Source organism: Ferruginibacter sp. HRS2-29, from assembly GCF_024343615.1.
Lineage (GTDB): Bacteria > Bacteroidota > Bacteroidia > Chitinophagales > Chitinophagaceae > Ferruginibacter.
Genome location: NZ_RJUB01000009.1, coordinates 1 through 57,671, shown reverse-complemented (window position 1 = coordinate 57,671; position 57,671 = coordinate 1). Strand labels below are relative to the sequence as shown.

Genomic DNA, 57,671 nt, shown 5'->3' with positions numbered 1-57,671 from the left:
ACGATCATAGGCAGCTCTTTCGGCTGGGAAGACATGGCTGCTTATACATTTGGCATCATCACGGTGCTGCTTTTGGAAAGAAAAAAAAATACTTGCCAGGCATTCCCCGGAAGAAATACCTGGCAGGTAAAACTACTTTAGAAACTTTGTACCCATCGCAACCCGGGTGTCACTCCCTTAAAAAGATTGTTGAAATAGATCATCGGCTGGATCTTTGTTTTTCCTTCAAACAGCGATAGCGCGCCTACTCCCAACCTCATCGTCTGTTTGTCGTACATCTCCCCTTTCCTGCTGATGAGATAACTGAAACTCATGTTGAAAAGATCATACCCGTTTTTTTGTACATCATTATCCTTGATAAAACCATGTGCGAAGCTCGCTGTAAGAAACTGGCTGCGAAATGTCTGCAACTTCCCATCTGTATTTTTAGCGAATGAAAAATGATTTTCCCAGGAGATGCCGAGCTCTCTTTTGAAATTTTTGCTGCCCAATAGCACATACGCCCCCAGGCTTACAGATGGTACGAAATACGATTTGTAATTTTGAATATCCACACTTCCCCGGAGTGTGAGGTAATCCCCACCAGCGATGTAACCTTTATTGGCATTGGCTTTTATGGATTTATCGGCTTTAAGCTGATACAAAGAATTTCCCCCTTCGTAATCCCATCCTTTGTCAGCATTCACTTTCAGGTCCGTAATTTTTTTATTCAATATACCGTTCATGTATTGTGCGATATCCCCGATATTGTTGAGATAAAAACTTGCTTTAAAATAACGTACCCCGGGCGTTTTATTTCGTTTTGTGAACCGGTTGCTGTAAGAAACCCTTCCCACAAAATTGATCGTATCCAGTTCCATCTTCATGGAAGAAACTTCGCCGTCACTCATCACAAAACTGTTACCATCCGGTTTGAATTGTTGCAGGCGCAGTTTTCTTTTATCAGTATCATCAATGATATAATCGATCCGTTTTGTGGTCGATTCATCCGCCAGCGAATCTTTTAGGAGCTTAAGATCCTGCAGCAGCCCATAGATCAGCGAATCCATATTTGCAAATTTGTCCAGGTCATCCAGTTTTTTGACATCCAGCTGCAGTTTATTCCCTTTTCCAAGATCAATGTAAAATCTCCTGTCGGTAGAATTTGCGGGGATATCGAATGTCTTTTCGGCATTCGTCAGTTTGCCCTGGGCACATAGTTCCCATGTGATGCCTGCCAGGAGCAGCATCAATGCGATTGTTTTTTTCATGTCAATTTAATTTTGAGAAGAGAGTTTTATGCGGATGAGGTTATCTTTTCGGTTGCCGGCATTATTAGTATAGATTTCTTTGGTATGGAATTTTACAGGAAAGTATGGCCTTCCGTCGCCGGTGAGGCTATCGGTAGAACCAGCCAATTCATTGTAGTGTACCATCTTCAGCTTTTTCTTGGCCGGCGCTGCCGCGATAAGATGAAAGGTATCAGCAATCACAGGTTGAACGGATGCAATATCGGGCACGATCTCTTCCGGCAACACATTATTTTTGGGGACAGGTGGCTGGTTATTAGATGAAATTATAAGAGCAGCTGCAGGTCTGGCAATGACTTTGACTTCATTTGAAACCGCTACCGCAACAGCATGACTGGTATCAGGCTGTTCTTTAAGGATGAATTGTTCGGTTTGTTTAACCGGAATATTTTCTTTTACTACCGCTTCATTTTTCGATTTACCAGTAAAGAACCATGGCAGGCTGATCACTGCCAGCAGGCAAGCCGCAGCGAGCCAATACCAGGCGGCTTTATTTTTACGCGGTGGGTTTTCGCGGCGGGCTTCCAGTTTTTCCCAGGAAGCACTCAGGTCGAAATCCTCTCCGGACAAGCTTTCCAGGCCTTCCAGTTTCCTTTCCCACCCCGGATTATTATTGTTGTTGTTGCCTTGCATATCCTTGTTCTTTATTTACAATCATTTTTTGCAATAGTGCTTTTGCTTTGCTCAGCTGCGATTTTGAAGTGCCTTCAGAAATACCCAGCAGTGACGCTATTTCGGCATGCGGCATACCTTCGATTGAATACAGGTTAAATACCGTCCGGTACCCCACCGGCAACTGAACGATCACCTGAAAGATTTCCGCAGCGGACAACCTGTCCAGCATATCTTCATCAAGTGCTATACTTTCAGCCACCGATTCGGACACGATCGTAAATACATTCTTCTTTCGTAAAAACATCAGGCACTGGTTGATCATGATCTTTTTCAACCATGCCCCCAGCGCCGCTTCATGCTGATAATTGAAAGTGCCGATACTCCTGAAAAAATTGTGAAACCCATCCAGCATACGTTCTTCCGCGTCTTCCGGATTTTTCACATATCGCCGGCAAACCATGAGCATCCGGCGTGCAAAGAGATCGAAGAGACATTTCTCTGCTGCGGCACTCCCCCGTTTTGCTTCAGTAATCAGTTCGGCTATATTCATGTAATCATTTCGTGATGCTGTACAAATATATAAATGCAGGCCATCAACGAAAGGTTGCCTGATGCTAAAAAATAGTGAATAGTCAAACTTTCGATTTTTTTTAGGATAGCGAGATTTATAAAAGGCATTTAATTCGTGTAATTCGTATTAATTCGTGTACTTCGTAATAGTAATTGGCTTTAATTCGTGTAATAAAATAAAAATTATGTCTGATCAGATACGCCAACTCGAACCAACGGCACTTTGGAACCATTTCGCCGATCTCAATGCCGTTCCACGGCCGTCAAAAAAAGAACAACAGGTAATAGAATTCATCCGGTCGTTCGGGCAATCGCTTGGATTGGAAACGCTGGTCGATGAGGCAGGAAATGTGATCATCCGCAAAAAAGCCACGGCCGGTATGGAAGACAAAGTTCCTGTTATCATCCAAAGCCATCTCGACATGGTTCACCAGAAAAATGCGGACACTGTGTTTGATTTTGCCACACAAGGCATTGATATGTACCTCGAAGGCGACTGGGTAAAAGCACGCGGCACAACGCTTGGCGCCGACAACGGCATTGGCGTAGCCAGTATCATGACGCTGCTTTCGTCTACCGATATCCCGCATCCCGCTATTGACGCCTTGTTCACGATAGATGAAGAAACAGGAATGACTGGTGCACTGGAACTCAAAGGTGGATTATTGAAGGGAAAGATACTGCTCAACCTCGACACAGAAGATGATACAGAACTCACTATCGGTTGTGCCGGAGGTATCGATGTGACGGCCACAGCTAACTACAGCGCACAAACGCCAACAGGAGATTCTTTCTTCCGCATCAGCCTGAAAGGCCTTACGGGAGGACATTCCGGCATGGACATTCACAAAGGGAGAGCCAATGCCAATAAACTCATGAACAGGGTGCTGCTGGAATTGAGCAACCGGTTTTCGATACAGGTAGCTGATATAGATGGTGGCAGCCTTCGCAACGCGATACCGAGGGAATCTGTCGCCACTATTGTTTCAACAATGGCTGAAGCAGAAACGATCAGGGAATCCATCAAAGGTCTAAATAAGATATTACAGGAAGAATATAGTTTTACCGATCCTAAACTGCTATTGGAAATCTCGCCTGCGGAAAAAATTACGGGCGTATTACCCGATGAATTACAATACAGGTTGCTGCGGGCAATTTATGCCTGTCCGAATGGAGTATACCGCTTAAGCCCTGATATTGCAGGATTGGTGCAGACTTCCAATAACATTGCCAGGGTAATGGTGAAAGATGGGAACTGGACGGTTCAATGCCTTACCCGTAGTTCAGTGGACACAGAGAAAGCCGATCTTGCCAATGCCCTTTCATCGGCCTTTGAATTAGCTGGTGGCAGTATCAGCTATGGTGGAAAATATCCCGGCTGGGCTCCCAAACCCGGTTCGCCGATCGTACAACTGATGTCGGAACTGTATCTTGAAATGAATGGAAAACCGGCCCATGTAAATGCAGTGCATGCCGGGCTTGAGTGTGGCATCATCGGCACCAATTACCCGGATGTACAGATGATCTCTTTTGGCCCGAACATCACCGGGGCTCATTCGCCGGATGAAAAAGTACAGGTTAGTTCTGTACAGAAATACTGGAAATTCTTATTAGAAACTTTGAAAAGACTTCCAAATAATGAATAATGAATAATTAATAATTCCTTCGCTTCGATAATTATTAATTATTCATTATTCATTATTAATTGGTCTTTATTTTTTTTCCAATAATTTAAAGAACTGATCCAGTTGCGGCAGGATAACGATCCTTGTACGGCGGTTAGCGGATTTACCATCTGCAGTACTGTTGTCAGCCACGGGGAGGTATTCGCCACGGCCTGCTGCTGCCATCTTAGCGGGGTTCAACCCGTATTGAGTTTGCAGGATACGCACTACTGAAGTAGCTCTTTTTACACTAAGATCCCAGTTGTCGGTGAGCACGCCATTTCCTTTGAAAGGAACATTATCCGTATGACCTTCTACCATGAACTCGATATCCGGTTGATTTTTCAGCACCAGTGCCACTTTGCCCAGCACTTCTTTTGCCCTGTCTGAAACTTCGTAGCTACCACTTTTAAATAACAGCTTATCAGAAATATCGATGTACACTACCCCTTTGTCTACTTTGATATTGATGTCTTTATCATCAAGATTACCGATTGCTCCTTTGAGATTGGTCACCAACGCCAGGTTCAAAGAGTCCTTTTGGTTGATGGCAGTCTGCAAACCTTGTATGTACGCATCTTTCGCGCCGATATTATCCAATGATTTTTTAATGCTTTCCGCCTGCGAAGAACTGATCACAGAAAGATTTTCCAATTGTTTCAATGCCTGCGAATTGTTGGAATTGAGGTAATCCACCTGCTTTTTCAGTGCCGCGACCTCGTTTTCCAATTCCGCCTTTTTCCTGGAATTTTCAGCAGTAAGATCGTTACAGTCTTTTAACTGGCTCTGAAGACGATTATATTCTGTCTGCAATTCCACGTATTTTACCTGTTCGCCTTTCAGTACTTTTTTGCTCACGCATGCACTCATCAATAGCATGGCTGCGATGCTTGCTAATGTAATGTTCCTGATATTCATGATCCTGGTTTTTAGTTCGGGGCAAAGTTATTTCAATGTCCCGCCAATACCGAGCAAAACAGGTGCCGAATTGTTAAAGGGATGTTTAAAAAATAATGGATAATAGATAATATTCTGCATTTCATTATCCATTATCCATTATACCATTATCCATTATAACTTATTGTTTAATGTGTAAGTTATACATATCTTTATCTTCAATAAAATAACTTGCATATGAATCGTTTTTTACAGTTGGCCTGTTGCGCCACTTTAATCGCGTTTGCTTCCTGCAAATCGCCTTCTTCAAAAGATAAAAAAACTGATGAGCCTGTTGTGGCTGAAGCGAAACTGATCGATGGCCATCCCGCATGGATCGAACAAGGAAATATCTACGAGGTGAATGTCCGTCAGTATACGCCCGAAGGGACTTTCAAGGCTTTTGAAAAAAATCTTGACAGGCTGAAGGAAATGGGGGTGCAAACGCTCTGGTTCATGCCGATCAACCCGATAGGTGTTACTGACCGAAAAGGTGTATTGGGCAGTTATTACGCGGTAGCGAATTACACAGCTATAAATCCTGAATACGGTACATTGGAAGACTGGAACAGTCTGGTAAAAAATGCTCATGAAAAAGGTTTCAGAGTGATCATCGATTGGGTGGCCAACCACACTTCCGCGGATCATTACTGGCTGAAAGATCATCCCGATTTTTATGAAAGGGATAGCGCCACCGGCAAAGCATTATCGCCATTTGATTGGACTGATACCCGCAAGTTGAATTTCAAAAACATGGCATTGCAGGATAGCATGATCGCAAGCATGAAGTACTGGCTCACCACTTCAAAAATCGATGGCTTCCGTTGCGATGTGGCCGGCGAAGTGCCCGATGCCTTCTGGACACGCTGTATCAACGAACTGAAAAAAGTGAATGCGGATATCTTCATGCTGGCTGAAGCGGATAAACCTCAGCTGCACAAAGACGGCTTCGATGCTACTTACCCATGGGAAATGTTTTCGATGATGGTAAAAGTTGCCAAAGGCCAACGCACCGCGAATGCGCTTGATAGCGTACGCAATAAGATCGACAGCACTTACCCGGCCAATGCTATCAAGATGATGTTTACCAGCAACCACGATGAGAATAGCTGGAACAAAGCGGATTACGGTACGATGCCGGGAATCATTCATGCACCGTTTGCAGTGTTTACACAGACTACGGGCCGCAGCGTTCCGCTGATCTACAGCGGGCAGGAAGAGCCGGTGAAAGACAGCATCAGTTTCTTTTATAAAAACCCTATCAAATTCGGGCAATACGGACGTGCTAAATTTTACAAGACATTACTTGACCTGAGAAAAAATACGCCGGCGCTCGCCGCGAATGCATCTTTCAAAAAAGTGGTGGTGGGTGATGAAAAAGCAGTATATGCGTATGTTCGCGAAGCAGGGTCTTCCAGAGTATTGGTAATACTGAATCTCTCCGCAAAAGAACAGGCGATCAAAGTAACCGATGCCTCATTGCATGGAAATCCATACAATGTATTCATGGGCAATAAAGAACCATTAAAAGACACAGAGTGGAAAATTGAACCGTGGGGTTATGTGGTATATGTATATTAACCACAGAGGATACAGAGGTACCCAGAGTATCACAAAGTTAAAATATTAAATAAAAAAGGCAGGTCTGAATAATATTCAGACCTGCCTTTTTTAAAATGCTCTCTGTGTTCCTTCGTTCCCTCTGCGGTTCTAATTAATCCATTTCAGGCAAACAGGGCTTGGTATCTTAATTCGTTCATTCGTATCCGTTAGCAAGCCGCTGTATTTATCTCTTTTGAAAATAACCACTTCATCGCTTTTCTGATTGGCAACCAGCAAAAAATTACCGGAGGGATCGATCACAAAATTCCTTGGGGAAATGCCCATCACTGATTGATACCCGGCTACTTTCAACTTACCGTTTGATTCAATTGAAAATATGGTGATCTTATCCGATTCGCCACGATTGGACGCATATAAAAAACGACCGTCGGCCGAAATATGGATATCAGCAGCGCCGATCTTTCCTATATCCGTAGTTGGCACCATGCTTATCTTCTGCAGATGCGATAACTTTCCTTTTTTGTATTTGAACACATCCACATTGCCAAACATTTCTTCTACCAGGTACGCATATTTTCCATTAGGATGAAATGCAATATGCCTCGGTCCTGCGCCGGGAGTGATGTTGGTGTAATGTATCTTTCCAAGGCTGCCATCTTTTTCGTTGAATTTGTAACTAACGACCTGGTCGGTTCCCAGGTCCGCTACCAGCAAATATTTATTATCCGGCGAAAAAACGGTGCAATGTACATGCGGTTTCTCCTGCCTGCTTTTGTCAATACTACTGCCCCTGTGTTGTGTAGTGGAAATGGATTTACCTATGGAGCCATCTGCGTTCAAAGGGAAAATGGAAAAGTTGCCTCCGTTGTAATTGCCTGCTACCAGCCATTTGCCGGTTTTGTCGATACTCGTATAACACGGATGATCACCACCGGTAGGCTGCGTATTTATTTTTGTTAAAGTACCATTGGAATAAGTAAATCCTGTGATGGTTCCCGATCCTTTATCGGCCCCCAGTTCATTGACCGAATACACAAACTTATGGCCTGGCGAAACTGCCAGGTAAGATGGGTCGGGAGTGAACAACTTCGATACCGGCGAAAATTTACCGGTCTGCATATTGAAATCGTACACATAAATCCCTTCGCTTTTACCGCTGGTGTAAGTACCTACAAGCAATTGCTGGTTGGATTGTGCAAAGGTTTGAATCGATAACAACATGGCTATTGTGTGGAGGATTTTTTTCATTCCCGTAATTTATATTCTTTGTAATTAATAATGAATAATGAATAGTTAATAATTCTTCTATCACGAACGTCCTTCAATATTGGGGACTTTAAAATTATCAGTCCTCAATTATTCATTATTAATTATTCATTATTAATTAGTATATGGTTTCATCATATTCCAATTCCGGCTCCGCCTTCTTGATATTTACTAAAAACTTATTCCGCCATGCGGCAAACGCTGCCAGCAATGCCATCAAAATCAATAACGACAATGCTTTCGACAATCCCGCATGTTTGGAAATAAATCCTATCACCGAAGGGCCGGTAAGAAAACCGATCAACCCTCCGGTGGTTATCATCGCGTACCCTTCCACCATACTCACTCCCGGAATGTTGGCAGAAGCCGTAAACAATACCGGTACGATACAGGAGCATCCAAGCCCGACCAAAATATACCCCACAATAACCACTGCGATATACGGAGCAGTTACCACCAGCGTAAAGCCTGTTGCAGCCATCAAACTGCCAAAGACCACGATCCTTTTTCCTCCCATCCGGCTGATGATACTGTCGCCATTCAGCCTGCCCAATGTCATCGCGATAGCGAAGCCTGTGTAGCCCAAGCCGATAAACGCCGCGGGTGAATGCATCACTTCTTTCAGGTAAATGGCGCTCCAGTCTGCCACACAGCCTTCGGCCATAAAAGTGACCAGGCAAATAAACGATATCCCTAATATGGTGAATGACGGTAATTTGATGCCCGATCTCGAATGGATGAGTTCGGAATGTACCAACAGGTGTTTCCGGTTTCCCATCAGTACACAAAGTAACACTACAGCCAGCAATAAGATCTGCCAGCCCGAAGCCAGGTGAAATGCAAAGAAAACCGCCGCAAGTCCTGTGCTTACTGCACCTCCAAGACTATACATACCATGACAGGTACTCATGAATAAACGGTTTTGGTCTTTTTCCATTTTATTCACTGTAGTGTTTACAGAAACCCCGTTGAGAAAACTGATGAGTCCGTAACAATACAGGCAGATCCAGAAAATGATCCGGTTGGGCGCATTTACCTGCACCATCATCAGGAAGCATAAAGCCATGTAACCTGCCGCCATCCATTTACCCGCAGGTACTTTGCTGAAAACCCTCGTGGAGAGCAGCATTCCGGTGATAGCGCCCGCCGGCGAAAGAAAAAGTGAAAGGCCGAGGCTTCCATCGTCGAAACCCAACCGCTGTTTGATGCCGGGTAGTGAGGAGAAAAAAATGCCGAGCAGCAGACCATTCGTAGCATATAGAAGCCCTAATGCAAGAATGGCCCTGTTGCGGATAAAGGAAGAAATGTTTGTGATCATACTTTATTTCACGGATTTTGCGAATTACACAGATTACACGAATTTTCGATGAATGCCGTACTATCTGTGTAATTCGCAAATTCGTACTATAAAATTACCACTTCGTTTTACATTTGCATAAACATATTTCCTTGAACAATACTACACATCATCCCATCATCATCATTGGCGGAGGGCCTATCGGCCTTACCTGCGGCATTGAAGCCAAAAAAGCTGGCATCGGACACCTGATTTTAGAAAAAGGTTCGCTGGTAAATTCTATTTATGATTACCCGGTAAATATGACCTTCTTCTCCACTTCGGAGCGCCTGGAGATCGGCGGGATCCCGTTTGTATCCAACAACCCGAAGCCTACCCGTTCTGAAGCGCTGGAATATTACCGCAGGGCCACCATTGCGGAGCAGTTGAATATTCATTTGTTTGAAGAAGTAAGATCGGTAAAAAAGGGAGCCGGAATATTTCACATCAACACCAGTAAAAAAAATTACACAGCTGATTTCGTCATCATCGCTACCGGCTTTTATGATATCCCTTACCTGCTGAATGTTCCCGGCGAAAACCTGCCGAAAGTGACCCATTATTACAAAGAGCCTCATCAATATGCTTTTCAAAAAGTGATCGTGGTAGGTGCACAGAACTCCGCTGTGGATGCGGCTTTGGAAACATGGCGCAAAGGCGCTGAAGTGACCATGGTTATCCGCAAAGGAGAGATCGGGCAACGGGTAAAATATTGGGTAAGGCCCGATATCATCAACCGAATAGAGGAAGGCTCCATCAAAGCATGGTATCATTCATCCATCAGTGAAATACGCGAACGGGAAGTAGATATCCAAACGCCGGAAGGCATCGTCACCATAGAAAATGATTGGGTGATCGCCCTCACGGGATACCAACCCAACCTGGAATTTTTATCTTCCACCGGCATTGACCTTTACGCCGACGAAGTCCGGAAACCCACATACAGTGAGGATTCGCACGAAACGAATGTGAAAAATGTTTTTCTTGCCGGAGTAATTTGCGGAGGCATGAACACACACAGGCTGTTCATAGAAAACTCGCGGGTGCATGCGGAGAAGATAATGAAAACGATCAAAAAAATCTATGATCTATGATGTATGATCTTAGATCATACATCATAGATCATAGATCATACATTCTTCCTGCAGAAATGCCTGATCAGTTTTTCATGCTGAGGAAACTCTTTTGCCAATACATCGGCATCTGCCATTTCAAAATCACGGAAGTCAAATCCGGGCGCTACCGTACAACCGGTGAATGAAAAATCGCCGAGTGTTTCGGAAGCAAACCAGCAGCCGGCCGGCACGATGGCCTGGAATTGTTGCCCGGCCCCCATATCATTTCCAAGATGTATAGTTGTTGAATTACCATCCGGATCGATCACATATACATTTGCCGGAGCACCATGGTAAAAATGCCAGCACTCATCGCTGAGTATGCGATGAAAAGCGGAAAAATTATCTTTTTGGAGTAAAAAATAAATGGCGGTGCTGAAGTTTCTTTCACCGGAAAATCCACCGGGAAGCGCATCTGCAGGAATGACCCCGTTACTGCGATAATTTTCTTTGTAATAGCCCCCTTCGGGATGCGGGAGCAGTCCATATTGCTCTACGAGCGATGTTACAGTAATTTCCATCTTCAAAAATATCCCATATCAGGCATATTTCATCTTACGTTCATTCATATCTATTACCGGGGCTTGTTCATTCATTTTTCTGAAAGTGATCACAAAGATCATTTTGATCATAGTAGCAACGAGATAGATCATGATAGCAGTTCCGGCGATGGCCTTTACAGTAAAATTAAGCAACATGATTATGCCCATCAACAAGGCGATAAATACAGAAAATACACCATAAGTAAATTTGTTCATGACAACTGATTTTAAAAGGATAAAAATCACTCACAACTACGCACGAACGAAGCTTGAGTTTTGGATTTTCAGTTGTATAACGCAAATTTTATGGTTATAGTATTTTAACTACAAGCCATTAGTATATTTTTTACAGCAGGGGCGTATTTTACTTCAGTGAAGATTTGATATTTTTCAGCTGATGAGTGTGCCTCAGTGTATGATAGACCACAAAATAAACCGCTTCCAGCCGGGTGATAAACCCCATCTGTGGCAGCCCAAACCCTGTACAGGTCTGCGTCAGGTCTAATGTATCGATCGAATTGCTGATGGACGCACGGGCTTCCGAAAGCTTCCCGATCAGTTCATTCTTTTCATAGTGCCTTTCCTCCGGAATGATGAATCCGGGGGATTGTAATTTTGTAGTAAAATCCATCAGGATATTCCGGATTTCCCCAACATAAGCGTCCGGAGGCCGCTCTGTTAACTTAGTTCCTCCTGTCAACATTTGCCCAAAACCTGTATCAGATAAAGCCACATGCTGCGCCAATTGGCCGGCCGTCCAGCTGTCTTTAAAAGGAATTTTGTTGAAATCCGCCGAAGGAACCGTAGAAAGTTCGTGGATGAAACCGTCGATAGCAGTTTCAAGTGCCTGTTTTATATTTTCCATCTTTTTTTACATGTAATTAATAGCGGGGTATCCCAGCAGCCTGCGCCATAAAGCGATCTGGCCGATACAATTTGCTTCACGATAGTTCATGAATGAGATCAGTTCAAAATATGTCATGTTTTCCCCGGGCATCATTTCGAAACCTGTATCCAGTTTTTCGTCAGTGATCGTTTGATATATCTGGCGTAAAACGGGGCTGATCGTTTCCCAATCCTCCTGCAATTCCGTAAGCGATGGATAGGTTACCCCATCCTGTATCCCTTTATGGTCTTTGAAAAGTTCATTTCCTTTGTCTGCCCCGGCGAAACCTCCCAGTTGCCTGGCAAGCTCAAACCGTTCATGCACAAGGCTTCCGGCAAGCCACGCCACATGGTTTGCTTTTGTCTCAAGACGATTTTGGGCATCCTGGTGACTTATGCCTTCAATGGCCCGTTTGAAATAATCCGTTTGCATATCGTACAATACCAGCAGTGTAAACATCCGCGATGAAATTGGTTGAATTTCCATGTGAACAATTTTTGTATCGTAAAGGTATAGGTCCGAAAGTTTTGAGCAGGTTGGCATAAAAGTCAATCTTAGGGTGTATTTAAGACAAATACATTATTTTTAGAGCAGAAAATTGCCTTAGTATGAAAGAAGTTGGTGTTTTATTATCGAAGCAATACAAATTATTAAGTATTGCTGCTATCCTCGAAGTATTGGAAACGGTGAACAAGCTGCACGCCAACGACGGTGAAGCGGTGCCTTTTCACATCACATTATTGACCCCGGACGAAAATGCCGTTGGGGAAAGTATTTTTCCGGGTTATAATTCGGAGTATGTATTGGCTTCCTCCAAAAAAGACCTCATCCTTATTCCGGCATTCACTACCGATAATGTGCAACATGCGATACAGGAAAATCTTCCATGTATATCGTGGCTGGTGCAACAATTCAGGCAGGGTGCCGAAATTGCTACGGTGTGTACCGGTGCCTTTTTACTGGGAGCTACCGGCCTGCTCAATGGCAAGATCGCCACTACACATGTAGATGCCAGCAAAGCATTTGCACAGGCATTTCCTGAAGTAAAATTGAAAGACGATAAAACCGTTACCCAGGACGGTGGGTTATACACCAGTGGTGGGGCCACTTCGTCGTTTCATCTCCTGTTGCACCTGATACAAAAATATTGCAGCAAAGAAATGGCGATACGTACGGCGAAGATATTTGCGATTGATATGGACAGGCACCAGCAGACTTATTTCAGCACTTTTCAACCATTGAAAAATCACAATGACGAGCTGGTAGCATCTGCGCAGGAAAAAATAGAAAGATCTTTCCAGGAATCTGCCACCATCGAAGAAATGATCAGGGATATTCCCGCCAGCAGGCGAAATATGGTAAGAAGGTTTAAGCAGGTAACGGGTATCACCCCAATAGAATACCTGCAAATGACCCGGATAGAAGCGGCCAAAAAATTACTGCTCCAAACCGGCCAGCAAATGACGGAGATCATCTTCAACACCGGCTACAACGACCCGAAAGCATTCCGCAAAATTTTCAGAAAAAATGTGGGGATGACCCCGACGGAATACAGGGAGAAGTTTCAGGTGATATAGTCAATAGTGAATAGTCAATGATCAAACCTTTGAAGGTTACAATAGATGTTGTCGTTTTCAATATCACAACATTAAAAGCAAATGCCAATGATTTACAGCATTGGCATTTTTAGTTTAACTATTTATGAAAGTTTCCTCAAACTTAAAAACCATCCAAAGTTTGACTATTCACTATTGACTATTGACTACTGTATTACTACCCCATCCTCATCCAGGTACATCGTCTTATACGCCCCGTTATCAATCGTACGGATGATATAAGTAACGTTGTTGGCACCGGATCTTACCAATCGGATATCATAGAGATTATCTCCGTAAATATTTTTGAATTTGGTCACCACACTTTCCGAAACATACGTTTGCCTGATCGGATAGGTGTTGCCGTTAGTGCTTTTGGCAGCCGTACTTTTTGAGACCTTGCTGGCATCTACACCGGTGGATAAATTATAGATCACCGTACTTTTTACCACTGGGGTACTTGTTTCCACAACAGCAGGAGCAGTTGCCCTGATGGAATCGGAAGAAATGCTGGTAGCATATACCACGGCAGTAGAATTAGGCGTACCTTCTGTCACTTTATTTTTAACAGTTGTATTCTGTTGTGCATTATTGTTTACGATCCGCTGGGGCGCCGGGAAACTGTTTTGTGGCATATCTACCTCAAGGCTGGACGGTTTATTGTTGATCGGGATAGATGCCTGTACGCTTGGATTGTTATTTTCCAGCGGATTGCTTACCATAGGCGTACCCGTATTGTTATTTACCGAATTGTAAGTGAGGGCGTTTTTACTTTCTGTGTAATATGGCGGAGGTGGTGTTGTAGTAGTGATGTTGGAATTCGTGGTTGTCTGCGCACTTACCTGCCCTGCCAGCAATACTGATATTATTATAGAGAATGTTTTCATGTCTGAGGTTTTAAATACCCAATGATTTTTTCATATAATATAAAACAAGGACTATGCCCGTTTTCAGCATCCTTTTTAAATTGTGAAAAGTTCCATTCTTATTTGAACGGAGTTCATCCTAAATTTGCCGCCCGCTATGGCAGAGAAAAAAAATGAGACAAAGACCGTCGTGCTTTTGTCGCCTGTAAAACTGACTGAAGAAAAAAAAATCCTCCGCTCCCTTAAGATCACGAGGGATGCAAAAGGCATGCAATACAATACTTCCGATCTGGATGAAAATTCGATCCGGAAATTGTATGGCGATCTGCCGCGGCAAATTCCCGACAGCCTGTATAAACTCAGCCAGGAAGGATTGGCAAAACTTGAAGAAGAGATCACCCGGCGGTACAAGCTGCAAAGATCGGGCATGCCTTTCCGCCAGTTTCTTGCGCAGGCATATACAAGGCAACTGCAGGAAAGGTTTGAACAAATGAAACCATTTGCGCAGCTGATAAAATGGTATCATCAATTGCCCAATAAGGTTACGGGGAACGTTGTGACAGCAGCCTGCAATTTCAGCACTTTCAAACCATCGTTAAGATTTGATGTACGAAAAGCCGATAAAGAACTTTCATTAGCAACACTTATCACGATCAACGGGACGGCATACGAATTGACAGATTTTCGGCGCTTTCACTTTTTGCTCGAAAGTGGTAACGAATATTTTCTTTTGTCGTACAAAGATTACCAGGCATTGGAATGGCTGTCGCAAAACGATCCTGCCGAATATGTACTCGATCCATCCATGTTTGCACAGAAGATACTGAGCGTCCTGGAAAAAGACCACCCGGTTGAACGGAACGGCCATTTTGAAGTGACGACCATTGAAACAATTCCTTTGCCACGCATACTGCTGAGTGAGATCAGCAATTCATTTCTTGTACTGACCCCGCAATGGACTTACGACGGTTATCTTGCAGAAGGCCCGTGGAAAGCGGATCTCGAGGTCAACAACCTCGGAGAAGTTATTGTTATAAAAAGAAATAAAGAAGCAGAAACGAATTTTAAAAAGGAGATCGAAGCGCTGCATCCGAATTTTGTAAAGCAGCTGAATGGGTATTATTATCTCTCCTTCGCTGAAGCGCAGAAAAAACAATGGTTCCTCAAAGTGTACCATCGTTTGCTGGAAATGGATATCGGGCTGATCGGTATGGATATGCTCACGCATTTCAGGTATTCGTCGCACAAGCCACTTACGGTAATGGATATCCTGAAAAAAGAAACCAATACCCTTACTGTAAATTTCACGCTTCATTTCGGAACGGAACAGGTGCCGCTTGCCGAATTACAAAAGATATTGAATGCCGGGCAGCGTGCTGTAATGCTGAAGGATGGCTCTCTCGGGATACTTTCTGAGGAATGGCTATCCTCCTACGCAACGATGATCCGCCATAGCAAGGTGAATAAAAATCAGCTGACGGTGCCCCAGTGGCTTGCAGTGAGCCAGCATGAAAACCCCCATGAGCCGGAGCAACTGCAGGCAACCGTAAACGAACAATGGTGGCATCAATGGGAACGCTGGCAAAAGCCGGATGAACTGTTGTATCCCGTTCCTGAAACCATCCGGGCCACCCTTCGCCCCTATCAGCAAAAAGGATTCGAGTGGATGAAATTGCTGGCGGAAATCAATGCCGGCGCCTGCCTGGCAGATGATATGGGGTTGGGTAAAACATTGCAGACGATTTGTTTTATTACCGACCGGCTTGCCCAATCGGTGGACAGCATCGCATTGATCGTTTGCCCTTCTTCATTGATCTACAACTGGCAACAGGAACTTTCAAAATTCGCCCCTCATCTGCGTGCCTATATTCATCACGGGCAGGCACGCGACCATGAGAAGATCGGTGGGGGAAAATGCGATGTCTGCATTACGAGTTATGGTACGCTGCGCTCCGATATAGAATGGTTAGGCGCTATACATTTTGATGTAGCTGTGGTGGATGAAAGTCATAACATCAAAAATCCTTCGGCACAGATCACCAGGGCTGTTGCGCAGCTGAATGCATCCAGCCGCGTAGCTTTGAGCGGTACCCCGGTTATGAACAATACATTCGACCTCTATTCACAATTAGAATTCCTGCTGCCCGGAATGTTTGGCAACCGCGAATTTTTCAAGAAAGAATATGCCGATCCGATCGATCGTGACGCTAATGAAGAAAAGACTTTACTGCTGCAGAAACTTACAGCACCGTTTATTTTACGCCGCACAAAAGAACAGGTAGCTAAAGACCTGCCCGAAAAAACAGAATCTGTATTGTGGTGTAATATGAGTATGGCTCAAAAAGATATGTACGATAATATCCGCGACAGCATTCGCAGCAACCTTTTCCTGGATATTAAAAAAGAAGGCCTGGGTAAAAGCAAGCTGGCTGTATTGCAGGGCATCATGAAACTTAAGCAGGTATGCAGTTCACCATTGTTATTACCGGCAGAAGAACAAATGACAGACCTGTCGGTAAAGACACAGATACTATTGGATGAATTGGCAAACCTCCGCCAGCACAAGGTGTTGGTATTTTCTCAATTCTCAAAAATGCTCGATCTGCTTGCGGCGACATTTTCCCAAAAAGGTATTTCATTCTACCAGCTTGACGGCAGTACTTCAGCAAAAAAGAGAGCCGAAATGGTAGCGGATTTTCAATCGGAAGGAAATGATACGAATGTATTTCTTATCAGCCTGATGGCCGGAAACACAGGCTTAACACTTACTGCGGCTGATTATGTATTCCTGTTTGACCCGTGGTGGAACAATGCAGTGCAGCAGCAGGCCATCGATCGGACACATCGTATCGGGCAAACAAAAAAGGTATTTGCTTACAAGATGATCTGCAAGGATACCATTGAAGAAAAGATCATTCAATTGCAGCAGCGCAAAACAACCTTGAGTGAAAACCTGATCGGCGACCACGAAGGATTTGTAAAGGAACTGACAAAAGAAGATGTGGAATTTTTATTTGGATAAGACAAATCTATGATGTATGATCTACGATGTATGATCTGATTCTTTCGGTTTGTATGACTTACCCTTACTTGAAAGTTCTATCTATTGAAAGACATCATAGATCTTAGATCATACATCATAGATTATTTCAGCCTTTCCTGAATATCAAGGTTATATTTCCTCGCATAGTCCTTTGCCACATCATACCCCGCATCTGCGTGGCGTATCACGCCCATTCCCGGATCGTTGCGTAATACACGACTGAGGCGGGCTGCGGCATCATCTGTACCATCCGCTACTATCACCATACCTGCATGAATGCTGTACCCCATTCCTACACCACCACCATGATGCAGGCTCACCCAGCTGGCACCACCTGCCGTATTTACCAATGCATTCAATACCGGCCAGTCGGCCACGGCATCGCTGCCATCGAGCATAGCTTCAGTTTCGCGGTTGGGGCTGGCCACGCTCCCGGTATCCAGGTGATCACGGCCGATCACGATCGGGGCTTTCACTTTGCCGGTGCGCACCAGTTCATTAAAGGCAAGTCCGGCTTTTTCCCTGTCACCCTGCCCTATCCAGCAGATACGCGCCGGCAACCCCTGGAAGGCGATCTTCTCCTGCGCCATTTTCATCCACCGCAACATGCCTTTATTTTCCGGGAATAATTCCATCATAACGGCGTCGGTTACACGAATATCTTCAGGATCACCACTGAGTGCTGCCCAGCGGAAAGGCCCTTTTCCTTCGCAAAACAAAGGACGTATGTATGCCGGTACAAAACCCGGGAAATCAAATGCATTCTCCAGGCCTTTTTCTTTCGCCCTCGCCCTTATATTATTGCCATAATCAAAAGTAATAGCGCCCAATGACTGCAACAGCAACATCAGCTGCACATGCAGTTTCATGGTTTCGTAACTTTTCTGAATGTAGGCTTCAGGATTTTCTTTCCGCAATTTATTAGCTTCCTCGTTAGTCATGTTAACAGGCACATAACCGATCAGTGGATCATGTGCAGAAGTCTGATCCGTAAGCGTATCAGGAATGATATTACGGTCTATCAATCGTTGCAGCAATTCGACCGCGTTGCACAAAACACCTATACTGACAGCCTTTCCTTCATTTTTGGCCGCAACTGCAGCATCGATTGCCTGGTCAATATCCGTATATTTTTCATCCAGATACCTCGTCTCAATTCTTTTATCAATACGCCATTCTTCCACTTCGGCTATCAATGCCACCCCTTCGTTCATGGTGATGGCCAGGGGTTGTGCGCCACCCATACCGCCGAGTCCGGCCGTAACATTCAATGTGCCTTTGAGCGTGCCATTAAAATGTTTGTTCGCTGCCGAGGCATATGTTTCGTAGGTTCCCTGCACTATTCCCTGGCTGCCGATGTATATCCAGCTACCGGCAGTCATTTGCCCGTACATCATCAATCCCTTTTTCTCCAGTTCGTCAAAATGTGCCCAGTTGGCCCAGTTTGGAACGAGCTGACTATTACTCAGCAAAACCCTTGGAGCATCCTTGTGTGTTTTCAGCATAGCCACCGGTTTCCCGCTTTGTATCAGCAATGTTTCATCTTCTTCCAGGTCTTTCAGTGCCTTGATGATAAGGTCGAGCGATTCGATGTTGCGTGCGGCTTTTCCGCGGCCGCCATATACGATCAGTTCTTCAGGACGCTCCGCCACTTCAGGATCGAGGTTGTTGAGCAACATACGCAATGCCGCTTCCTGGATCCAGCCTTTACAGCTTAATGTATTTCCTGTGGGGGTTTTGTATTTCTCGAAATCGTACATAATCAATGAAGAATTAAAAATTAAGAATTAAGTATTGGGTTCGTAAAAGTAGAGAATACTTTTGCGACGGCGATATTTAAGTTAATAAAATATTTCACGGCTGATCAATACGTAGGGTGAGCTATTGGCCGGGGTTTTAGGCCCTTTGTTTTCTTTTTCCAGTAACCTTATCCAGTTGCCTTTTGCATCGTAAATATATTTCCGGGTGTAGGATTCTGTAGTGTCGTTATTCACTGTTTTAATTTCCTGCACCGGGTCGCCATGTTCGTTATTGATAAAAAAGGTTTTGCTAATGATCGTCCCATGCGTTTTTACAATACTATCCAATGCCTTGTTCTTTGAATAATAAAATTTTTGCCTGCTTACGCTTCGGTTATTTTCAACCTTGCTGGTGATGGTCTTTTGCAGCAGGCGATCCTTATCGTAAAGCAATTCTATGGTATTGAGATTTTCATAACCCACTCCTTCCGTAGTTTCGTTCCGAATGATATTATTTCCCGAATCTGAATAATGAATGAACGCTTTTTTCTTTCCGCCGCTCACCAGCCATTCCGTTTCGAGGTAATCCCCATCCGGTGTTTTTTCGAGGTTGATGAATAATCTTTCCTGCAGGCCTTTGGTCGAATCATCGTTATATATCAACTGGTAGGCATCTTTTGAAAAACGGTAACGCCACGACATGGTATTTTTATTTGCCAGGTGAAATGTATACTCCTGCATGACCCCATCATCATTAAACAAAAAATATTCGTACGACCCTTTACGTGGTAGCGGGTTTGCGTTGATATCCTCTATTCCACGATAAAAATATTCAAAAACTTTTTTCGGCTTTTCTTTCAGCAATGCATAGGGTAAAATGCTGGTATGCCATTTATCTTTGAGGTAATAACCGGGCACATCTTTCTGTTTTGTTTTACAGGAAAACAAAGAAATAAAAAGAAAAACCAGGATAAACCAATGATAGTATTTCATTTTTCTGACAAGAGATTTAATAACTGATTTCCCTGATATACACTTTGGGAGCCAGCCTGTCGGTGCTCATCTTGTAAGTGGTGAATGTTGTTTCCTCCAGCATACGTACCCAATTCCCTTTTTTATCATAACGGAATTCACGTCTTTTTATGTCGGTAGTATCTTTTCGTTTATCCAGTTCTATTATTCTTATGGCGTCGCCTTGTTGGTTATTTTCAAAGATGGTTTCTGTTTTTGATCCGTTGTTATCTGCCAGAACTCGTTTTAGAAAACCTTCCGGAGAATATTCGTAATGAGTTTGCCGGACTTCATCCCTGCTGATAGTCGTTTCATTCAATATCTTTTGCCCGTCATATTGTTCATAGGCTTCAAATTTCGCTCCCAACAATCTGTTTGCTGCAGAAAACCTTAATGTTTTTACTATCTCATTTCCATCATTTTTGAATTCAACATCCGTAAAACGAATACCTCTGGTGTTGGTAAGGGTATAATGCCTGTCTTCATATTTATTTGCGGCAACCCGCTTAAAATCCTGTGACAACAGTTCTTTCCCGTTTGTGACACTCTTTTGAAAAATAAAAGTCTGGTAACCGTCATCCTTGTAAACCGTTCTAAAGCTGGCGAGATCCGGGTTTCCACCGCTTACTGAATACTTAACCATATCACCGGCTTCATTGAATTCAACAATACGATCCAACCGCATAGAACCTGGTACCGTCAGGTTGATATTGCCGGTATCTAAGCCTTCGTATTCTGTTACTTTTTTCGGGTTCCCTTTCAATGGCTGAGCATACCCCTCGCCGATCTTCCATTTATTTTTCAGGTAATAATCATGCTCCTTTTGGTGCCTGCAGGAAATTACTCCAAAAAGGATTGCGCTAATGATGATAGGATAAACTTTAACGCTCATATCTGCGGATCTGCTTTTATAAATTCAATTGCTGCCAGCATATCATCATGCAGGATCCTGTCCGTTTCATTGAAGCTCACTTTTTCGCGGAACGCAGTAATGACCTTCTCCAGTTCGGGCGAAGACTGCAATGGCCTTCTGAAGTCGATGGCCTGTACGGCTGTCAGCAATTCGATCGCCAATACTTTTTCCACGTTATCGATCACGCGTTTGCATTTGGTGGCCGCATTAGCCCCCATGCTCACATGATCTTCCTGGTTGTTGCTGCTGCTGATACTGTCAACACTCGCGGGTGTACAAAGTTGTTTGTTTTCACTGACGATCCCCGCGGCCGTGTATTGCGGTATCATGAAACCAGAATTCAACCCGGGATTTTTTACCAGGAATGCAGGCAGATTGCGTTGTCCGCTGATGAGTTGGTAAGTCCTTCTTTCGCTGATGTTCGCAAGTTCGCTCATGGCGATGCTTAAAAAATCGAGGCCTAACGCCAACGGCTGCCCGTGAAAATTTCCACCACTAACGATCAGGTCTTCATCGGGGAAAATATTCGGATTGTCGGTCACCGCGTTGATCTCTTGTATGAAAATGGATTCTACATAACGGATCGTATCTTCTGTAGCCCCATGTACCTGCGGAATGCAGCGGAAAGAATACGGATCCTGCACCTGCGATTTTTTTTGCAGGGCGATGGCACTTCCATTTAACAAACGTCGCAAAGTGGCGGCAGTATTCACTTGCCCGGCGTGTGGCCTTACGGCATGTATGTTGGGATTGAGCGGCTCAAGTATACCATCAAATCCATCGAAACTGATAGCCGCGATGATATTCGCCCATTGCAGCAGGCGATGGCACCGGATAAGATTGTGGAGTCCGTAAGCACTCATGAACTGTGTGCCGTTGATAAGCGCCAGGCCCTCCTTGCTTTGCAAAGCGATCGGCTGCCAGTCGAATTTTTTCAGTATTTCCGATGCCGGATATTTTTTTCCTTCGTGCATCACTTCGCCAAGCCCGATCAATGGTAGGCTGAGGTGACTGAGCGGGGCAAGATCGCCGGAAGCGCCGAGCGAGCCTTGTGTGAAAATGACAGGCAATACATCATTATTGTACATATCCATCAGCCTGTTCACCGTATCGATCTGTACCCCCGAATGGCCGTAACTCAATGATTTTATTTTCAACATCACCATCAGCTTAACAATCTCTTTCGGCACTTCTTCGCCAAGGCCGCAGGCATGCGATTTCAACAGGTTGCTTTGTAATTGTTCGAGTTGCGTATTATCGATCTTCACATTCTGTAAAAAACCAAAACCGGTATTGATCCCGTAAAATAAAGCATCCGAACCTTTTACTTTTTCATCCAGGTATCTCCGGCATTTGATGATGCGTTCGTGTGCATCAAAAGTGATGGATACATGCTGATCGAAAGCGAGAAGATTTTTGATCTGCTGAAAGTCTGTATGCTTCCGGTCGAGTGGCAAATAATTGTAGCTCATTATAAGTTTTGGCTGATGATCGAAATATTTTAACTTGGGCAAATGTAAGACACGAATTGCACGAATTATGCGAATTACACGAATTAAAATGCAGTCATATTACTCCGTTAATTTATTCATGCAGCAAAGATTTTATAATCTATCATTCAGGACAATTATATGAAGAAAATAATCATTTTGATACTCATTTCACTGGCGTTGGGCAACGTAAATGCTCAATCTGTGAAATTACTTACTAGTGGCACTAAAACCAGTATGCGTGGATTAAGCGTAGTGAACGATAAGATAGTATGGGCAAGCGGTAGTAATGGGACGGTGGCAGTAAGTGTCGATGGTGGCGAAAATTGGAAATGGATAACGGTAAAGGGTTATGAAAAAATGGATTTCAGGGATATAGAAGCATTTGATAAAAAGAACGCGGTGATCATGGGCATTGATTCGCCGGCTTACATTTTACGAACTACCGATGGTGGTGAAAACTGGACGAAAGTTTACCAGAATAATGATAAGGGTATCTTTCTGGATGCGATGGAATTCTGGAACGAACAAAGTGGTATCGTCATCGGCGACCCCATTGGCGGCCGGTTTTTCATCGCCCGTACATTCGATGGCGGTGTAAGCTGGCAGGATCTTCCTTTTGGTAAACGGCCGGTTGCCGATAGCGGCGAAGTCTGTTTTGCCAGCAGTGGTACCAATATCCGCAAGCTCAACAGGTCGGAAGCTATCTTCATCAGTGGCGGAATTGTTTCCAATGTTTTTATCAGGGATAAAAAAATAAAACTTCCGTTGCTCCAAGGCAAGGAAAGCACGGGTGCCAATTCCATCGCGGTGAAGGATAGCAAAACATTCATGGTGGCGGGGGGCGATTTTACAACAAAAGACAGCAGCAACCTGAATTGTGTATATACAACCGATGGCGGAACGAGCTGGCAAACCCCGCTAAAAAATCCCTCCGGGTACCGTAGCTGCGTAGAATATTGCGGAAAACAAAAATGGATCACCTGCGGTTTGAATGGCGTTGACATCAGCACGGATGATGGAAAAACATTTACATCCATTAGTACCACCGGCTTTCATGTGGTGCGAAAAGCAAAAAAAGGCAAGGCAGTATTTTTTGCGGGAGGTGGCGGAAGGATCGGGAAATTGAACCCCTAAATCCCCTAAAGGGGACTTCGACCGAAGCGAAAATTACGCGTAGACTGAACCCTAAAAATATTTTGTCATTGCTCCTTTCGCGGTTATTCTCCGCTGCGGTAAAGCCCCCCTTAGGGGATTTAGGGTTCGTCACTTCTTAAACATAAAATAAACGGCGCCCAGCAGGAACGCGAAGCTTACCAGGTATTTCCAGTGGAATGGCTCCTTCAGCCAGAATACAGCGAACAGGGAAAACACCACCAGCGTGATCACTTCCTGTGTCATCTTCAGTTGAAACCCGCTGAAGCCGTTCTGAAAGCCGATCCTGTTGGCAGGTACCATGAAACAATATTCAAAAAAAGCGATCCCCCAGCAAAGCAGGATGAGTTTCCAGGTGGGAAGGGTACTTGTTTTTGTATTGCCATACCACGCATAGGTCATGAAGAAATTGGAGGTGGTGAGGAGGAGGATGGTTTTAAGCATATTTTTTTATTACACGAATTATTACTAATTGCACGAATTACACGAATTATTTTACGGACACAAATTTCATTTATTAAATGGATGAACCAAAAAGATTAATGGCGTAGTTTACTAACATATGAATTTACTCAAATACAATGCCCCAAAAATAAACCCCGCAATGCGGGGTTTTATAATTCGTGTAATCCGTGCAATTCGCAAAATTCGTGTTATTTAATTCAAACTCCTGAAATCCACCGGCACCAGCTTACTCACACCTGCCTCCTGCATCGTTACACCGTAGATCACATCTACAGCGCTCATGGTTTGTTTGTTGTGCGTAACAATGATGAACTGCGAATTTTCGCTGAACTGTTTGATCATGTTGGTGAACTTACCAACGTTAGCGTCATCCAGCGGCGCATCCACCTCATCGAGGATACAGAACGGGGCCGGCTTGATCAGGTAGATCGCAAACAACAATGCCGTAGCGGTAAGGGTCTTTTCTCCCCCACTCAGCTGGCCGATACTGCTAGGACGTTTTCCTTTAGGTTTGGCAACAATGTCGATACCAGTCTCAGCAAGGTTTTCGGGATCTACCAGCACCATGTCTGCGGTATCTTCATCGGTAAACAATGCTTTGAACACTTTCTGGAAATTCTCCCTTGTCTGGTTGAACGTATCCAGGAATTGCTGATTGGCCGTAGCTTCCACTTCCTGTATCGTCTGCATCAGGCTGTCTTTCGCCGTTACAAGATCATCTTTTTGTTCGAGGATGAATTCGTAACGTTTCTTCATTTCCGTATATGCTTCGATCGCAGTCGGGTTTACCTCACCCATATTTTCCAAACGCTTTTTCATACGCTCGTTCTTTTCCTGCAGGTCTTCCAGCGCAACATCACCGGTACGTGGCTGATCGATGATCTCATCAAGGTCCACTTTGAACTCAACGCTCAGGCGTTCTTTCATACCTGCAAGCTGCAATTTGAGATCAGTTAATTTATCTTTTATTTCGTTCAGTAAATGATCGATCCCTTCTTTCGATTTCTGCTTGTGCCTCAGCTCACTTTCCTTTTCGGTAAGCGCATTACGCAGGTTATAATATTCCTGGTCGGCTTCGTTCAGTTTCTTTTCCTCCGCATCCTTATTCTGGAACATCGTTACCACCAGCAACTCCAGCTCTTTCAGCACATCGGCTGTTTCTTCAATACTGGTAGCAGCTTCTGTCAGTTGACTGTTGCTGCTTTCCACCTGTACCGTCAGTTCTCGAAGCTGATTGCTCTTGAACTCCAACTCCTGTTTTAAGGATACCACTTTACTCTGCTGCTTCGTAAACTGCAGGTTGCTGTCATTGTAAGTAGTGGTGGCAAAATTATATTCCTGTTCCGCTGAAGCGTAATCCAGCTCGATCGCCTGCAATTTATCAGCAAGTTCTTCCAGCTGCGTATTGAATTTATCCAGCTCATCCCTGGTAGTAGAGATCGCTTCCCTGTTATTATCCAGTTGTGTGCTGAGCTCTTCTACCCTGTTGGTGCTGGTAGTTTCCAGGTGGTGCAGGTTTTCGATCTTGTTTTGTAAAGAGAAAACAAGATTGGTCAGGTTGTTGATGTCCTGCTGAGTCTGCTTGATGGCATTTTCTTTCAGTTGTTCGTTGAAAGAGATCACTTCGTTATGACGTTGCTGGATATCGGCTTTCAGACCATTTACGATAGCATGCTGCGCCGCAATTTCTTCCTGTAATTTTTCAAGGTTCTTTGCACGGCCGATCTTTTTGCCTTCAAATAATCCTACACTTCCGCCGGTAATGGAATATTTTCCTTTTACATATTTACCTGTCTTTTCCAATACTACAGCGCCATTGCTGTTTTCCAATGCATCTTCGCTTTCCGCGATGAAAACATTGCCCAGCAGGTGTTGCGCCAGTTTTGAATATTGTCCGTCGATCTCTATCACATCCAATGCAGGAATCGTATTCGCGGGTTGATGTGTTTCCACAGCATCCTGGAATTTATCCAGCAGGAAGAAATTGGCCTTTCCTTTTTTATTATCATCCAACAGATGAACGGCCTGCAAACCCTCTTTCAGGTTGTTTACAACGTAATAGTTCAGGTATGGCTCCAGCACGTTTTCCACTGCTGCCCTGTACTGTTCTTTTACATAAATGATATCGGATAGCAACGGCGCAGTGTGGTTCCAGCCTTCGTTCTTGTGCAGGAATTTTACGCTTTCAGGATAACCTTCCATGCTGTCGACAAGGCTTTTCAGCAGATCGTGCTCATTTGTTTTAGCATCCAACTTGCGGCTTTCTTCCGCAAGGTTATTACGCATCCCTTCCATGAGGTTTTGCGTCTGCAATATCTGTTCTTTGGTTTGTTCGTGTTGTTGTTGTAACTGTTCGAGGTCAGACTTTTTCAGTTCCAGTTCTTCTTCTTTCACTTTTTTATCTGCCTCCAGTTCTTTCAGCTGTGCCTGGCGCTGCGATTTTTCTTCCTGGATCTGGGCGATGGTACGCTGCAGGTTCTGGATAGAAGTATCGGCGATCGCCACTTTTTTCTCTGCATCAAACTGGTTGCGCTGTATCGCCTGGTTGTCGCGGCGCAATGTATCTATGGTGCTGCGCTTATCGTCGAACACACGGCGTTTGTCTTCCACCGCATCTTTCAGGTCCTGTAATTTTTCTTCCAGTTCTTCCACCTTCACCTGTTCATCAGCGATCTGGGCACCGGTAAAGCTGATGCTTTCTTCCAGCCCTTTCAGTTGCCCGCCCGCTTTCTGCAGGAAATCATCCAGGTTCGCTTTCCTTTCCTTCAGGTATTGAAGGCGTTGTGTGCTGAGGTTCTTTTCGTTTTCCTTATTGCGCACTTTATCCAGCATTTCGTTGTAAGAATGCTGCATCTGCTGCAAGGCTTTTTCCTTTTCCACAAAAGCCAGCTTTTCACTTTCCAGCGCCGCATCTTCTTTGGCGATAGACGTTTCGAGTTCGATACGTTTATCCACTTCCTGCTGCTGCTGCTCATTGAGCTCCTTGTAGGTCACATTAAAACCTTCGAGGGCTGCTTTGGCCAGCTCGATGCTGACTTCCTTATATTCCTTTTTTATTTCAAAATATTTCTCTGCTTTCCTGGCCTGGCTTTCGAGACTTTTCAGCTGGTTGTTGATCTCAAACAACAGATCTTCAATACGGGCAAGATCCTGCTCCGTTGCATCCAGCTTCAGTTTGGCTTCCTTTTTACGTGTTTTGTAAATAGTGATGCCCGCAGCCTGTTCCAGCATTTTCCTACGGCTGTTTTCCTTATCCTTGATGATATCATCTACCATCCCCAATTCGATGATGGCATAACTATCGGTGCTCACACCGGTATCCATGAACAGGTTATGGATATCTTTCAAACGGCAGGCTACATCGTTGAGGCGATACTCGCTTTCACCACTTTTGTAATATTTACGGGTAATGGTGACGGTATTGAACTCCGTTGGCAACAGGTTCTTGGTATTTTCAAACGTGAGGCTCACTTCGGCAAGGCCGCTGGCGCTACGCGATTTGCTTCCATTGAAGACGAGGCTCTCGAGGTTTTCACTACGAAGGTTACTGATCTTATGTTCCCCGATCACCCAGCGGATACTGTCGATAATATTACTTTTTCCGCAGCCGTTCGGCCCGATAACCCCGGTGATGCCCTCGTCGAAATTCAACACGGTCTTATCGGCAAAACTTTTAAATCCTTTGATTTCTAGACTCTTTAAACGCACTATTTTCTGTTTTAAGTAAGACGGCAAATATAATTTAACTCACGGTAAGATGCAGGGAGGCTATAGTGTATTTATACCGAGTTATTCACAGGGGGAGGGTAAAAATGTGGAAAGGTTGTGAATAGATGCTGGTTGCTGGAAATACTGCTATAAATGGCTTTGTGATATTTCCAGGTTTAATGACGAATTATGGACATAGTATAGAAAATAGCAATGTATTTACAAAAATAAGAACCCGCATCCAGTGACCAGCATACGCTTTACGAAAGCAATCGTAAATGTTAAAATATTTCCATTTATTCTAAAATAGACTTTCCCCCATTATTTTTACAGCCTAAAAACAGACCAATGAAATTATTTTTACTGCTTTCCCTGGTTACGGGAAGCCTTGCGGCAGCGGCCCAGCCAAAATTGATCTCCCAGGCTACCGTTACCACCACTACTACCGTGATTGCTCCGGAAGAAGACGAATTACAGAATGTTCAGAACCAGGGGGCCGGCGGGCCCGGCCAGATGTTCCGGAATTTTGGCGACGGAGAAACAAAGTCGACCACCTATCTCAAGAACGACCTGGTGAAAACCATCATCAAGACTGATATGGGGCGCTCTACGATCATCCGCAACAACAACACCAAAGTTACTACCACCCTGCTGGAAATGATGGGTCGCAAAACCGGTTTTTATGTATCCGACGAAGAGCAGGCGCAGATGCGCAAAAGGATGGACAGCATGATGCAGAACCGCAAAGTGGATAGCGGTGCTACCGTAAGGACAAGGCCGGCTTCCAGCGAAAACAAGATCGAAGTGCATACCACTGATGAAACCAAAAAAATTGCCGGTTACACCTGTAAAAAAGCATACGTGGTTACTACAAGGATCCTTGGTATCAAAGATTCAAACGCTATCTGGTATACACCAGAGATAAAATTGCAGAACCTCCATTCAACCGGTGGTACCATGGGTTTCGGTGGGTTCGGCTCTACCAACGGGTTTGATAAAGTAGATGGTTTTGTAATGGCTTACGAAGCCAAAATGCCCCGCGGAAGAAAAATGACCGTTGAAGTAAGTAAGATCGATATCAGCAAAGAAATAGCAGATAAAGAATTCGAAATTCCGAAAGATTTTGAAGTAAAGCCGATGAAAGAAATGCAGAATATGTTTGGCGGCGGACAAGGCGGAAGAGTGGAATTGAGGATGGGACAGTAATCAATTACGAATTCTCAAGCAAGAATTAAGAATTATAAAAACGAGAGGCCCTTTCAATTGAAAGGGCCTCATTCGTAATTCGTAATTGAACATTCGTAATTAATTCGGCAGTCCTGCTTTCACTTTCTCATACTCCGCTACTTTAGCCTTATCCCCTTTCATGCCATAAATCTCGATCAGGTAACCCACGATGATCTTCTGGTTACCTTTCTGAATACCTTTCAGGGTTGGTTGTTCAGAGTAATATTTCAGCGCTTTTTCTGCATAAGGGATCAGTTCATCCATTTTCGCATTTGCCTGTTTTTTAAGTTCAGCCTTCTTTTTCACATCTTCAGGTTTGGTGCCTTTTACCATTACTGCAGCACTGCTGAGGTCGGCTGCAATGTTGTAAAGATGGTTTGTCATCAACACGGTAGCATCCACGCCTTTATCATATTTGATGGCCTGAGTAAGCACTGAGGTCAGCTTTGCTTTTGCGGCAACAGGATCTTTAGGCTTGCCATCATTGCCATACAAGCTGTTGTAATATTCTACCGCATAGTTGTAATTCAGGTTGTAATTGGAAGGGTTTTTCGCCAGTAATTCGTCGTATTTCGCGTACAAAGCTGTTTTGTCTTCCGTATTTTTTGGAACGGTATTCAATTCCACTTCATCCCAGAATTCATTTTCGGGATATTTTGCCCTTGCCTGTGTAAGCAATGGTTGCAGGTTGGCCTGGTCGTTTGCTTTTGCATAATAATCTGCCAGGAACTGGTATACTTCCAGGTACCCCGGGCCTGCGATGCCGGCATCTACTATCTTTTTGTAATAGGCCGCTGCTTCACTTGTTTTTTTTGCCTGCGTAGCCGCGATAGCCACGTTGAGGATAAGAGATGTGTCAATCGCGGAAACATTTGTCTCTTTATAAGTGATCTTTTTGCTGTTGATATATTCCCTTACTTCCAATGCCTTTTTGAAAGCGTTGGTAGAATTATCGAAATCTTTTTTATTAAAGAATGTCGCTCCAAGGTCATAAAAACCATAATAAAGATTCAGAAAAGAAGCATTTTCTTCTTCCTTCATCCTGGTATCTTTTGCGTCGAGTACCTGGTATTTTTTGAACGCGTCGAAAGAAGTACTTTTCAATCCCATCGCTTCAATACGTGGATTAACGGTGTCGTAAGACAAAGCATTGTATATCCTCCCTTTGTAATACCAGGCATCGGCAGATGATTCGTTTTTAGGTTCTGCCAGGAACTTGTCTACACTTGTTTTCGCATCAGCATACTTATTAAGCAATACCAATGTACCGATGTCTTTCAGTGACTGTGCAAACAGCGGAGCCGAAACAGCAAACAGTATCGAAAGCATAAAAATTTTCTTCATGTGTGTTTTGTTTTTTGTGACGTTAAAGATATCAGTAAATCCCGAAAAACAGGATATTTAAATGGTTAAAAGTTGAAGGTTGAAGGTTGAAAGTTTTCCCGGTCAGTAAGTATTTTCGGATGTTGAAGTATTGTCACATCGTCAGTTGACTTTCAACCTTGAACTTTCAACCTTTTGAACTAGTTTTACATCTTGATCAGCCAGGAAACCATACAGCAGATACTCAGCCGCATCGATATCATCGATATTGTGGGCTCGTTTGTAAAATTGAAGAAACGTGGGGTGAATTATCTCGGCCTCTGCCCTTTTCACAACGAAAAATCCCCGTCGTTCACCGTTTCCCCTACCAAAGAGATCTACAAATGTTTCGGCTGCGGCAAAAGCGGCAACAGCATCGGCTTTCTCATGGAACTGGAAAAATACAGTTATGTGGAAGCGCTTAAATGGCTGGCCAATAAATACAATGTAGAAATAGAGGAAACCGAAGTAAGCCCGGAGGTAAAACTCACGCAGCAAACTGCCGACAGCCTGTACATCATCAACAGTTTTGCGCAGAAATATTTTTCTGATTCCCTTTTCAATACCGAAGAAGGACAGGATGTGGCGATGAGTTACCTCAAAGAGCGGGGTTTCCGGGAAGAGATCATCCGCAAATTCCAGATAGGTTATAATCTCTCCGGGGGTAAGTCTTTGGCAACGGCTGCCACGGCCGCACAATACAACCCGGAAAACCTGAAAAAAAGCGGGTTGATCGTAAACCGTGATGATCGCGGCATGCTGGACAATTATCGTGGACGTATCATTTTCCCGATTCACAACCAGAGCGGGAAAGTGCTGGGTTTTGGCGCAAGGGTGATCAAGACCAATGACAAAGCGCCGAAATATATCAACACGCCCGAGAATGAGATATATGTAAAAAGCAAGATACTTTACGGCTCCTATTTTGCCAGGATGGCAATTGATAAGGCAGATGAATGCCTGCTGGTAGAAGGTTATACCGATGTGGTGAGCCTGCACCAGGCCGGTGTGGAAAATGTGGTGGCGAGTGGAGGTACTTCATTGACACCGGACCAGTTGAGGCTGATAAAAAAATACACCAACAATCTCACGATCATTTACGATGGCGATGGCGCCGGTGTGAAAGCAGCGCTCCGCGGAATGGACCTGGCGCTTGAAGAAGGCCTTAATGTAAGGCTGGTATTGATCCCTGATAAGGAAGACCCGGATAGTTATGTAAATAAAGTGGGCGCCGAAGCGTTTCGCGAATTTGTAAGGGTCAATAAAAAAGATTTCATCCTCTTTCAGCTGGAAGTGTCGCTGAAAGATGCCGGCAATGATTCTTCGCAAAAGTCACAGATCGTGAACCAGATTGCGGAAACATTGTCGAAGATCACCAAGACAGAAGAATTTACACGCCGGCAGGATTATATCAAGCAGGTGTCGGAAATACTCAAGATCGAAGAAAGCGGGCTCAATAATCTTGTCAATAAATTCATTCGTGATAAAGTTACCAAAGACGAACAACGTTCTTTCCGCAGTGAGCAGCCTGCACTGGTAATTCCCGATGGCATGCCGGAAGAAACGCCGATGGACGAAGTGCTCAACCTGTTTAACAGGGATGAGATGAACGAGCGTGCCATGGTACGCAGCCTGCTGGAATTTGGTGTAAAAAAATGGAACGAAGAGCAAAGTGTGGCGGAATATCTTTTTACGCAGATAGCCGAAAACGAACTGGATAAGATGATGGAGAATAAAGAGCTCGTCAACATTTATGAACTCTATAAAACCTGGTACAACGAAGGATTGAACCCGAATGCCAAGAGTTTTTTATACCACGAAGACCCATCGATCAACCACCTGGTGATCACTATCATGGACTCCAATACAGAGATAAGCCCTAAATGGAAAGAGCATTTTGAAGGGCATATCCCTACACGCGAAGACCTTTTCCGGGAAGAAGTGACTTCTACCCTTAATTACCTGAAGCTGCGCAAGATCAAAAAACTGATCGAAGAGAACCAACGCGAACTGGAGCATGCCACTAACCAGGACGAGCAAATGCTTTTCCTGCAAACGCATCAGCATTTGAAACAGATGGAGATAGACCTTACGAGGCAGCTGGGAACGGTGATCATCAAGTGATGCAGGAAGCAAGATGCTGGATACTGGTTGCTGGTTATTTTAGCGAAGCATACGTCATTAGTATCTAAACCGAATAATTCACGGTCGGGTATATCCATCATATAACTTCCAGAAAAAATCCCCGCCAAACAGCGAGGATCAAAATCTTACAAAATATCAGTGAAATCTAAATAATCAATAAAATATGCGATTTATTTCGCCGATGGGCTCATCTTGCCCGTATTCAATTTTTCCATCACCGCGTCGAGGCGGCGTGTTTTGGTTTCTTCTTTTTTAGCACCGGCGATAAATTCCACATATTCCTTCTTATTGGTAAAAGAAAGGCTGTCGAAGAAAATACTGGCGGGTTTGTTCTTTTTGAACAAGACTTTGAGTTCTTCCGGTACCGAAATATTCTTGGCCACTTTCAGCGATTGCTGCGTAGCTACGGGTGATTTTGTTTTAGTAACCTTGCTCCAAGCTTTAGGCATAAAACGCATGGCCCTCCATACGTTATCCAGTTCTACCTCATGCATAGCTTCAAGCTCAAAGCATTGGATACACTCCCAGCTATGATCGCGGGTAAGGTCGCTGGCTATCTTGGCAGCCACTTTTGGATACGCGATCCAGAAATTTGGCTGATCGGCCATCGCTGGCAATACATCTGTAAGAATATCTACCAGTTGTTTTTTATTTACAGCAAAAACGAGTGCGAAATCTATCCGGCGGCTTCTTAAAAGAGGCGTTACGCTTTTTGCAAAATTCAATTTCAGGAACTGTTTTTCTATGGAAGAAGGCAATCCTTGTATCAGCAGGTTCTTCTCGTTCTTCAATTGCAATTTTTCAAACATCGTTTCTAACGCCATGATAAAACTATTTAGTTAAAAGTGTATAATGCCCCTAATGCACGAATGCAGATGAACCCCAAAGGGCATTTTACCGGCAAAGCAGATCATTAGAGTGTACAAAAGTAAGGCTTTTTGAGCAAAAACGGTAGTCCCGGTCAAAAAAAACTCCGTGAAACCACGGAGAATGTTGATATATTGAGATATTTTATAATTGGTGGATGCTGGATCCTGGTTACCGGATATTTCCTTATTTATAAAGTGCATTATTAAATCTCACTTCAATTATCATGACCTACCAGCATCTGGTAACCAGCATCCAGCAAACTATTTCTTAATGGGCTTGTAGTAAGACAACGCTTCAGGCATATACTTCTGGATCTGCGCTATCCTGGCATCATCAGCCGGGTGAGTCGATAAGAACACCGGTGGTTTTTGAGCGCCGGCCGAAGCTGCCGCCATCCTCTGCCAGAAACTTACCGCCTCCTGTGGATTGTAGCCTGCTATCGCCGCGAATATCAACCCGTAGTGATCGGCTTCATATTCCTGCTTGCGTGAATTTGGCAATAAAACGCCTACTTGTGCAGCCGGGGCAAATACATTGTTAAATAAGGCATTTGCCTGCGTCCTGTTTTGAGTGAAAATATTTCCAGCCACCTGCAGGCCCTGCGCCAATGCACCCTGGCTCATACGTTCGTTGCCATGATGTGCCACCGCGTGGGTGATCTCGTGACCAAGAACGATAGACAATGCCGCTTCATTTTGAGTGATCGGCAATAGGCCGGTATATACTACCACTTTACCACCCGGCATACACCAGGCATTCACTTCTTTATTATCTACAAGGTTGAATTCCCATTTGTAGTCTTTTAGTTCTGCGGAGATCTTTGGGTCTTTAGCGTAGTAGCTGGTGATCGCATTCGCGATACGCGTACCCACCCTTTTTACCATTTCGGCATCTTTACTGGAAGATTGGCTCACCACTTTATTCTCGCTGAGGAAAGACTGGTATTGAGATACAGCTTCCTGCTGCAAAGTTGATTCGGGGAAAAGCGCCAGCTGTTTTCTGCCGGTAACACCATTGGTGCTGCATGCGGCAAGAAGTGTGGAGGCGGTAATTGCTGATAGGAATAATTTTTTCATGTTTATGGGTTTTTGCTTTTGCAAACCTATAAACAATTGCTGTACCAAACTATTATTATCGTACGGAAGTGAAATAGTTTAACAAGGGGGAAGCCCGACCACAGACTACAGACCACGGACCACAGACAAAGGATGACGGATGTTTGAGAGGTGTAAAGAAGAACAGGGTTCCCGGTAACCGGAAACCCTGTTTATAAGTTGAAGATAAACTGGCTGATTATTTACGTCGTGATTTCCGGCGATCCCTGTGCTTCAGGATCGGAACACGGCTTTCCACACCACGAAGGATGCGGCCGATATTTTTCTGGTGGGTCAATACAACCATAGCAGCTACCAGTATGGCAAATACGCGATAAAGCACCACATCATCGTTCCAGATCCATAATACACAGATCGGCAGCATGACCGCTCCAAGGATGGAACTAAGGGAAACATATCTTGTAAGAAACAATACCAAAAGGAATACGCCTACACAGCTTACTGCAATGATGGGCTGGATGGCCAGCAGCATACCAAATAAGGTAGCCACTCCTTTGCCACCCTTAAAGTTGGCATAGATCGGGAACACATGCCCTAAGACCGCCGATAAACCCAGGCAGATCATAAGGTTTGTCCTTTCCAGCTCGTGATGTAAATAAAATGGAAGGAGGTTGAAAAGGGCAACCGCGGTCACACCTTTAAGAATGTCGATGATCATTACAATGGTACCGTATTTTGAACCCAGTACCCTGAAAGTATTGGTAGCACCCATATTGCCGCTACCGTAATCCCTGATATCTATGCCGAAAAACTTTCGGCTGACAAGTAATGCTGTAGGAATTGAACCAATTAAATAGGCACAAATGACGAGAATTAGTTCTTTCATTCGGAATCTTTAGATTGAGTTGATATTACAAACTTAAGGAAAAAAACGCAGTTCTTAAAGTTAAATTAACATTGGAGTTATCAACAGTCTGTGTACTTCGTTTTGATTGCCAACCAGTTATTGCGTTCAAAAACGCCGATTATGGCCAGATTATTGTTTTCCAGCCGCGGGATGATGATATCTTTATCAGTTGCCAGCAAGCCGCTGAACAGTACGACAGTATCGGGTTTGCATACGGCGGTAATGGCATCCAGGTTGGCCGTGATCACATTCAGGTTGATATTGGCCAGGATGATATCCGCTTTTACCGATGGTTCTATGGTTTCCGCCTTATACAGGTGTATGCGTTTACATGCGTTTGCATCGATATTTTCCCGCGAATTATCGATACTCCATTCGTCGTTGTCCAGCGCTTCGATCTTCTCCGCTCCCAGCTTTTCCGCCAGGATGGCCAGCACCCCGGTGCCCGTTCCGAAGTCGATGACGGTCTTGCCCGTAAAATCAATTTCGGCCATCTGCTCCATCATCAGGTAGGTAGTGGCGTGATGGCCGGTGCCAAAGCTCATTTTCGGAGTGATGACGATCTCGTGTTTTACTGTCGTGATCGGTTCGTGAAAAGAAGCCCTGATGGCCGCGAAATCATTCACCAGTACCGGCTCGAAAGAAGATTCCCACTGCTCGTTCCAGTTGCGGTTCTCCACAATTTCCTGGCAATATTTCAACCCCGGAAACAAACCCATGATATCGTAAAACCGCGGCTCCTGCCAGTCTTCTTCTTTGATGAACGCTTTAAGCGTACCCGGCGTTTCTTCAAAACCCTCGAAGCCTTCTTCACTGAGAAGGGCGATGAGTTGTTCCTGCTGTAATTTATCTTCTGGGGTGAAATCGAATTCTATGTAGTTCATTAAAATGTTTTTTTATCAAGTTGAAATTCAAAGATGACCGGCTTTCCGGAAAACTCAATGTTTATACCTGTATATAAAGAAGATGGCCTGGTAAGAAAGTAAGTATCCTTTACAATATCATATTCACTTATATCTTTTCCATTTATAGCACCGGTATTATAGTAATTAAGATCACCGGGTAACCGAATATGAATAATTCGTTTACCCATCTCTTTAGTTGATTTTATTGTGATCCTGCAGCGATTATTTTTTGTAATACCAGTGAAAGAAATTATTTCCCCTTTTACACCCTTTGTAACGCCATCATCCATGTATAAAATTCCTGTAGTCGAATCAGTCGAAGGGTAATAAATAGTTGTCACATCATTGAGAGAAAAGTTAGATGCTGAACCCCGATGAGAATCCGATGGTGTCAGGAAATGTATAAAGCTTCCTTCTTTCACATAAACCGGAATAGTTTCGAGAGACAGAGAATCGGAGGTTTTCCCTTTTTTTATATCGTTAGTCCTCAGATCATACCAATTCCCTTCGGGTAGATATACTTCCTTTATCTTTTTATTTTTCTGGGTAACAGGTGCAACTAAAATATTGTCGCCCCACATATATTCATCCGATATGTTTATTACAGCGGTATCGTGTGGAAAATGATAATACAGTGGCGCAACCAGTGGCGCTCCATAGGTTGCTTGCTTATAAGCCAGAGTATAATTATATGGCAATAGTAAATACCGCATTTTTATTGCATTTCTTGCATACGTTGCAAATGGCTCCGCAATCAACGCTGCCTCACTCGGAAAACTGAAAGTAGCCGTATCTACAGAATACAGCGCCGTTCCATGCGGACGAAAGATCGGCGTGAATGCCGCAAACTGCAGCCAGCGCACATACAATTCATTATCGCCCTCACCTCCTGCAAACCCGCCCGCATCTGCATGTGCATATGGAATGCCGCTCATGCTCATACCCAGCATGATGGGCAGTTGCGCCCTCAACCCGCTCCAGCTGCGGCTTACATCCCCACTCCAGGGAAAGATACCATAACGCTGTGTACCGGCAAAACCGCTGCGGTTGAGGCTAAACAGTCGTTTTGAAGGATATTCCTTCGCGTATTTTTCATACAGCATTTTCGTCCAGGTATGGCCGTAAAGATTATGCACTTCATCGGCTTTGAACAAACGTTTATTGAAACCGAGGTCTTTTAAATTGTGATAAAGATTGGCGGGATGTTTCTCCGGTTCTCCCAGGTCGCCCCACCAGGCTTCTACCCCGTTTTTCATTTGCGGCCTGTGTTTGCTCCAGAACCAATCCTGCGCATCTTTACGGAAAATATCTATGAGCCCGCCTGCGCCGAAATAAAAATCAGCGATCGTGTAAGGTTTATTGGTGCTATCAACAGCAAGGAAATTTTTAGAAGCAGTATAATTGGCAGATGATTTCACCACAAACGGTTCGGTGATCAGGATCGTCTGCACCTGTTGCTTTTTGAAATCCGCGATCATCTTTTTCGGATCGGGCCATTTCTTTTTATTCACCCAATCAAGATTGCCCATCGTTCCTTTGATGCTGTCGCCAAACCAGAAAAGATCGAAGATGATCGCATCCACCGGGATATTTTCGGATTGCATTTTTCCCAGGATGTCTTTTGCCTGTGCTTCGCTGGTATAGCCAAAGCGGCTCATCAGGTTGCCCAGCGCCCAACGCGGCGGCAGTGGCTGCGTGCCGGTGAGTTGGTTGTAACCCGCCAGTATCTCTTTATAATCCTTTCCAAAAATGACGTACACATTGAGTTCCCCGCTGCTGAAACCCACTTCAAGTATAGTACTATCCGATTTTCCTATATCAGCATATCCCTTGCTGGGATTGTCGAAGAAAAGGCCATATCCATCGGAAGTGGTAAAAAACGGGACGGAATAATTCAGGTTATCGGCACCTTCGCTGTAGCCATACCAGGGGTTGTTGTAAAGATTGAATTTATATCCACGACGGTTCAATGGCAATGCACGTTCGCCGCCACCAAACACTTTTTCCGTTTTTGAAAGCTGGAACCGAAAGCCATTGTTGCCGTCTTTTGTAAACGGTTGTATCTGTCCTAAAAAATTTTCAAAAGAAAAAACGATCTTATCATCTTTTGCCTCAATGGCTTTCAAAGGTTGCCCCACAGAATTTGGCCGGGCAATGACAGCATCGCTGATGAGTTCATTGCGGGTATACCCCGTCGGTAAATAAACGAGTTTGTAAATATTACCGGAATATTTTATGCAGGTTACTTTGCCATTTGCCAGCTGGATGGTCTGCACAGGGGCTTCCTGTGCGCTGCTATTGCAAACGATCGTGAATATGAATATGAATGCGATGAAAAATTTCATACAGAAAATTTGCACAAAGTAACGGGAAAATCTTTTCCTTAAGCTGAAGGCAGGCTGTACACGATTTTTTGTACACGAAAAATCGTGCACAACTTTCGTGTACAGATTTTTAAAATAAAAAACTTGTACACGATTTCCTGTACACTGTTTTTCGTGTACAGGAAATCGTGTACAGAATAGTTAAATTATGAAACATAAATTTTGCCCGACTTAGGCGGTATCTGTATATTCGTACTATACCCCATCCGTTCATCAAAACCCTGTCCAATGCTCACTATCATGGAATTACGCGAAAAATATGGAATTTCCCTCAGCGAAATGGCCGAATACCTGGGAGTATCCAAAAGTACAGCTGCTAAAGCGGAAAGAATGGAACGCCCGCTTACCATACTACCCGAGGCGAAGCTTCTGGAATTTAAGACGGCAGCGTATATTCAAATGGAGGCTCCTGATGAGATGCGTCAGAAAAACGCTGCTAAAACATATATTGACGCGATCACAGAGCTGCAATTAAGGCTGAATCAATTGCCGGGAAGGATACAACTGATGAAAAAAAAACTGCTCAAGGCTCAGAATGCTTATCCCGCTAAACTCCGGTTCCTTGAACTAACGGATCACCTGGCTCAATTTTCAAAAGGCAATAGTCGGGATAATATTAAAGACCAGGTGTGGCTGCATAAAATGAGCGAATCGGCAGCGCAAAAATTAAAAGAATGCGATCTGGCCGCTCAACTGGAGATACGCAGGCAAATAGGGTTGATGGAAGCTGAAAAAACAGTGATTGAAAACCTTATACAGGAAACCAATGAACAGTTATTAGCCATCACACCGGCCGCTGAAGTGGTCGGCATACTGGAGGAACAGTCATTGCTGAATAAATCGTTCTTACTGGGGAAAGAAAAACAGCAGGCGAAAATTGATTCTTTTAAGACGGATAATAGCACAGAATAACGACTAAAACCTTCCTGATTTGATAATAACCGAAACGCCATCAACCACCGTCATCCGTGATCACATGTATCCCGGAGAAAAATTGCTTTGGGCCGGGCAACCGAAAAGAGGGATCGTTTTTGAACTGTCGGATATTTATAATACGATCTTTTCTCTGGCTATGTTGGTTTTCATAGGTTTTGTAATAAAATTGTTGTTGAAGATCTCTGTCTTTCTGGCTTTGTCTGTGGGCGGTTTCTTTTTTTTAGCCATAGCGACAATAGGCATCGGAAGATTTTTCATCGAGGCGGAATTGAGGAAACATACTTTTTACGGCTTAACTGATAAAAGGATCATCCTCGTATCCCGGATGCATCCAAAAATAATCAGCTCCATTGACCTTATCCCTGGCTTGAAAGTTGGTTTTCTGCCACGAATGGATGGTACATCTACCATTGATCTTAATCCGGACGAACAGGTAAGACACAAAGGTAGATGGTACCTGAATAGGAATGGTTCGACGTCATTATTCAGGCTGGAGCAAGGAAATCTTGTACACCAGCAGATACAGACGATATTAAAAAACGGAAGCCACAATATGAATTAGATATTCATGCATTGGAAAACGGCCTGTTTTTGATTCATGAACGAATTTTTTCTGTGTAATCCGGAAAGTATATCGACCAGGCTACAAAGCCTTTCGCATACAGGTCCCTCAGAGGATGTCTGAACGGATTTTATACCGATAATAACACCGGACAAAATTGGGAATTAACAACATATGAATTAGAATCTTCCGCTTGATCCTTTCGGAAATCTGACGACGCAAATATATACCGGCTTACTTCTCAAAATATAAATGATCTCGGTTAACCAAATACCTTTGCCAGATGCCCGACAGTTTCTATTGCCAATTCATCCCTCCTGCCCCACTCCTGGCGGATTTTGTAGAAAGCATCGGCATGTTACACAATCCTACGGATGAAGTAAAAGAAGTAGTAGTGGTACCCGATGGAAGGGTCGACCTTTTTTTCTTGCGCACTGGTTCGGGAAAATTCCAGGTGATGCTGATCGGGCTGGAAACTGCTCCCGAACAACGAATGGTCCCGCCGAATACCCTGGCTTACGTGATCAGTTTTAAACCGCTGGCTGTGGAATACATTTTACAGACTTCCATTGCGGAATTGCTCAATACTGCCAAAGACCTTCCCGACGATTTCTGGGGTTTTAATGCCGCAGCTAAAGAATCACCCGAGAATGGGAAAAGGATGCATGCAAAAGATGCATTGAAAGATATGCTGGATTTTTTTGGAAGCCATTAAATAAATAAACTGTCAGCATGCACCTGTAGAGGGCGGAATTAAATGAACAAGCCTCCGGAAGGTTCAGGCCGACAGTTTACTTATATTGTGCATGTACCGGATTATTGCGTTTTCACCGTCACTTTATAAGTTCCCGCATCGGTAGATTCTACCCACAACAATGCTCTTTTGCCATTTTGCAACTGCAGCAAAAAACAATGGTATTTTACACCAGCAGCCACCTCGTCGGTAACAGAACCGAAATGCACGAATGAATTATTGGTGATATGTGTTGTCATTCTCTGCAGATCCTGGCTGGTATTGCATTTCTGAAAAAGGTCTTTATCAAAGCCAAGTCCTGCTATGCCTGTGGTTGTTCCCGCAACATCTGCCGGGATCTTATCATCTTTACCACTCAGGTTATACCACTCAAGGATATCCCTGTTGCCATTGGGCGTAACTACAAGGCCGACATCGATAGATGATTTATTGGCTGTTGCTTCTGAAGCGCTGAATGATTTTTTCTGCGAAACGCTGAGGTAACTGTTGGCACCGGCTTTCGGCTGCAATGTAACAGAAAACGTTTCCAGTTTTTGAGCAGTGCCCGATATGGCAAATGCCAGGGAAATAAATAAAGCGAAAATTGTTTTTAACATGAAGGGTAAATTTTATGGATGTATCAATTGTTTGTGATCAGCAGCAAAAGTATAGTTCGCATATCTGTAGTACTGCATACAATTGACATAAGGCGCTTTCCGCACAACCTACGGTATCCCACCTTTTTTCTTATTAACAATTTCAAAAAAAATCTGCATCTGAAAACTCTTTGTAACAAGCTTCAAATCAGCTGTTGACGGGCATTTCAATCGGGTATCTGCAAATTCATTCCTGGCCAGGATAATTTTTTACCGCTTGTTTAACAACTTCGGCACATCCATTGTAATAGATGTATTGAACATTAAACAACATGTATGAAAAAACACCTATTATTTTTTGCAATACTGATCCTATGCATTGCCGGTAACACTTACGCTCAGACTGCCGACCGCTACACCATCTCAGGCGGTGTACTTGGGGCAGCCAACTATTCTAAATTCCGTTTGAAGGATGATATTCCCGGAACTGATATGAAATTCAAATGGGGATATGCCCCCGGTGTGTGGGTAAATTTCCCGATGGGAAATACTATCTCACTCGAGTTACAGGCACAATATTCCCGTATAGGCTCTAAAGCCGAAACAGGCAATATTACCAGCCTCGACCAGGAACTCACCTACATTTCGGTACCCCTGTTCTTCAAATTGCATGCGGGCAAATATTTTGCATTCGCGTTGGGCGGACAGGCTGACTTCCTTACAAAAGCAACCGACAAGACTTCGCCGGTTGATGTAAACAACAAAGATTTTTTTGAGAAGACATCTCTTGGTGTATTAGGTGGAGTAGAATTCATTCCACGTGGCCGGGTGAGCATTTATGCCAAATATGTGCATGGTCTCAAAAGACTTGCTGATGACGCCAATGCGAATCCAGCCGCTTACAACCAACAGATACAGGCCGGTTTGAAATTCAAATTGTTTGGCAAACGCATTCCAGGCACTCCTCCTCCACCTCCGCCACCGGTGATCACCGATCGTGATGGTGATGGTGTATTGGATGCGGATGATAAATGCCCGGATGTAGCTGGTACAGCTGCTTTGCAGGGATGCCCGGATCGCGATGGCGATGGAATTGCTGATGCAGAAGATAAATGTCCCGACCAGGCAGGTGTAGCCAAATACCAGGGTTGCCCGATCCCGGATACCGATGGTGATGGCATCAATGATGAAGAAGACAAATGCCCTACCGTTAAAGGTGTAGCCCGCTACCAGGGTTGTCCGATCCCGGATACCGATGGTGATGGTGTGAACGATGAAGAAGATAAATGCCCTTCCCGCTCCGGCCCGGCAAGCAACCAGGGTTGCCCGGTGATTGCGAAAGAAGTGATTGAAAAAGTAAACTTCGCTGCCAAGAATGTATTCTTTGCAACCGGTAGCTACAAGCTTCTTGCTAAATCCAACAGATCTTTGGATGCAGTAGTTGACCTGTTGAAATCTGATGCTTCATTGATGATCGATATCGATGGCCATACGGATTCCCAGGGATCTGATGAAAGCAACCAGGTATTGTCAGACAATCGTGCAGGTGCGGTGAAAAATTACCTCGTATCAAAAGGTATCGACCCCAGCCGTTTGAAATCTACCGGTTACGGTGAAACGAAACCTGTAGCTGATAACGCAAGCGCCGCAGGACGTGCGAAGAACCGCAGAACAGAAATGGTAGTAAGGAATTTTTAAGAATATAATTACAAACACAATGAAGCACCCCGGCCGCAAGGTTCGGGGTGTTTTGTAATATTAACATGGCGGTTCATTGACAAGGAGCTATCTTTCATACAACTGCTCCATTGTCTGCAGGCAGGGAGTTTTTTTTTTCAAAAGCAAGATCAGGTGCCTGCAGATCTGCAGAAAAAAAACAGCGAAAATCTACGGACGAATTCTATTACAAAAAATTATTACCTTCAATATTCCTTAGTTTTCCAAATGAAACAATTCATCACTTTACTTCTTATCGTTGCATTTTGTGTAAACACGAATGGGCAAACCATCTCACGCGTAACAATCGGCTCCAGAGGTGAGCTGGAGAAGATCAGCTTCGGACTGGACGAGTTTGTTACCGTCAATGTTTCCAAAGACGGGAATATCATCGAATGGGGCATCGACCGTTACCTTGGCCGTATGGAAAATTACCAGGATAAACTGGAGCCTTACAACGGGCGTGTTGAATATTACGGAGACAATGACAATGAAGCTTTCCGCGGGAAAATAAAATCTATCGGTCGTACTTATTTCACTTATTACGCATCGTTCGATTATGAACTGGTGAGGGGAAAATTGAAATCGATCGGTACGCTCAATATGGATTATTACCAGGCTTACGAAAATGAAGCATACAAAGGCAACCTCAAAAACATCGGACCATCCACGCTCACCTGGTATGGTTCGTCGGAAAACGCCGGGCTTAAAGGCAAATTGCGCTCGTTTGGAAATACGGCACTCAATTATTACGCTTCTTTTGAAGATAAAGCCTACCAGGGAAAGATCAGGTCCATCGGCCAGAATAATTTCACGTACTACTCTTCACTCGACAGGATTGAATATCGGGGTGCTTTGAAAACCGGTTCCATGCTGGTCTTCTCCAATGGAATTAAATTTTATTGTAAAAATTAATTTCATCGCGTAATTCTTAATTCGTAATTGACTTGTATTCGAATACCAGCACCGCATTCTCTTCCAGGCTGGCGCTTGATCTTAGCTCATAGCGTTTATCCCCCGCCGTTATAACCACCAGTGCCGTATTGGGCGGAATGCCACCGAGATTTTCTGCAAACAGGGTGATCTCATGGATGGTGACTTTTTCATCAAGATGGATGTTGAGTTCTACCGCTTTTTCCGACAACCGCTGATGACTTACCAATAATTTCCCATTGTAAAAGATGGAAATAGTATCGTTGTCCACCACCCCGTTGTCGTATAGTTTAAGATTGATCTGGTTGGTATTGATCACCAGCCTGCTTTGCGTGGTTTGTTTGCGTACAGTCATCAGCTTCGAAATCGTAGCCGAATCCGGCGCCGGAATAGCTTCGCTCTTTTGGGGAACAATAATGAGAGTATCAACTACAGGCGGGGCTTTCTTCACTTTTTTTTCTTTGGGAAAACAAGGGCGCATCCAGCGATGTATATCCGTATACTTACTTTTTTTAAGGAGATAAGTGGAAATGATGCCCACCCCCAGCAATTTCGCCATGAAATTTTTGGGACCGGCTTTTACCCAGAGTGTATCATCAGTGAGCCCCATCTGCATGGTGATGCGCATGAACGTATGCCCGCCTACATTTTCCAGGAAACTTTCGCCTGTGATGGTCCATTTCATTTTATCCTTATCGTAAGACCCGCTGAAAATGGCCCGGCAATGATTATTGGTATTAGCCAGCAGGTAATCGTAGGTGTAGCCACAAAGTACGCTGTCTTTCTGTTCGATGTTTACCTGCAGGAATTCGTCATCCATGATGCCTTCCCATACGCCGGTGATATTCTGGGCATAGGAACCGGCAGGAAAGAAAAAAAGAAGGAGGATGATGTAATGGCGCATGACTATAAATTTAATATAAATACCCGAATTAAACCCCGGAGGGTTTGGCCTTTAAATTTTAACTGGCATTTTTATTGATTCAATAATTAAAACAACAATATGAAAAAAGTACTGATAGCACTGGATTATGATCCATCTGCAGAAAAAATAGCGGCCATTGGTCATTCCATCGCTAAAAGCCAGGGTGCGAAAGTGATACTGCTGCATGTTGTGGCAGATGCGGCCTATTATTCCGACATGGCGTATTCGCCGATCATGGGTTTCAACGGGTTTATTTATCCGGGTATCGATGAAATGCTCGTGAAAGACCTGCTGCAGGAATCGCATAATTTCCTGGAGCGCTCTAAAGAACATCTCGGTGATGACCAGATAGGGATATTAGTGAAGGAAGGCGATTTTGTGACTTCCATCCTGGATACTGCAAAAGAAGAAGCGGTTGACCTGCTGGTGATCGGAACGCATAGCCGGCGAGGGCTCGATCGTTTATTGAATGGCAGCATCGCCGAAAAGATCCTTCAACAGTCTGATATTCCGCTACTCATCATCCCGAATAAAGAATAAGAAAAGCACAGGAGAAAAGTGTTAATCTATATCTTCGTCAAAATAATGGCGTATGAAACGGTTAACTCTTTTCTCCTTTCTCTTCCTCTCATTAACCGCCTGCAACCAGTCGAAAAATCAGGACACGCAAAATCCTGCGCCCGATACGGCTTTTGCTTCCATGCTGAAAAATTATTACGACGAACGCATGGCGCTGTATCCGCTGGAAGCTACGATGAACGGTGATACACGTTTCAACAACCAGCTACCTGCTGATTTCACCGACAGCTACCGGGCAAAACTCAAAGATTTTTTTACCCGTTACGGGGCTGCCCTGAAAAAATTCGACCGCTCGAAACTCAACGACAACGACGCCAAAAGCTACGACATATTCGATTATGAAATGCAGACATCCCTCGAAGGATTGACCATGCATTTCATGGGAAGCAGCATGCTCAATGATAACAGTTATATGCCATTCGACCAGTTTTACGGCCTCACACTTTCGATGGGACAAATGGGCAGCGGTACAGGCAATCAACCTTTCAAGACAGTAAAAGATTATGACGACTGGGTGCAAAGGGCTTCGGCTTTTACTGCCTGGGCAGACAGTGCGATCGTTTATTTAAAAAAAGGAATGGCCGCTGATTACACCCTGCCAAAAGCGCTGGTGGTAAAAATGATCCCGCAAATGGAGGCGATGGTGTTTACTGATCCTGCAAAAAGTATTTTTTACGAACCACTGCGACTGATGCCGGCTTCTTTTTCGGCAGAGGATAAAACCAGGCTTACGGCTTCTTTCACCGATCTGATCAATAATAAACTTGTACCGGCTTATAAAAAGCTGGGTGCATTCCTCAAAAATGAATATCTGCCCGTCGCAAGAACCAGCACAGGCGTAAATGCCCTGCCCGGTGGTGATGCTTACTATAAATACCTGGTGAAATACTGGACAACTACGGATAAAACTCCGGAAGATATCTACCAGACCGGCCTGGCCGAAGTGAAACGCATCCGTGAGGAAATGGAAAATATCAAAACGCAGGTGAAATTCAATGGCGACCTGAAGGCGTTTTTTGAATTCATGCGAACCGACAAACAATTCATGCCGTATAAAACCGCCGGTGAAATACTGGATGCTTTCAGGAAGATACAGGCTACGATTGACCCCCACCTTAAAAAAATGTTTTCGCTGACACCTGCCACAAAATTTGAGATACGCCAGACAGAAGCATTCCGGGCGGCCAGCGCCAGCGCTGAATATTACCCGGGTTTACCCGACAACAGCAGGCCGGGCATTTTTTATATCCCGATCATCGACCCCACAAAATTCAACATCACCAGCGGTATGGAAAGCCTTTTCCTGCACGAAGCCATCCCGGGGCATCATTACCAGGTAAGTATCCAATCGGAAAACAAACAATTGCCCGACTTCCGCAAATTCATATGGTACGGGGCTTACGGTGAGGGATATGCGCTGTATTGCGAAAGCCTGGGAAAAGAACTGGGATTGTACACCAACCCTTACCAGCACATGGGCGCACTCGGCGATGAGATCCATCGTGCGATCCGCCTTGTGGTAGATGTAGCGATGCACACCGGCAAAATGACCCGCGAAGAAGCCATTAAATATATGATGGATAACGAAGCGATCAGCGAAGACGGCGCTACAGCTGAAATTGAACGTTACATGGCGATTCCCGGGCAGGCATTGAGTTACAAGACAGGAGCTTTAAAAATAAAAGAACTGAGGGAGAAATATTCTTCCCTGCCTGGATTCACGCTTTCAGCTTTTCACACAGAATACCTGAAAGACGGATGTATGCCTTTGCAGATCATAGAACAATCAATGGATAAATGGGCAAAAACACTGAAGAAATAAAGAATTAAAGGGATACTTAATGGAATGTTTGTTAAAAAAACACTCTTTTTAGGGTTACCATTTGGAATCCCGGAAATTAAATACATAAATTGGGAAACCCCGGAGGTTTTGAAAACCTCCGGGGTTTGTAGAATGTTAACCCTAAATCCTCACTATGCCTTTTTCCCTGAAGAAAAAATTACCACAACTTTTCGCCTGTATCCTTCTTTTGTGCTTTTGTTCATTTAGTTTTGTTGCACAAAGCCAATCGGCCTATATCAAAAAGTATAAACCTTTGGCGACCGAACTTTCAGCAGAATTTGGGATACCCGCGTCCGTTATATTAGGCGTGGCGATCGTGGAGTCCTCTTCGGGTACGAGCCGTAATACGAGGCTGCTCAACAATCATTTTGGGATCGTAGGAAGAAATACGGTACACAAAACGAAAGGGATCAAAACGAGGTATAAACAATATGCCACGCCGGAAGCATCGTTCAGGGATTTTTGCAGGGTCATTTCCCGGAAAAAATTCTACCCTAAACTGAAGGGAAATCCGAAATATTTGCTGTGGCTCGATGCCATCAGTAAAACAGGATACTCGGAAGCACCGGCCGTTTGGAAAAAAAGGATCGCCGGTGTAATACAGAAAAACAAATTGTAGTAGACAGATAGAACATTTTAAATGAACAGTAATTTCCGGGTAAGGAACTTCGTGCTAATCTCAGTCGCCCTTTACCTCGTCCTATCGCTGATAGCGGGTTATTTCAACTGGCCAGACCTCAGGAGGGTGAACCTTGTAGCCAATGTATTTACATCCGGAAACCCAGATTCCACGGGCATTGCAGCTACTTCAGATACTACGGCCCCCATTGTTATACAAAAGATCGCTTCCAAAGATTTCAATTTATACAAACGGGCGAACCTCATCACCAGTTTCAACAGTGATACGACAAAGCCTTCCCTTTATTCATTCGTTCAAAAATTGCATGAGCTGAAATCAGGCAAAAAGAGAAAGATCCGCATTGGTTATTTTGGTGACAGCATGATCGAAGGCGACCTGTTATCGCAGACTTTACGAAAACTGATGCAGGGCGAATTCGGCGGAGCTGGTGTAGGGTTTGTTCCTGTAAGCACACCCAATGCAGGCTCCAGGGCTACAGTGATCCATACTTTTTCAAATGGCTGGGAGGATGAAAATTTTAAGGAAAACTCAAGAAAAGACAATCTCTACTTATCAGGCCATACTTTTCACGGCAACGATGACTGGTTCAGGGTGAAAGATCAGACAGTGAAGGATTCTTCTGCCATCATCGAAAAAAGCCTTCTGTGCGGCACATCCGGCAATGCAGTGACGGTAATGGTGGATGGCACTTCGCAAACGATACATCCCGTAGGTATATTCAACCGCATCCCACTCAGGAACGATGTGAGCACTGCTATAAAAATCGCGATCAATGATGAATCCCTGCCGGTGTATGGTGTAAGTTTTGAATCGGCTTCCGGCATCATCGTGGATAATTTTACTTTCCGCGGTATCACCGGCGTGGAATACAATAAGATCGATAGCAACTTTTTGAAAGCCGTTGCCGAAGGCAATCCCTACGATCTGATCATTTTTCAATATGGCGTCAATCTCATGTTCAGGCCAAACGACATGAATTTTAACTGGTATGCGAAGATCGCTTTACCGGCCATCAAAAAGCTGAAAGCTGCTTTTCCGCAGGCTGATTTTTTAATGACAAGCACTGCAGACCGTGCATTCAATTATGGTGGGGAATATAAATCTGCGGTGGGCATCGATACCCTCATAAAAGTACAGGCTTCGCTGGCGTATGAAACCGGTAGTATCTTTTACAATCATTTTGAAACGATGGGCGGCCATGATGCGATCGTGCGATGGGCAGCCGCTACCCCATCGCTGGCCAATAAAGATTATGTACATCCAAATGCCCGCGGGGCGGATATCCTGGGGCACTATCTTTTTGAAGCCATCATGAAAGATTATCATAAATTGAACCATACAAAATAAAGCGGTAACCGAACAATGCCTACATTCGACCTTCCAGCATTTTTAAAAGAGTTTTTGTACGACCCCAAAAATCCATTGTTGTTCAACAACGGTTTTTTCGTATTCTTTTTTGCCGCTTTCATTTTCCTGTATTATGCGTTCAGGAATAATATCAGGACGAGGCGGTATATTTTTTGCGCCTTCTCCCTTTACTTTTTTTATAAAGCCAGCGGGTTGTTTGTGGGGCTGGTGATCGTTTCCGCTATCGTAGACTTTTTTCTGTCCAACGCCATCTACCGTCAGCGTAACAAGGGAAAACGTACAGCCCTGTTGGTATTGAGCGTGCTCTTCAACCTGGGCATGCTGTTTTACTTCAAGTATACCAACTTTTTCATTGCGGTAAGCAACGAAATGTTTCATGCTACATTCAACCCGATGAATATCCTGTTGCCTGTAGGTATTTCGTTTTATACATTTGAAAACCTCAGCTACACGATCGATGTTTACCGAGATGAATTGAAACCCGCTACCAAATTCAGCGATTATTTGCTTTTCCTTTCTTTTTTTCCAAAGCTGGTGATGGGGCCGATCGTGCGGGCGCATGATTTTTTGCCGCAGATCAACGAGCCGTATAAGATCACTGAAACGGATTTTGCCAAAGGTTTTTTTCTGATCATTTCGGGTATGTTTAAAAAGCTGGTGATATCGGATTATCTCACGCTGAATTATGTGAATTATATTTTTGATGATCCGGGGCGTTATACCGGCCTCGAAAATCTTTTTGCCGTGTATTGTTATGCGGCGGTGATCTATTGCGATTTCAGTGGTTACAGTGATGTGGCATTAGGTATTGCACGATGGCTGGGATTTAATATCCCGGTGAATTTTTTGTCGCCATACCAGAGTAAAAATATCACCGAATTCTGGCGCCGCTGGCATATTTCGCTATCTTCCTGGCTGAGGGATTACCTGTATATCCCTATCGGCGGTAACAGGAAGGGAAGTGTTGCCACCTATCTTTTCTCGGCGCTTTTTTTCGTTGGGGTATTCTTCAGCAGCCGTTACCTCTTTTCACTTTCTTATATCATTTCCGGGGCCATCACGTTTGGAATGTTGGTATTATTCCTGCTTCCTGCTTTGATCAAAAAAGACAAAGCCGGTATCCCTGCCGGCATGAACCTACTGACCACTATGCTGCTCGGAGGCTTCTGGCACGGGGCCAGCTGGAATTTCATCATCTGGGGCGCCTTGCATGGTATAGCACTTACCGTGCATAAAATATGGATGCTGCTCACCGGCAAAGCATTGGCAAAAGTGAACAACCGCTGGTGGTACAATGCCATCGCCATCATCATCACGTTTCATTTCGTGTGCTTTTGCTGGATATTCTTCAAAGCCAGCGACCTGCACGCGGGCATGGTGATGATCAAACAGATCTTGTACGATTTCAAACCGTCGGTGTGGAATGCGTTCTTCAATAATTATAAACCTGTGCTGGGCATGTTACTGTTGGCAGGGCTGCTGCACGCCATTCCGGATAGCCTGGCAGACAGGGTGATCGGGCGGTTCAAAAGGGTTCCGCTCATCGCTTACATCGTCATTTTCTTCGCCTTCGTAGTAGTGTATGGATATTTCAAATCGGCAGAACAGGTGTTGCCGATATATCTCCAGTTTTGATTACACGAATTTTTCGAATTACACGGATTACACGAATTAGCGAAAAAAATGATTACATAACACTTCGCTAATTCATGCAACTCGCGAAAATTCGTGTAATCCCTTATTGCTTCAAATAATAATCGTTGTAACTTCTCAGCAACACTTCCAGCAACAACGCCCCCTGCAACTGGTATCCATCTTTTGTAAAATGGACCTTGTCGGCTGCCATCAGGCCCTTCCTTATCCAGTTTCGCGAAGCAGAATACCCCAGCGTCACGCGGTACATGTCCCAAAGGGGAATGTTCTGGCGGGATGTATAACTATATAAAAAATCGTTGAGCTGTTGTAACACTTTATTCGGCCGGCCGGCTTTATACGAATCAACAGGCGTGGTGATCAACACCGCTGCATTGGGCGAAACGGTTTTTAACTTACGGATAAACGTTTCCACCGAATTGCTGAATGCCGCTTCATCGAAGATGGCTCCTTGCGCTTCATTGGTGCCGAGTGAAATGATGTACAGATCAGCCTGCAGGGCGGGCAATTGTTTCCAGAAAAGCGGTGTGATATTATATTGATCGTATCGTGCACCGTTGACACCAATGCTGCTGTAGAGCACACCCGACAGATCGGTTTCGGCCACAGCGCCGTAAAAAGCCTGGTTCTGGCCGGTAGACAATGAACTCAGGGTAAAATCTGTTTCAGGTTTTTGCAGGAGCACATCATGAAAGCCGGGAATACTGTCGGAAGGCTGACTTTTGAGTTGCATCACATTGCTGCTATCGGTGCGCAGCAGCCAGCTGGAGCCGCTGTCGGTAAATATTTTCAGATGTTTGAAAAACTGCACCTGGCCTGCGGAATTATTTTCGAAGCGAATGGTGAAGCTGGCACCGGGGCGATCGCTTTCCATACAAAAACCTGAAACTCCACATTGGTAACGGATATCCTGCCGGGCCAGCCGATTGGAATGCCAGAAAGTATTGCCGGTACTTTTTATATCCGGAGGAGCGTTTGTGCGGGCTACCTGGTACGCGAAAACCAATCCCCGTCCGGCATTGCCGAAAGCATCCTGCAGGCCGTTTCGCACTACTGCGGAAATGTAATCAGCCTGGATATGTGAATCGCCGATGTGCACCACCCGTACAATCCCCTGCTTTTCTTTTTGCAACAATAAAAGCTTTTGATAAAACGGATCAAGTCCGTTTCCATATATCCTGCTGGCGGAATAATTGAGCGCCGGGATATTTTTTCCTGCCGGCAAAGCCGGAACCCTTACCTGCTGCGCACTACTTTGTAAAGAATAAAATGACGTGGCCAGTGACAACAGGACTATTTTTCGATTCATGCACCAGGTTTGATTCTGCCGAAAGATAAGAAATTTGACAGGAGTGGGATTTTCGAGGGGATTTTTTAACAGCCGGGAAGTGTAAAATTTAACTGAGAAGTGATTCCGTTGAGGATGCTGGATGTGGGATGATGGTAATCTCAAATGGATGCGTTTTGTCTGGTCTGGTAAATATGTCACCCTATTTACCACCAAATAATTTTTTAAAGTAACTTACATCGTTGACTTTCATTAAAAACATATCGAATACCGGAACTGACGAGGATCTCGTGGCGCTGTATAAAGCAGAGGGTGATATGCAGGTGCTGGCGGATCTGTATCAGCGGTATATGGATCTGATCTATGGTGTTTGTCTGAAATACATGAAGGATCCGGAAGAATCGAAGGATTGTGTACTGAACATTTTTGAGGAACTCGTGGTAAAGCTGAAGAAATACCCGGTAGACCATTTCAAAGCCTGGCTGTACCAGCTTTCGAAGAATCATTGCCTGATGAAACTGCGGAAGATAAAAAATTTACCACGCCATATCGATTCCGACCTTGTGCATTTGGAGGAAACCGTGCATCTGAACGCTGTGATGGAAAAAGAACATCATTTCAGCATCATGGAAGACTGCATCAGCAAGCTGGTAAAAGAACAGCGGGAAGTGATCGAATTGTTTTACCTGAAAGAAAAATGTTATAAAGAAATAGCCGGCACCACCGGCCTTGACCCAAATAAAGTAAGAAGTTTCATACAAAACGGAAGGCGCAACCTGAAGATCTGTATGGATAAAACAATGGCAGCACAGGCATAATGGCAAACGGGCATCAACATATCAATTATACCGCGGCGGATTTCGAACGTTATTACAATGGTTCGATGCCCGAAGCGGAAATGTATGCGCTGGAAAAAGCGGCGCTGGAAGATCCGTTCCTGGCGGATGCGCTGGAAGGATATGCGTTTACCGCTACCCCATTGCAGGATATTGAAGAATTGACAGCGCAGGTTCCACCGGCGAAGGAAGAAGACAAAAAAGCGGTGGTGGTAGGATTCAACACCGCATGGCTGAGGATCGCTGCCGTATTGGTACTTGTACTTGGCATAGGCTACTTACTTTTAAAAACAGACCGTAAAGACGAACCTGCCCCCACACTGGCTTCTACCGATACAAAAGCTGTAATTTCTCCCGCAGATAATAAATACAAAAATATACAAACAGATACTTCGTCTGTAGCAACAATCATTAAAGGTAATGGTACAACCGCCACGGAAAAACGTACATTGCCTTCTTCCAACGCAACGATGCAACCTGTGAATGGAGCATTCAAACAATTGGCTCCCGCAGCCGTTCCGGCTGTGGATTACGCGTACACGATAACGCCGGCCCCGACCGAAGACGCAAAAACCAAACAGGAAGAAAAAGAAGTCAGCCTTGCGCAGGCGAAAGTAGCTTCTGACCTGGTAAAAAAAATGTACCAGAAGCCTGGACAAAAATATTTCCTCGAAGGAAAAGTGACCGATGATGATGGAACCCCTGTTCCATTCGCAACGGTGAGCGGCACCAACAATGCAGTGACGGTGACTGATGCCAATGGAAATTTCAGCCTGCAGGCAAACGACAGCCTGTTGCTGGCTAACATTTCAGCTACAGGGTATGCGGCAGTAAATCAAAATTTCAACCTGAACAATCAGCAGAGTATCACCCTTAAGAAAGAAAATAATAACCTGTCGGAAGTGGTGGTTACCGGTCTTGGTACGGAACGCCAGAAGAAAGATCTCGGTTATGCCACACAAAAAGTTTCCGCTGATGAGGTTTCAAAAGGATTACAGGGAAAAGTCAGTGGATTGAACATTCAGCCGGTAGATGGAATGTCGAGGTACGACCAGTATATTGACAGTGCCCGCCAGCGGTCTCAGTTAACCAAAGCGCCTAAAGGTGAAGTGACGCTTTCTTTCAAGGTCAATAAAAAAGGCGAACCGATTGCTATCAAGGTGCAAAAATCGCTGGCACCTGCGCAGGACGAAGAAGCTATCCGTTTACTGAAACAAGGGCCGAAATGGCAATATTCCCATGGCCGCAGGGCTTCCAAAAGCTTCAATTTCTAGATTTTACAGGCCTGAAACCCGGCCTCGCTTCTTTTTAATTGATGATTGTCAAAACTCTACCGCAAACATTGTCCGTTTGGCCGGGCATTCTTGCTTCCTATGTTTTTTTTGTTTAATATTACCGCTGAATTTTACCTTAACTAATTCCCACTGCAAGTTGGTTTATGAGAAGATTTTTACATCGTCTTATCGTCATTGCTATATATATGTGTTTGTACACAGGTGTGCAGGCGCAAAGTTGTGTACCTACCAATCTCAATCATACCGTAAGGACGCTTCCGTGTAATGTGAATTGCACCAACCTGAGTTTCCAGGTACCTAATCTTAAGACTACCGATGATTATGTAGTAAATACTATTCCATATGCTCCTTATCCGTTTGTACTTGCCACCGGTGCTACGGAAGACCCTGCTTTATATAACGACGATGAATTCAGCGACCTCTTTTCGCTACCCTTTCCATTTTGTTTTTACGATTCCACGTACAACAGTGCAGTGATAGGTTCGAATGGTTTGATCACATTCCAGGCTGCCAATGCAAACTCTTTTTGCGGATACGATATTACCCAGACAATTCCCAGGGCATTAGGAAATATAGGGAGTACGCCGCATTACCCGAAAGCTTCTATCATGGGAGTATTTACAGATATCGATCCAAGGTTGGCGAATACCTGGGGGGTAAATAGCCCTCCGGAACGGAAGATACAATGGTGGGTGGAAGGTACTGCGCCTTGCAGGAAATTTGTAGTTAGTTATTATCATATTGGTACGTATTACAACAGCTCAATACCTATTTGCCCGATTATTCCGGCAAACCTGAATACTTTCCAGATGGTCATGTATGAATCTACAGGCTTGATTGATGTATTTATTGAAAATAAAAACTGCCTCCCATACGGTAACCCTGATGCTATATTAGGTATACAAAATTTCCAAAGAAACAAGGGCGTTGCCGCACCGGGCAAAAATGCTACACAATGGACTGCCCAAAATGAAGGCTACCGATTTACCCCAAGTGGTACAACTCCACTTTTTGTAAATTCACAGTTGCTGGATATGTCGGGAAACGTTTTGCAAACCGCTACCACTTCAGTGAGCACACCAGGCCTGCTCGACCTCAATTTTACGAACATCTGCCCTGCGGCAAACTCACAGCAATATGTTGTGAAAACAGTTTACAACTCCTGCCCGTCCGGCACGCAGATGATCAGCCTGGATACAGTCACGGTCAATAAAACGACTTTCCCGACCAGTGCCAGTTCTACCCCGGCGGGATGTACTCCCACCGGTACCATTACAGTTACTGCCGGTGGTGTGGCACCTTACACATTTCTATTAGATGGTGTCACGACCAATACCACCGGGATCTTCACAGGTGTTGCCGCAGGCAATCACAGCATACTTGTAACAGATAATGCCAATTGTACCAGCATCGCTACCGTTACTGTTGCTGGAAGTTCAGCCATCACTGCTAATGCCACGCCTACAGCCGCCAGTTGTCCCGGAGTGAATAATGGAGGAATAGTGGTAACATCTAACGGAACGGCCCCCGTCACTTTTATATTAGATGGCGTCACCACCAACACTACCGGCATCTTCAACGGCGTTGCTGCCGGGCTGCATACCATCACATACAGCGACGCAAATAGCTGTTCGGGTATCACGACTGCTACTGTAGGAGTTGGTGCGGCAATTTCGGGGAACGCTACTCCTGTTGCTACGTCGTGTAACAATGCACATGATGGCACCATTACGGTTACGAGTACGGGAGCAACTCCTGTAACATATGTATTAGATGGTGTTACCTCCAATACAACGGGCATCTTCTCAGGCGTTGCCGCAGGGCCTCATAACATAACTTTCACCGATAACAACGGATGCCCGGGATCCGTGAGTACTGTAGTAACCGCAGGGCCAGCCCTTACGGGTACCGCCACCCCGACAGCTACCTCTTGCAATAATTCAACTAACGGAAGTATCACAATGGCTTCCAATGGCATAGTGCCTGTTACATATGTATTAGATGGAGGAACAACTAATACGACCGGAATATTTACAAATGTAAGTTCCGGTGCCCACACCGTCACATTTACGGATTCCAGGGGATGTACAGGAACAGCCACCACAACAGTAGTTGCGGGCCCGGCGTTGACCGCCAATGGCAACCCGGTAGCGGCATCTTGTCCGGGTGTAAATAATGGGTCGTGGACGATCACCACCAACGGTGTTACACCAATAACATTTGTGATAGACGGTGGGACGACAAACAGCACGGGCATTTTCACCAGTCTGGCCCCGGGATCGCATACCATCACATTTACGGATTCCAGGGGATGTACGGGAACGATCACGCATACGGTTGGGGTTGGCGCAGCTATCACAGGTACCGCCACTCCCACAGCAACTGCTTGTCCGGGCATAAATAATGGTACAATCACTGTAACCTCTACCGGTGCGGCGCCAGTTACCTATATACTGGATGGTGGAACAAGTAATACAACGGGCATCTTCACCGGCGTGGCCGCGGGAGCCCATACCGTTACATTTACAGATAACAATGGCTGTACAGGCGCTGCATCCGCCACAGTAACATCAGGCGCCGCCATAACAGGAACCGCTACCCCGACAGCCACTTCGTGTAACAATGCAACAGACGGAACGATCACCGCTACTTCTAACGGAGTTACTCCGGTAACATATGTACTGGATGGCGGAACAAGTAATACAACGGGCATCTTCACCGGCGTGGCTGCAGGGCCACATACGATCACGTTTACCGCCGCCAATGGCTGTACAGGTACTGCTACCGCAACGGTTACTGCCGGCCCGGCGCTCACCGCCACCGGAAACCCTACTATGGCTTCCTGTCCGGGTATCAACAATGCTTCCTGGACGGTTACATCCAACGGTGTTGCACCGGTGACCTATATCCTGGACGGGGGAACAACGAATACTACCGGTGTATTTACCAATATTTCAGCCGGTTCGCATACTATCAATATTACAGATTTCAGGGGATGTACAGGTACGATCACCAGGACAGTAACTTCAGGCGCCGCCATAACAGGAACCGCTACCCCGACAGGCACTTCGTGTAACAATGCTACTGACGGAACGATCACCGCTACTTCTAACGGAGCTACTCCGGTAACATATGTACTGGATGGC

General features: G+C 44.6%; 48 protein-coding genes (1 of these 48 running past the window's edge). 22 read left to right on the top strand and 26 right to left on the bottom strand.

The window, feature by feature from the left end; translation table 11 throughout:
- Nucleotides 1-141: the end of a DUF2809 domain-containing protein gene (locus EGI32_RS05035; protein ID WP_255154285.1), read on the top strand. Its footprint begins 273 nt before the window's first position; 141 of the gene's 414 nt are visible here — the last part of the coding sequence; its start codon lies off the left edge, out of view; the stop codon is at nt 139-141.
- Here the strand turns inward: EGI32_RS05035 and EGI32_RS05030 are convergent.
- Genes EGI32_RS05030 through EGI32_RS05020 form a run of 3 tightly spaced genes read right to left on the bottom strand, consistent with a single transcriptional unit; the run spans nt 138 to nt 2,454 of the window.
- Complete coding sequence (locus EGI32_RS05030; protein ID WP_255154284.1) at nt 138-1,250, bottom strand: hypothetical protein; 1,113 nt, start codon at nt 1,248-1,250, stop codon at nt 138-140. The genes EGI32_RS05035 and EGI32_RS05030 overlap by 4 nt on opposite strands.
- A 6-nt stretch (nt 1,251-1,256) precedes the next feature.
- Nucleotides 1,257-1,922 carry a hypothetical protein gene (locus EGI32_RS05025; RefSeq protein WP_255154283.1) on the bottom strand — a complete coding sequence of 222 codons (666 nt, stop codon included), beginning with the start codon at nt 1,920-1,922 and terminating at the stop codon, nt 1,257-1,259.
- Nucleotides 1,900-2,454 carry an RNA polymerase sigma factor gene (locus EGI32_RS05020; RefSeq protein WP_255154282.1) on the bottom strand — a complete coding sequence of 185 codons (555 nt, stop codon included), beginning with the start codon at nt 2,452-2,454 and terminating at the stop codon, nt 1,900-1,902. The genes EGI32_RS05025 and EGI32_RS05020 overlap by 23 nt, the downstream gene beginning before the upstream one ends.
- 205 nt (nt 2,455-2,659) lie before the next feature.
- Here EGI32_RS05020 and EGI32_RS05015 point away from each other — a divergent pair, with 205 nt between their 5' ends.
- A complete protein-coding gene (locus EGI32_RS05015; protein ID WP_255154281.1) occupies nt 2,660-4,120 on the top strand; it encodes an aminoacyl-histidine dipeptidase in 1,461 nt (486 codons plus the stop codon).
- 66 nt (nt 4,121-4,186) lie between these two features.
- Here EGI32_RS05015 and EGI32_RS05010 read toward each other — a convergent pair whose 3' ends face one another.
- The gene (locus tag EGI32_RS05010; RefSeq protein WP_255154280.1) at nt 4,187-5,056 is read right to left on the bottom strand and encodes an OmpA family protein; all 870 of its coding nucleotides are present in this window, start codon (nt 5,054-5,056) and stop codon (nt 4,187-4,189) included.
- Between the two features lie 216 nt (nt 5,057-5,272).
- On the opposite strand from EGI32_RS05010, the gene EGI32_RS05005 reads away from it, so the two are divergent.
- A complete protein-coding gene (locus EGI32_RS05005; RefSeq protein ID WP_255154279.1) occupies nt 5,273-6,655 on the top strand; it encodes an alpha-amylase family glycosyl hydrolase in 1,383 nt (460 codons plus the stop codon).
- 129 nt (nt 6,656-6,784) lie between these two features.
- Here the strand turns inward: EGI32_RS05005 and EGI32_RS05000 are convergent, their stop codons facing one another.
- Together EGI32_RS05000 and EGI32_RS04995 are read right to left on the bottom strand one after the other, a co-directional pair.
- Nucleotides 6,785-7,885: a lactonase family protein gene (locus EGI32_RS05000; RefSeq protein ID WP_255154278.1), complete on the bottom strand. Its 1,101-nt coding sequence runs from the start codon at nt 7,883-7,885 to the stop codon at nt 6,785-6,787.
- A gap of 136 nt (nt 7,886-8,021) precedes the next feature.
- A complete protein-coding gene (locus tag EGI32_RS04995) occupies nt 8,022-9,221 on the bottom strand; it encodes an MFS transporter (RefSeq protein ID WP_255154277.1) in 1,200 nt (399 codons plus the stop codon).
- Nucleotides 9,222-9,352: 131 nt separating this feature from the next.
- Between EGI32_RS04995 and EGI32_RS04990 the strand changes: the two genes are divergently transcribed.
- A complete protein-coding gene (locus EGI32_RS04990; RefSeq protein ID WP_255154276.1) occupies nt 9,353-10,333 on the top strand; it encodes a YpdA family putative bacillithiol disulfide reductase in 981 nt (326 codons plus the stop codon).
- 35 nt (nt 10,334-10,368) lie between these two features.
- Here the strand turns inward: EGI32_RS04990 and EGI32_RS04985 are convergent, their stop codons facing one another.
- From EGI32_RS04985 to EGI32_RS04970, 4 genes are all read right to left on the bottom strand, one after another.
- Nucleotides 10,369-10,875 (bottom strand): cupin domain-containing protein, encoded by a 507-nt coding sequence (locus tag EGI32_RS04985; protein WP_255154275.1) that lies wholly within the window; start codon nt 10,873-10,875, stop codon nt 10,369-10,371.
- 18 nt (nt 10,876-10,893) lie between these two features.
- Nucleotides 10,894-11,112: a hypothetical protein gene (locus EGI32_RS04980; RefSeq protein WP_255154274.1), complete on the bottom strand. Its 219-nt coding sequence runs from the start codon at nt 11,110-11,112 to the stop codon at nt 10,894-10,896.
- A gap of 148 nt (nt 11,113-11,260) precedes the next feature.
- A complete protein-coding gene (locus EGI32_RS04975; RefSeq protein WP_255154273.1) occupies nt 11,261-11,761 on the bottom strand; it encodes a DinB family protein in 501 nt (166 codons plus the stop codon).
- Between the two features lie 6 nt (nt 11,762-11,767).
- On the bottom strand, nt 11,768-12,268 hold the full coding sequence (locus tag EGI32_RS04970) for a DinB family protein (protein WP_255154272.1): 501 nt from the start codon (nt 12,266-12,268) through the stop codon (nt 11,768-11,770).
- A gap of 122 nt (nt 12,269-12,390) precedes the next feature.
- Between EGI32_RS04970 and EGI32_RS04965 the strand changes: the two genes are divergently transcribed.
- Nucleotides 12,391-13,359, top strand: a complete 969-nt coding sequence (locus EGI32_RS04965) for a GlxA family transcriptional regulator (protein ID WP_255154271.1) — start codon at nt 12,391-12,393, stop codon at nt 13,357-13,359.
- Between the two features lie 185 nt (nt 13,360-13,544).
- Here EGI32_RS04965 and EGI32_RS04960 read toward each other — a convergent pair whose 3' ends face one another.
- Nucleotides 13,545-14,264, bottom strand: coding sequence for a hypothetical protein (locus EGI32_RS04960; RefSeq protein ID WP_255154270.1), 720 nt, complete (start codon nt 14,262-14,264; stop codon nt 13,545-13,547).
- A gap of 136 nt (nt 14,265-14,400) precedes the next feature.
- On the opposite strand from EGI32_RS04960, the gene EGI32_RS04955 reads away from it, so the two are divergent.
- Nucleotides 14,401-17,265: a DEAD/DEAH box helicase gene (locus tag EGI32_RS04955; RefSeq protein ID WP_255154269.1), complete on the top strand. Its 2,865-nt coding sequence runs from the start codon at nt 14,401-14,403 to the stop codon at nt 17,263-17,265.
- 122 nt (nt 17,266-17,387) lie between these two features.
- Here EGI32_RS04955 and hutU read toward each other — a convergent pair whose 3' ends face one another.
- From hutU to hutH, 4 genes are all read right to left on the bottom strand, one after another.
- Nucleotides 17,388-19,046, bottom strand: a complete 1,659-nt coding sequence (gene hutU / locus EGI32_RS04950; protein WP_255154268.1) for a urocanate hydratase — start codon at nt 19,044-19,046, stop codon at nt 17,388-17,390.
- Between the two features lie 81 nt (nt 19,047-19,127).
- Nucleotides 19,128-20,018 carry a hypothetical protein gene (locus tag EGI32_RS04945; protein WP_255154267.1) on the bottom strand — a complete coding sequence of 297 codons (891 nt, stop codon included), beginning with the start codon at nt 20,016-20,018 and terminating at the stop codon, nt 19,128-19,130.
- A gap of 16 nt (nt 20,019-20,034) precedes the next feature.
- Entirely contained in the window at nt 20,035-20,928 is an 894-nt protein-coding gene (locus EGI32_RS04940) for a hypothetical protein (protein ID WP_255154266.1), read from the bottom strand.
- Nucleotides 20,925-22,421 (bottom strand): histidine ammonia-lyase, encoded by a 1,497-nt coding sequence (gene hutH / locus EGI32_RS04935; RefSeq protein WP_255154265.1) that lies wholly within the window; start codon nt 22,419-22,421, stop codon nt 20,925-20,927. The genes EGI32_RS04940 and hutH overlap by 4 nt, the downstream gene beginning before the upstream one ends.
- 159 nt (nt 22,422-22,580) lie before the next feature.
- On the opposite strand from hutH, the gene EGI32_RS04930 reads away from it, so the two are divergent.
- On the top strand, nt 22,581-23,576 hold the full coding sequence (locus EGI32_RS04930; RefSeq protein ID WP_255154264.1) for an oxidoreductase: 996 nt from the start codon (nt 22,581-22,583) through the stop codon (nt 23,574-23,576).
- Between the two features lie 129 nt (nt 23,577-23,705).
- On the opposite strand, the gene EGI32_RS04925 is transcribed toward EGI32_RS04930, so the two are convergent.
- On the bottom strand, nt 23,706-24,038 hold the full coding sequence (locus EGI32_RS04925) for a DMT family protein (protein WP_255154263.1): 333 nt from the start codon (nt 24,036-24,038) through the stop codon (nt 23,706-23,708).
- Between the two features lie 213 nt (nt 24,039-24,251).
- Complete coding sequence (smc, locus tag EGI32_RS04920) at nt 24,252-27,767, bottom strand: chromosome segregation protein SMC (protein WP_255154262.1); 3,516 nt, start codon at nt 27,765-27,767, stop codon at nt 24,252-24,254.
- 348 nt (nt 27,768-28,115) lie between these two features.
- Between smc and EGI32_RS04915 the strand changes: the two genes are divergently transcribed.
- Nucleotides 28,116-28,973, top strand: a complete 858-nt coding sequence (locus EGI32_RS04915; RefSeq protein ID WP_255154261.1) for a hypothetical protein — start codon at nt 28,116-28,118, stop codon at nt 28,971-28,973.
- Nucleotides 28,974-29,072: 99 nt separating this feature from the next.
- On the opposite strand, the gene EGI32_RS04910 is transcribed toward EGI32_RS04915, so the two are convergent.
- Nucleotides 29,073-30,338, bottom strand: a complete 1,266-nt coding sequence (locus EGI32_RS04910) for a lipopolysaccharide assembly protein LapB (RefSeq protein WP_255154260.1) — start codon at nt 30,336-30,338, stop codon at nt 29,073-29,075.
- Between the two features lie 192 nt (nt 30,339-30,530).
- Between EGI32_RS04910 and dnaG the strand changes: the two genes are divergently transcribed.
- Complete coding sequence (gene dnaG, locus EGI32_RS04905; protein WP_255154259.1) at nt 30,531-32,480, top strand: DNA primase; 1,950 nt, start codon at nt 30,531-30,533, stop codon at nt 32,478-32,480.
- 191 nt (nt 32,481-32,671) lie between these two features.
- On the opposite strand, the gene EGI32_RS04900 is transcribed toward dnaG, so the two are convergent.
- From EGI32_RS04900 to EGI32_RS04880, 5 genes are all read right to left on the bottom strand, one after another.
- A complete protein-coding gene (locus EGI32_RS04900) occupies nt 32,672-33,325 on the bottom strand; it encodes a YdeI family protein (protein ID WP_255154258.1) in 654 nt (217 codons plus the stop codon).
- Between the two features lie 306 nt (nt 33,326-33,631).
- Entirely contained in the window at nt 33,632-34,447 is an 816-nt protein-coding gene (locus tag EGI32_RS04895) for a M48 family metallopeptidase (RefSeq protein ID WP_255154257.1), read from the bottom strand.
- A 217-nt stretch (nt 34,448-34,664) separates the two neighbouring features.
- The gene (gene plsY / locus EGI32_RS04890) at nt 34,665-35,312 is read right to left on the bottom strand and encodes a glycerol-3-phosphate 1-O-acyltransferase PlsY (protein WP_255154256.1); all 648 of its coding nucleotides are present in this window, start codon (nt 35,310-35,312) and stop codon (nt 34,665-34,667) included.
- 80 nt (nt 35,313-35,392) lie between these two features.
- Nucleotides 35,393-36,217, bottom strand: a complete 825-nt coding sequence (prmA, locus tag EGI32_RS04885) for a 50S ribosomal protein L11 methyltransferase (RefSeq protein WP_255154255.1) — start codon at nt 36,215-36,217, stop codon at nt 35,393-35,395.
- Entirely contained in the window at nt 36,217-38,583 is a 2,367-nt protein-coding gene (locus EGI32_RS04880) for a TIM-barrel domain-containing protein (RefSeq protein WP_255154254.1), read from the bottom strand. The genes prmA and EGI32_RS04880 overlap by 1 nt, the downstream gene beginning before the upstream one ends.
- 267 nt (nt 38,584-38,850) lie before the next feature.
- Between EGI32_RS04880 and EGI32_RS04875 the strand changes: the two genes are divergently transcribed.
- From EGI32_RS04875 to EGI32_RS04865, 3 genes are all read left to right on the top strand, one after another.
- A complete protein-coding gene (locus EGI32_RS04875; protein WP_255154253.1) occupies nt 38,851-39,534 on the top strand; it encodes a helix-turn-helix transcriptional regulator in 684 nt (227 codons plus the stop codon).
- Between the two features lie 19 nt (nt 39,535-39,553).
- On the top strand, nt 39,554-40,120 hold the full coding sequence (locus EGI32_RS04870) for a hypothetical protein (protein WP_255154252.1): 567 nt from the start codon (nt 39,554-39,556) through the stop codon (nt 40,118-40,120).
- Nucleotides 40,121-40,403: 283 nt separating this feature from the next.
- Nucleotides 40,404-40,835: a DUF6597 domain-containing transcriptional factor gene (locus EGI32_RS04865; protein WP_255154251.1), complete on the top strand. Its 432-nt coding sequence runs from the start codon at nt 40,404-40,406 to the stop codon at nt 40,833-40,835.
- Between the two features lie 101 nt (nt 40,836-40,936).
- Here the strand turns inward: EGI32_RS04865 and EGI32_RS04860 are convergent, their stop codons facing one another.
- Nucleotides 40,937-41,470: a hypothetical protein gene (locus tag EGI32_RS04860; RefSeq protein WP_255154250.1), complete on the bottom strand. Its 534-nt coding sequence runs from the start codon at nt 41,468-41,470 to the stop codon at nt 40,937-40,939.
- Between the two features lie 315 nt (nt 41,471-41,785).
- Between EGI32_RS04860 and EGI32_RS04855 the strand changes: the two genes are divergently transcribed.
- Together EGI32_RS04855 and EGI32_RS04850 are read left to right on the top strand one after the other, a co-directional pair.
- On the top strand, nt 41,786-43,147 hold the full coding sequence (locus EGI32_RS04855; protein ID WP_255154249.1) for an OmpA family protein: 1,362 nt from the start codon (nt 41,786-41,788) through the stop codon (nt 43,145-43,147).
- Between the two features lie 246 nt (nt 43,148-43,393).
- Entirely contained in the window at nt 43,394-44,080 is a 687-nt protein-coding gene (locus EGI32_RS04850; RefSeq protein WP_255154248.1) for a hypothetical protein, read from the top strand.
- 16 nt (nt 44,081-44,096) lie between these two features.
- Here the strand turns inward: EGI32_RS04850 and EGI32_RS04845 are convergent, their stop codons facing one another.
- Complete coding sequence (locus tag EGI32_RS04845) at nt 44,097-45,002, bottom strand: hypothetical protein (protein WP_255154247.1); 906 nt, start codon at nt 45,000-45,002, stop codon at nt 44,097-44,099.
- Nucleotides 45,003-45,101: 99 nt separating this feature from the next.
- On the opposite strand from EGI32_RS04845, the gene EGI32_RS04840 reads away from it, so the two are divergent.
- The 5 genes from EGI32_RS04840 (at nt 45,102) to EGI32_RS04820 (ending at nt 51,088) form a co-directional block, all read left to right on the top strand.
- Nucleotides 45,102-45,563, top strand: a complete 462-nt coding sequence (locus tag EGI32_RS04840) for a universal stress protein (protein ID WP_255154246.1) — start codon at nt 45,102-45,104, stop codon at nt 45,561-45,563.
- Between the two features lie 52 nt (nt 45,564-45,615).
- Nucleotides 45,616-47,424 (top strand): DUF885 family protein, encoded by a 1,809-nt coding sequence (locus EGI32_RS04835; protein ID WP_255154245.1) that lies wholly within the window; start codon nt 45,616-45,618, stop codon nt 47,422-47,424.
- A 154-nt stretch (nt 47,425-47,578) separates the two neighbouring features.
- The gene (locus EGI32_RS04830) at nt 47,579-48,064 is read left to right on the top strand and encodes a glucosaminidase domain-containing protein (RefSeq protein ID WP_255154244.1); all 486 of its coding nucleotides are present in this window, start codon (nt 47,579-47,581) and stop codon (nt 48,062-48,064) included.
- Between the two features lie 21 nt (nt 48,065-48,085).
- A complete protein-coding gene (locus tag EGI32_RS04825; protein WP_255154243.1) occupies nt 48,086-49,432 on the top strand; it encodes a hypothetical protein in 1,347 nt (448 codons plus the stop codon).
- A 15-nt stretch (nt 49,433-49,447) separates the two neighbouring features.
- A complete protein-coding gene (locus EGI32_RS04820; protein WP_255154242.1) occupies nt 49,448-51,088 on the top strand; it encodes an MBOAT family protein in 1,641 nt (546 codons plus the stop codon).
- A 103-nt stretch (nt 51,089-51,191) separates the two neighbouring features.
- Here EGI32_RS04820 and EGI32_RS04815 read toward each other — a convergent pair whose 3' ends face one another.
- Entirely contained in the window at nt 51,192-52,415 is a 1,224-nt protein-coding gene (locus EGI32_RS04815; protein WP_255154241.1) for a GDSL-type esterase/lipase family protein, read from the bottom strand.
- 221 nt (nt 52,416-52,636) lie between these two features.
- Between EGI32_RS04815 and EGI32_RS04810 the strand changes: the two genes are divergently transcribed.
- The 3 genes from EGI32_RS04810 to EGI32_RS04800 all read left to right on the top strand — a co-directional run.
- Nucleotides 52,637-53,212, top strand: a complete 576-nt coding sequence (locus EGI32_RS04810) for an RNA polymerase sigma factor (protein ID WP_255154240.1) — start codon at nt 52,637-52,639, stop codon at nt 53,210-53,212.
- Nucleotides 53,212-54,504, top strand: coding sequence for an energy transducer TonB (locus EGI32_RS04805; protein WP_255154239.1), 1,293 nt, complete (start codon nt 53,212-53,214; stop codon nt 54,502-54,504). Before EGI32_RS04810 ends, EGI32_RS04805 begins: the two co-directional genes overlap by 1 nt.
- Nucleotides 54,505-54,668: 164 nt before the next feature.
- Nucleotides 54,669-57,671, top strand: a 3,003-nt coding sequence (locus EGI32_RS04800; protein ID WP_255154238.1) for a hypothetical protein, incomplete at its 3' end; no start/stop codon positions are given.

Coding starts and splice junctions, on each gene's coding strand:
- EGI32_RS04880 (WP_255154254.1), bottom strand. CDS start 38,583: ATGAAATTTTTCATCGCATTCATATTCATATTCACGATCGTTTGCAAT.
- EGI32_RS04845 (WP_255154247.1), bottom strand. CDS start 45,002: ATGCGCCATTACATCATCCTCCTTCTTTTTTTCTTTCCTGCCGGTTCC.
- EGI32_RS04900 (WP_255154258.1), bottom strand. CDS start 33,325: ATGGCGTTAGAAACGATGTTTGAAAAATTGCAATTGAAGAACGAGAAG.
- EGI32_RS05000 (WP_255154278.1), bottom strand. CDS start 7,885: ATGAAAAAAATCCTCCACACAATAGCCATGTTGTTATCGATTCAAACC.
- EGI32_RS04985 (WP_255154275.1), bottom strand. CDS start 10,875: ATGGAAATTACTGTAACATCGCTCGTAGAGCAATATGGACTGCTCCCG.
- EGI32_RS05025 (WP_255154283.1), bottom strand. CDS start 1,922: ATGCAAGGCAACAACAACAATAATAATCCGGGGTGGGAAAGGAAACTG.
- EGI32_RS04875 (WP_255154253.1), top strand. CDS start 38,851: ATGCTCACTATCATGGAATTACGCGAAAAATATGGAATTTCCCTCAGC.
- EGI32_RS05010 (WP_255154280.1), bottom strand. CDS start 5,056: ATGAATATCAGGAACATTACATTAGCAAGCATCGCAGCCATGCTATTG.
- prmA (WP_255154255.1), bottom strand. CDS start 36,217: ATGAACTACATAGAATTCGATTTCACCCCAGAAGATAAATTACAGCAG.
- EGI32_RS04855 (WP_255154249.1), top strand. CDS start 41,786: ATGAAAAAACACCTATTATTTTTTGCAATACTGATCCTATGCATTGCC.
- EGI32_RS04945 (WP_255154267.1), bottom strand. CDS start 20,018: ATGAAATACTATCATTGGTTTATCCTGGTTTTTCTTTTTATTTCTTTG.
- EGI32_RS04825 (WP_255154243.1), top strand. CDS start 48,086: ATGAACAGTAATTTCCGGGTAAGGAACTTCGTGCTAATCTCAGTCGCC.
- EGI32_RS04865 (WP_255154251.1), top strand. CDS start 40,404: ATGCCCGACAGTTTCTATTGCCAATTCATCCCTCCTGCCCCACTCCTG.
- EGI32_RS04850 (WP_255154248.1), top strand. CDS start 43,394: ATGAAACAATTCATCACTTTACTTCTTATCGTTGCATTTTGTGTAAAC.
- EGI32_RS04895 (WP_255154257.1), bottom strand. CDS start 34,447: ATGAAAAAATTATTCCTATCAGCAATTACCGCCTCCACACTTCTTGCC.
- EGI32_RS04925 (WP_255154263.1), bottom strand. CDS start 24,038: ATGCTTAAAACCATCCTCCTCCTCACCACCTCCAATTTCTTCATGACC.
- EGI32_RS04960 (WP_255154270.1), bottom strand. CDS start 14,264: ATGAAAACATTCTCTATAATAATATCAGTATTGCTGGCAGGGCAGGTA.
- EGI32_RS05020 (WP_255154282.1), bottom strand. CDS start 2,454: ATGAATATAGCCGAACTGATTACTGAAGCAAAACGGGGGAGTGCCGCA.
- EGI32_RS04820 (WP_255154242.1), top strand. CDS start 49,448: ATGCCTACATTCGACCTTCCAGCATTTTTAAAAGAGTTTTTGTACGAC.
- EGI32_RS04955 (WP_255154269.1), top strand. CDS start 14,401: ATGGCAGAGAAAAAAAATGAGACAAAGACCGTCGTGCTTTTGTCGCCT.
- EGI32_RS05030 (WP_255154284.1), bottom strand. CDS start 1,250: ATGAAAAAAACAATCGCATTGATGCTGCTCCTGGCAGGCATCACATGG.
- EGI32_RS04830 (WP_255154244.1), top strand. CDS start 47,579: ATGCCTTTTTCCCTGAAGAAAAAATTACCACAACTTTTCGCCTGTATC.
- EGI32_RS05015 (WP_255154281.1), top strand. CDS start 2,660: ATGTCTGATCAGATACGCCAACTCGAACCAACGGCACTTTGGAACCAT.
- EGI32_RS04835 (WP_255154245.1), top strand. CDS start 45,616: ATGAAACGGTTAACTCTTTTCTCCTTTCTCTTCCTCTCATTAACCGCC.
- EGI32_RS04970 (WP_255154272.1), bottom strand. CDS start 12,268: ATGGAAATTCAACCAATTTCATCGCGGATGTTTACACTGCTGGTATTG.
- EGI32_RS04910 (WP_255154260.1), bottom strand. CDS start 30,338: ATGAAGAAAATTTTTATGCTTTCGATACTGTTTGCTGTTTCGGCTCCG.
- EGI32_RS04965 (WP_255154271.1), top strand. CDS start 12,391: ATGAAAGAAGTTGGTGTTTTATTATCGAAGCAATACAAATTATTAAGT.
- EGI32_RS04930 (WP_255154264.1), top strand. CDS start 22,581: ATGAAGAAAATAATCATTTTGATACTCATTTCACTGGCGTTGGGCAAC.
- hutU (WP_255154268.1), bottom strand. CDS start 19,046: ATGTACGATTTCGAGAAATACAAAACCCCCACAGGAAATACATTAAGC.
- hutH (WP_255154265.1), bottom strand. CDS start 22,421: ATGAGCTACAATTATTTGCCACTCGACCGGAAGCATACAGACTTTCAG.
- EGI32_RS05005 (WP_255154279.1), top strand. CDS start 5,273: ATGAATCGTTTTTTACAGTTGGCCTGTTGCGCCACTTTAATCGCGTTT.
- EGI32_RS04840 (WP_255154246.1), top strand. CDS start 45,102: ATGAAAAAAGTACTGATAGCACTGGATTATGATCCATCTGCAGAAAAA.
- EGI32_RS04980 (WP_255154274.1), bottom strand. CDS start 11,112: ATGAACAAATTTACTTATGGTGTATTTTCTGTATTTATCGCCTTGTTG.
- EGI32_RS04815 (WP_255154241.1), bottom strand. CDS start 52,415: ATGAATCGAAAAATAGTCCTGTTGTCACTGGCCACGTCATTTTATTCT.
- EGI32_RS04995 (WP_255154277.1), bottom strand. CDS start 9,221: ATGATCACAAACATTTCTTCCTTTATCCGCAACAGGGCCATTCTTGCA.
- EGI32_RS04915 (WP_255154261.1), top strand. CDS start 28,116: ATGAAATTATTTTTACTGCTTTCCCTGGTTACGGGAAGCCTTGCGGCA.
- EGI32_RS04860 (WP_255154250.1), bottom strand. CDS start 41,470: ATGTTAAAAACAATTTTCGCTTTATTTATTTCCCTGGCATTTGCCATA.
- EGI32_RS04940 (WP_255154266.1), bottom strand. CDS start 20,928: ATGAGCGTTAAAGTTTATCCTATCATCATTAGCGCAATCCTTTTTGGA.
- plsY (WP_255154256.1), bottom strand. CDS start 35,312: ATGAAAGAACTAATTCTCGTCATTTGTGCCTATTTAATTGGTTCAATT.
- EGI32_RS04975 (WP_255154273.1), bottom strand. CDS start 11,761: ATGGAAAATATAAAACAGGCACTTGAAACTGCTATCGACGGTTTCATC.
- EGI32_RS04805 (WP_255154239.1), top strand. CDS start 53,212: ATGGCAAACGGGCATCAACATATCAATTATACCGCGGCGGATTTCGAA.